The organism is Mesorhizobium yinganensis (assembly GCF_040081985.1).
GTDB classification, from domain to species: domain Bacteria; phylum Pseudomonadota; class Alphaproteobacteria; order Rhizobiales; family Rhizobiaceae; genus Kumtagia; species Kumtagia yinganensis.
This window is the reverse complement of sequence record NZ_JBEBMH010000006.1, coordinates 111,945-165,867: the sequence shown is the minus strand read 5'-3', so window position 1 is coordinate 165,867 and position 53,923 is coordinate 111,945. Positions and strand designations below refer to the sequence as shown.

General features: G+C 63.2%; 62 protein-coding genes (2 of these 62 only partly in view). 28 read left to right on the top strand and 34 right to left on the bottom strand.

Annotated elements, in window-relative coordinates; genetic code table 11:
- Positions 1-1,405, top strand: the 3' portion of a protein-coding gene (gene alaS / locus ABMA59_RS14285) for an alanine--tRNA ligase (RefSeq protein WP_349006031.1). It extends 1,262 nt beyond the left edge of the window; only the last 1,405 of its 2,667 coding nucleotides appear in the window; its start codon lies beyond the left edge, outside the window; its stop codon occupies positions 1,403-1,405.
- Between the two features lie 70 nt (positions 1,406-1,475).
- Here alaS and ABMA59_RS14280 read toward each other — a convergent pair whose 3' ends face one another.
- The 4 genes from ABMA59_RS14280 to ABMA59_RS14265 form a co-directional block, all read right to left on the bottom strand.
- Positions 1,476-1,844: a PRC-barrel domain-containing protein gene (locus ABMA59_RS14280; RefSeq protein WP_349006030.1), complete on the bottom strand. Its 369-nt coding sequence runs from the start codon at positions 1,842-1,844 to the stop codon at positions 1,476-1,478.
- Positions 1,845-1,973: 129 nt separating this feature from the next.
- Positions 1,974-3,185, bottom strand: coding sequence for an NADP-dependent isocitrate dehydrogenase (locus ABMA59_RS14275; protein WP_349006029.1), 1,212 nt, complete (start codon positions 3,183-3,185; stop codon positions 1,974-1,976).
- Between the two features lie 100 nt (positions 3,186-3,285).
- On the bottom strand, positions 3,286-4,320 hold the full coding sequence (locus ABMA59_RS14270) for an FUSC family protein (protein WP_349006028.1): 1,035 nt from the start codon (positions 4,318-4,320) through the stop codon (positions 3,286-3,288).
- Positions 4,321-4,430: 110 nt separating this feature from the next.
- Complete coding sequence (locus ABMA59_RS14265; protein WP_349006027.1) at positions 4,431-4,793, bottom strand: TfoX/Sxy family protein; 363 nt, start codon at positions 4,791-4,793, stop codon at positions 4,431-4,433.
- 82 nt (positions 4,794-4,875) lie between these two features.
- Between ABMA59_RS14265 and ABMA59_RS14260 the strand changes: the two genes are divergently transcribed.
- Both ABMA59_RS14260 and murI read left to right on the top strand, forming a co-directional pair.
- Positions 4,876-5,739 (top strand): RNA methyltransferase, encoded by an 864-nt coding sequence (locus ABMA59_RS14260; RefSeq protein ID WP_349006026.1) that lies wholly within the window; start codon positions 4,876-4,878, stop codon positions 5,737-5,739.
- Entirely contained in the window at positions 5,732-6,553 is an 822-nt protein-coding gene (murI, locus tag ABMA59_RS14255) for a glutamate racemase (RefSeq protein WP_349006025.1), read from the top strand. The genes ABMA59_RS14260 and murI overlap by 8 nt, the downstream gene beginning before the upstream one ends.
- Here the strand turns inward: murI and ABMA59_RS14250 are convergent.
- Both ABMA59_RS14250 and ABMA59_RS14245 read right to left on the bottom strand, forming a co-directional pair.
- Positions 6,519-7,343, bottom strand: coding sequence for an FTR1 family iron permease (locus ABMA59_RS14250; RefSeq protein ID WP_349006024.1), 825 nt, complete (start codon positions 7,341-7,343; stop codon positions 6,519-6,521). The two genes, murI and ABMA59_RS14250, sit on opposite strands and share 35 nt — an antisense overlap.
- Positions 7,344-7,348: 5 nt before the next feature.
- Positions 7,349-7,699, bottom strand: a complete 351-nt coding sequence (locus ABMA59_RS14245; RefSeq protein WP_349006023.1) for a cupredoxin domain-containing protein — start codon at positions 7,697-7,699, stop codon at positions 7,349-7,351.
- Between the two features lie 216 nt (positions 7,700-7,915).
- On the opposite strand from ABMA59_RS14245, the gene ABMA59_RS14240 reads away from it, so the two are divergent.
- The 5 genes from ABMA59_RS14240 to ABMA59_RS14220 all read left to right on the top strand — a co-directional run bounded on the left by ABMA59_RS14240 (position 7,916) and on the right by ABMA59_RS14220 (position 12,687).
- Positions 7,916-8,098, top strand: a complete 183-nt coding sequence (locus ABMA59_RS14240) for a DUF3008 family protein (protein ID WP_349006022.1) — start codon at positions 7,916-7,918, stop codon at positions 8,096-8,098.
- Positions 8,099-8,330: 232 nt separating this feature from the next.
- Positions 8,331-9,875, top strand: coding sequence for an alkaline phosphatase (locus tag ABMA59_RS14235; protein ID WP_349006021.1), 1,545 nt, complete (start codon positions 8,331-8,333; stop codon positions 9,873-9,875).
- A gap of 297 nt (positions 9,876-10,172) precedes the next feature.
- On the top strand, positions 10,173-10,790 hold the full coding sequence (gene rpsD, locus ABMA59_RS14230) for a 30S ribosomal protein S4 (protein ID WP_308055353.1): 618 nt from the start codon (positions 10,173-10,175) through the stop codon (positions 10,788-10,790).
- A gap of 181 nt (positions 10,791-10,971) precedes the next feature.
- Complete coding sequence (gene ttcA / locus ABMA59_RS14225; protein ID WP_349006020.1) at positions 10,972-11,844, top strand: tRNA 2-thiocytidine(32) synthetase TtcA; 873 nt, start codon at positions 10,972-10,974, stop codon at positions 11,842-11,844.
- Positions 11,845-11,859: 15 nt separating this feature from the next.
- Positions 11,860-12,687 (top strand): inositol monophosphatase family protein, encoded by an 828-nt coding sequence (locus ABMA59_RS14220; RefSeq protein WP_349006019.1) that lies wholly within the window; start codon positions 11,860-11,862, stop codon positions 12,685-12,687.
- 78 nt (positions 12,688-12,765) lie between these two features.
- Here ABMA59_RS14220 and ABMA59_RS14215 read toward each other — a convergent pair whose 3' ends face one another.
- Positions 12,766-14,034 carry a multidrug effflux MFS transporter gene (locus tag ABMA59_RS14215; RefSeq protein ID WP_349006018.1) on the bottom strand — a complete coding sequence of 423 codons (1,269 nt, stop codon included), beginning with the start codon at positions 14,032-14,034 and terminating at the stop codon, positions 12,766-12,768.
- Between the two features lie 96 nt (positions 14,035-14,130).
- Positions 14,131-14,466 carry a Grx4 family monothiol glutaredoxin gene (gene grxD, locus ABMA59_RS14210; protein ID WP_349006017.1) on the bottom strand — a complete coding sequence of 112 codons (336 nt, stop codon included), beginning with the start codon at positions 14,464-14,466 and terminating at the stop codon, positions 14,131-14,133.
- A 179-nt stretch (positions 14,467-14,645) separates the two neighbouring features.
- Here grxD and ABMA59_RS14205 point away from each other — a divergent pair, with 179 nt between their 5' ends.
- The gene (locus ABMA59_RS14205; protein WP_349006016.1) at positions 14,646-15,443 is read left to right on the top strand and encodes a phosphodiester glycosidase family protein; all 798 of its coding nucleotides are present in this window, start codon (positions 14,646-14,648) and stop codon (positions 15,441-15,443) included.
- A gap of 41 nt (positions 15,444-15,484) precedes the next feature.
- Here ABMA59_RS14205 and ABMA59_RS14200 read toward each other — a convergent pair whose 3' ends face one another.
- The 3 genes from ABMA59_RS14200 to purL form a co-directional block, all read right to left on the bottom strand.
- Positions 15,485-15,718, bottom strand: a complete 234-nt coding sequence (locus ABMA59_RS14200; protein WP_349006015.1) for a BolA/IbaG family iron-sulfur metabolism protein — start codon at positions 15,716-15,718, stop codon at positions 15,485-15,487.
- 63 nt (positions 15,719-15,781) lie between these two features.
- Positions 15,782-16,264, bottom strand: coding sequence for a hypothetical protein (locus ABMA59_RS14195; protein ID WP_349006014.1), 483 nt, complete (start codon positions 16,262-16,264; stop codon positions 15,782-15,784).
- The gene (gene purL, locus ABMA59_RS14190) at positions 16,254-18,473 is read right to left on the bottom strand and encodes a phosphoribosylformylglycinamidine synthase subunit PurL (RefSeq protein ID WP_349006013.1); all 2,220 of its coding nucleotides are present in this window, start codon (positions 18,471-18,473) and stop codon (positions 16,254-16,256) included. The genes ABMA59_RS14195 and purL overlap by 11 nt, the downstream gene beginning before the upstream one ends.
- 237 nt (positions 18,474-18,710) lie before the next feature.
- On the opposite strand from purL, the gene ABMA59_RS14185 reads away from it, so the two are divergent.
- On the top strand, positions 18,711-19,361 hold the full coding sequence (locus tag ABMA59_RS14185; RefSeq protein WP_349006012.1) for a LysE family translocator: 651 nt from the start codon (positions 18,711-18,713) through the stop codon (positions 19,359-19,361).
- A gap of 32 nt (positions 19,362-19,393) precedes the next feature.
- Here ABMA59_RS14185 and ABMA59_RS14180 read toward each other — a convergent pair whose 3' ends face one another.
- Complete coding sequence (locus ABMA59_RS14180) at positions 19,394-20,818, bottom strand: aminotransferase-like domain-containing protein (RefSeq protein WP_349006011.1); 1,425 nt, start codon at positions 20,816-20,818, stop codon at positions 19,394-19,396.
- Between the two features lie 89 nt (positions 20,819-20,907).
- Between ABMA59_RS14180 and ABMA59_RS14175 the strand changes: the two genes are divergently transcribed.
- Positions 20,908-21,129 (top strand): DUF1127 domain-containing protein, encoded by a 222-nt coding sequence (locus ABMA59_RS14175; RefSeq protein WP_349006010.1) that lies wholly within the window; start codon positions 20,908-20,910, stop codon positions 21,127-21,129.
- 199 nt (positions 21,130-21,328) lie between these two features.
- Here the strand turns inward: ABMA59_RS14175 and ABMA59_RS14170 are convergent, their stop codons facing one another.
- Positions 21,329-21,733, bottom strand: coding sequence for a hypothetical protein (locus ABMA59_RS14170; RefSeq protein WP_349006009.1), 405 nt, complete (start codon positions 21,731-21,733; stop codon positions 21,329-21,331).
- 38 nt (positions 21,734-21,771) lie between these two features.
- Positions 21,772-22,440: a phosphoribosylformylglycinamidine synthase subunit PurQ gene (gene purQ / locus ABMA59_RS14165; RefSeq protein WP_349006008.1), complete on the bottom strand. Its 669-nt coding sequence runs from the start codon at positions 22,438-22,440 to the stop codon at positions 21,772-21,774.
- 91 nt (positions 22,441-22,531) lie between these two features.
- On the opposite strand from purQ, the gene ABMA59_RS14160 reads away from it, so the two are divergent.
- Complete coding sequence (locus ABMA59_RS14160; RefSeq protein ID WP_349006007.1) at positions 22,532-23,431, top strand: hypothetical protein; 900 nt, start codon at positions 22,532-22,534, stop codon at positions 23,429-23,431.
- Positions 23,432-23,568: 137 nt separating this feature from the next.
- On the opposite strand, the gene ABMA59_RS14155 is transcribed toward ABMA59_RS14160, so the two are convergent.
- Genes ABMA59_RS14155 through purC form a run of 4 tightly spaced genes read right to left on the bottom strand, consistent with a single transcriptional unit; the run spans position 23,569 to position 25,127 of the window.
- Entirely contained in the window at positions 23,569-23,802 is a 234-nt protein-coding gene (locus ABMA59_RS14155) for a hypothetical protein (RefSeq protein ID WP_349006006.1), read from the bottom strand.
- Between the two features lie 2 nt (positions 23,803-23,804).
- Positions 23,805-24,023, bottom strand: coding sequence for a hypothetical protein (locus tag ABMA59_RS14150; RefSeq protein WP_349006005.1), 219 nt, complete (start codon positions 24,021-24,023; stop codon positions 23,805-23,807).
- Positions 24,024-24,043: 20 nt separating this feature from the next.
- Positions 24,044-24,286, bottom strand: coding sequence for a phosphoribosylformylglycinamidine synthase subunit PurS (gene purS / locus ABMA59_RS14145; RefSeq protein WP_349006004.1), 243 nt, complete (start codon positions 24,284-24,286; stop codon positions 24,044-24,046).
- Between the two features lie 49 nt (positions 24,287-24,335).
- Positions 24,336-25,127, bottom strand: coding sequence for a phosphoribosylaminoimidazolesuccinocarboxamide synthase (gene purC / locus ABMA59_RS14140; protein ID WP_349006003.1), 792 nt, complete (start codon positions 25,125-25,127; stop codon positions 24,336-24,338).
- A 271-nt stretch (positions 25,128-25,398) separates the two neighbouring features.
- Here purC and ABMA59_RS14135 point away from each other — a divergent pair, with 271 nt between their 5' ends.
- The gene (locus tag ABMA59_RS14135; protein ID WP_349006002.1) at positions 25,399-25,719 is read left to right on the top strand and encodes a DUF1476 domain-containing protein; all 321 of its coding nucleotides are present in this window, start codon (positions 25,399-25,401) and stop codon (positions 25,717-25,719) included.
- Positions 25,720-25,829: 110 nt separating this feature from the next.
- Positions 25,830-26,609 (top strand): HpcH/HpaI aldolase family protein, encoded by a 780-nt coding sequence (locus ABMA59_RS14130; RefSeq protein ID WP_349006001.1) that lies wholly within the window; start codon positions 25,830-25,832, stop codon positions 26,607-26,609.
- Here ABMA59_RS14130 and ABMA59_RS14125 read toward each other — a convergent pair.
- Complete coding sequence (locus ABMA59_RS14125; RefSeq protein WP_349006000.1) at positions 26,606-27,832, bottom strand: MFS transporter; 1,227 nt, start codon at positions 27,830-27,832, stop codon at positions 26,606-26,608. The two genes, ABMA59_RS14130 and ABMA59_RS14125, sit on opposite strands and share 4 nt — an antisense overlap.
- Before the next feature lie 71 nt (positions 27,833-27,903).
- On the opposite strand from ABMA59_RS14125, the gene ABMA59_RS14120 reads away from it, so the two are divergent.
- On the top strand, positions 27,904-28,872 hold the full coding sequence (locus tag ABMA59_RS14120) for an AraC family transcriptional regulator (RefSeq protein WP_349005999.1): 969 nt from the start codon (positions 27,904-27,906) through the stop codon (positions 28,870-28,872).
- A gap of 79 nt (positions 28,873-28,951) precedes the next feature.
- Here the strand turns inward: ABMA59_RS14120 and ABMA59_RS14115 are convergent, their stop codons facing one another.
- A complete protein-coding gene (locus tag ABMA59_RS14115; protein WP_349005998.1) occupies positions 28,952-30,022 on the bottom strand; it encodes an NAD(P)/FAD-dependent oxidoreductase in 1,071 nt (356 codons plus the stop codon).
- A 108-nt stretch (positions 30,023-30,130) separates the two neighbouring features.
- On the opposite strand from ABMA59_RS14115, the gene ABMA59_RS14110 reads away from it, so the two are divergent.
- Positions 30,131-31,282: an SEL1-like repeat protein gene (locus ABMA59_RS14110; RefSeq protein ID WP_349005997.1), complete on the top strand. Its 1,152-nt coding sequence runs from the start codon at positions 30,131-30,133 to the stop codon at positions 31,280-31,282.
- 70 nt (positions 31,283-31,352) lie between these two features.
- Here the strand turns inward: ABMA59_RS14110 and ABMA59_RS14105 are convergent, their stop codons facing one another.
- On the bottom strand, positions 31,353-31,907 hold the full coding sequence (locus ABMA59_RS14105; protein WP_349005996.1) for an RBBP9/YdeN family alpha/beta hydrolase: 555 nt from the start codon (positions 31,905-31,907) through the stop codon (positions 31,353-31,355).
- A 200-nt stretch (positions 31,908-32,107) separates the two neighbouring features.
- On the opposite strand from ABMA59_RS14105, the gene ABMA59_RS14100 reads away from it, so the two are divergent.
- Positions 32,108-33,007, top strand: coding sequence for a VOC family protein (locus ABMA59_RS14100; protein ID WP_425475915.1), 900 nt, complete (start codon positions 32,108-32,110; stop codon positions 33,005-33,007).
- Between the two features lie 486 nt (positions 33,008-33,493).
- Here ABMA59_RS14100 and ABMA59_RS14095 read toward each other — a convergent pair whose 3' ends face one another.
- From ABMA59_RS14095 to ABMA59_RS14070, 6 genes are all read right to left on the bottom strand, one after another.
- Positions 33,494-34,066, bottom strand: coding sequence for an RBBP9/YdeN family alpha/beta hydrolase (locus ABMA59_RS14095; protein ID WP_349005994.1), 573 nt, complete (start codon positions 34,064-34,066; stop codon positions 33,494-33,496).
- Positions 34,063-35,373 (bottom strand): adenylosuccinate lyase, encoded by a 1,311-nt coding sequence (purB, locus tag ABMA59_RS14090; RefSeq protein ID WP_349005993.1) that lies wholly within the window; start codon positions 35,371-35,373, stop codon positions 34,063-34,065. Before purB ends, ABMA59_RS14095 begins: the two co-directional genes overlap by 4 nt.
- Positions 35,374-35,431: 58 nt before the next feature.
- Positions 35,432-35,929: a hypothetical protein gene (locus ABMA59_RS14085; protein ID WP_349005992.1), complete on the bottom strand. Its 498-nt coding sequence runs from the start codon at positions 35,927-35,929 to the stop codon at positions 35,432-35,434.
- A gap of 44 nt (positions 35,930-35,973) precedes the next feature.
- Complete coding sequence (locus ABMA59_RS14080) at positions 35,974-36,711, bottom strand: DUF2259 domain-containing protein (RefSeq protein ID WP_349005991.1); 738 nt, start codon at positions 36,709-36,711, stop codon at positions 35,974-35,976.
- 121 nt (positions 36,712-36,832) lie between these two features.
- Positions 36,833-37,831 (bottom strand): P1 family peptidase, encoded by a 999-nt coding sequence (locus tag ABMA59_RS14075; RefSeq protein ID WP_349005990.1) that lies wholly within the window; start codon positions 37,829-37,831, stop codon positions 36,833-36,835.
- Positions 37,828-38,883, bottom strand: a complete 1,056-nt coding sequence (locus ABMA59_RS14070; protein ID WP_349005989.1) for a branched-chain amino acid ABC transporter substrate-binding protein — start codon at positions 38,881-38,883, stop codon at positions 37,828-37,830. The genes ABMA59_RS14075 and ABMA59_RS14070 overlap by 4 nt, the downstream gene beginning before the upstream one ends.
- A 183-nt stretch (positions 38,884-39,066) precedes the next feature.
- On the opposite strand from ABMA59_RS14070, the gene ABMA59_RS14065 reads away from it, so the two are divergent.
- From ABMA59_RS14065 to ABMA59_RS14035, 7 genes are all read left to right on the top strand, one after another.
- The gene (locus tag ABMA59_RS14065) at positions 39,067-39,561 is read left to right on the top strand and encodes a flavin reductase (RefSeq protein WP_349005988.1); all 495 of its coding nucleotides are present in this window, start codon (positions 39,067-39,069) and stop codon (positions 39,559-39,561) included.
- Between the two features lie 15 nt (positions 39,562-39,576).
- Positions 39,577-40,506, top strand: a complete 930-nt coding sequence (locus tag ABMA59_RS14060) for an AAA family ATPase (RefSeq protein WP_349005987.1) — start codon at positions 39,577-39,579, stop codon at positions 40,504-40,506.
- A 4-nt stretch (positions 40,507-40,510) separates the two neighbouring features.
- Positions 40,511-41,761 (top strand): vWA domain-containing protein, encoded by a 1,251-nt coding sequence (locus tag ABMA59_RS14055; RefSeq protein WP_349005986.1) that lies wholly within the window; start codon positions 40,511-40,513, stop codon positions 41,759-41,761.
- 22 nt (positions 41,762-41,783) lie between these two features.
- Complete coding sequence (locus ABMA59_RS14050) at positions 41,784-42,119, top strand: XdhC family protein (RefSeq protein ID WP_349005985.1); 336 nt, start codon at positions 41,784-41,786, stop codon at positions 42,117-42,119.
- Between the two features lie 3 nt (positions 42,120-42,122).
- Positions 42,123-42,833, top strand: a complete 711-nt coding sequence (locus ABMA59_RS14045) for an XdhC family protein (RefSeq protein WP_349005984.1) — start codon at positions 42,123-42,125, stop codon at positions 42,831-42,833.
- The gene (locus ABMA59_RS14040) at positions 42,830-44,437 is read left to right on the top strand and encodes an NTP transferase domain-containing protein (protein ID WP_349005983.1); all 1,608 of its coding nucleotides are present in this window, start codon (positions 42,830-42,832) and stop codon (positions 44,435-44,437) included. Before ABMA59_RS14045 ends, ABMA59_RS14040 begins: the two co-directional genes overlap by 4 nt.
- Positions 44,438-44,668: 231 nt before the next feature.
- Positions 44,669-45,520 carry an alpha/beta hydrolase family protein gene (locus tag ABMA59_RS14035; RefSeq protein ID WP_349006153.1) on the top strand — a complete coding sequence of 284 codons (852 nt, stop codon included), beginning with the start codon at positions 44,669-44,671 and terminating at the stop codon, positions 45,518-45,520.
- Positions 45,521-45,572: 52 nt separating this feature from the next.
- On the opposite strand, the gene ABMA59_RS14030 is transcribed toward ABMA59_RS14035, so the two are convergent.
- Positions 45,573-46,616: a DUF1176 domain-containing protein gene (locus ABMA59_RS14030; RefSeq protein ID WP_349005982.1), complete on the bottom strand. Its 1,044-nt coding sequence runs from the start codon at positions 46,614-46,616 to the stop codon at positions 45,573-45,575.
- Between the two features lie 124 nt (positions 46,617-46,740).
- Here ABMA59_RS14030 and ABMA59_RS14025 point away from each other — a divergent pair, with 124 nt between their 5' ends.
- On the top strand, positions 46,741-47,244 hold the full coding sequence (locus tag ABMA59_RS14025) for a DUF1993 domain-containing protein (RefSeq protein WP_349005981.1): 504 nt from the start codon (positions 46,741-46,743) through the stop codon (positions 47,242-47,244).
- Between the two features lie 46 nt (positions 47,245-47,290).
- On the opposite strand, the gene ABMA59_RS14020 is transcribed toward ABMA59_RS14025, so the two are convergent.
- Positions 47,291-47,458, bottom strand: a complete 168-nt coding sequence (locus tag ABMA59_RS14020) for a hypothetical protein (RefSeq protein WP_349005980.1) — start codon at positions 47,456-47,458, stop codon at positions 47,291-47,293.
- Positions 47,459-47,672: 214 nt separating this feature from the next.
- Between ABMA59_RS14020 and ABMA59_RS14015 the strand changes: the two genes are divergently transcribed.
- On the top strand, positions 47,673-48,119 hold the full coding sequence (locus tag ABMA59_RS14015; RefSeq protein ID WP_349005979.1) for a hypothetical protein: 447 nt from the start codon (positions 47,673-47,675) through the stop codon (positions 48,117-48,119).
- A gap of 89 nt (positions 48,120-48,208) precedes the next feature.
- Here ABMA59_RS14015 and ABMA59_RS14010 read toward each other — a convergent pair whose 3' ends face one another.
- Positions 48,209-48,970 (bottom strand): TylF/MycF/NovP-related O-methyltransferase, encoded by a 762-nt coding sequence (locus ABMA59_RS14010; protein WP_349005978.1) that lies wholly within the window; start codon positions 48,968-48,970, stop codon positions 48,209-48,211.
- A 382-nt stretch (positions 48,971-49,352) separates the two neighbouring features.
- Here ABMA59_RS14010 and ABMA59_RS14005 point away from each other — a divergent pair, with 382 nt between their 5' ends.
- Positions 49,353-50,405, top strand: coding sequence for an aldo/keto reductase (locus tag ABMA59_RS14005; protein ID WP_349005977.1), 1,053 nt, complete (start codon positions 49,353-49,355; stop codon positions 50,403-50,405).
- 111 nt (positions 50,406-50,516) lie between these two features.
- On the opposite strand, the gene radC is transcribed toward ABMA59_RS14005, so the two are convergent.
- Together radC and map are read right to left on the bottom strand one after the other, a co-directional pair.
- Entirely contained in the window at positions 50,517-51,269 is a 753-nt protein-coding gene (radC, locus tag ABMA59_RS14000) for a RadC family protein (RefSeq protein ID WP_349005976.1), read from the bottom strand.
- Between the two features lie 144 nt (positions 51,270-51,413).
- On the bottom strand, positions 51,414-52,241 hold the full coding sequence (gene map, locus ABMA59_RS13995) for a type I methionyl aminopeptidase (protein WP_349006152.1): 828 nt from the start codon (positions 52,239-52,241) through the stop codon (positions 51,414-51,416).
- Between the two features lie 128 nt (positions 52,242-52,369).
- On the opposite strand from map, the gene ABMA59_RS13990 reads away from it, so the two are divergent.
- Positions 52,370-52,654 (top strand): hypothetical protein, encoded by a 285-nt coding sequence (locus tag ABMA59_RS13990; RefSeq protein ID WP_349005975.1) that lies wholly within the window; start codon positions 52,370-52,372, stop codon positions 52,652-52,654.
- Here ABMA59_RS13990 and ABMA59_RS13985 read toward each other — a convergent pair whose 3' ends face one another.
- On the bottom strand, positions 52,655-52,873 hold the full coding sequence (locus ABMA59_RS13985; RefSeq protein WP_349005974.1) for a hypothetical protein: 219 nt from the start codon (positions 52,871-52,873) through the stop codon (positions 52,655-52,657).
- Positions 52,874-53,123: 250 nt separating this feature from the next.
- A protein-coding gene (locus tag ABMA59_RS13980; RefSeq protein WP_349005973.1) for a calcium-binding protein crosses the window boundary here: on the bottom strand, positions 53,124-53,923 show its final stretch. The gene runs 1,186 nt beyond the window's last position; only the last 800 of its 1,986 coding nucleotides appear in the window; its start codon lies beyond the right edge, outside the window; the stop codon is at positions 53,124-53,126.

The window sequence follows — 53,923 nt, the reverse complement described above, 5'->3', positions numbered from 1 at the left end:
AATGGAGCGGCAGAAGGCCGAGGCGCGCAAGAGCTGGGCCGGGTCCGGCGAGGCGGCGACGGAAACCGTGTGGTTCGGCGTGCGCGAAAAGACCGGCGCCACCGAGTTTTTGGGTTACGACACCGAGCAGGCTGAGGGCATCGTGCTGGCGCTGGTCAGGGACGGCGCGTCGGTCGAAACCGCCTCGACGGACGAGACCGTCGGCCTGGTCGTCAACCAGACGCCGTTCTACGGCGAATCCGGCGGCCAGATGGGCGACACGGGAACGATCTCGGGCGAGGGTTTCCGCTTCGAGGTGACCGACACGCAGAAGAAGGGCGACGGCCTGTTCGTGCATTTCGGCAAGGTCGCGGAAGGCGCCGTGCGTGTCGGCGCGTCCGCCGAACTCAAGGTCGACCATGCGCGCCGCTCCGGCCTGCGCGCCAACCATTCCGCAACCCATCTGATCCACGAGGCGCTGCGCGAAATCCTCGGAACCCATGTCGCCCAGAAGGGATCGCTGGTGGCGCCCGACCGGCTGCGCTTCGACATCTCGCACAACAAGCCGATTTCGCCCGAGGAAATCGAGCAGGTCGAGCATATGGCCAACGAGATCGTCGTGCAGAACTGCCCGGTCTCAACGCGGCTGATGTCGGTCGACGATGCGATTGCCGAAGGCGCGATGGCGCTGTTTGGCGAGAAGTATGGTGACGAGGTGCGCGTCGTGTCGATGGGCACTGGCCTGCATGGCGCCAAGTCCAACCGACCCTATTCGGTCGAGCTGTGCGGCGGCACGCATGTCCGCTCCACCGGTGACATCGGCCTCGTGCGCATCCTCTCCGACAGCGCGGTGGCCGCCGGCGTGCGGCGCATCGAGGCGCTGACCGGCGAAGCGGCGCGAAAGCACCTCGACGAGCAGGACCGGCGGCTGAAGGCCATCGCTTCAACTCTCAAGGTCGCCCCGGCGGAGGCGCTGACGCGCGTCGAGGCTCTCGTCGAGGAGCGCAGGAAGCTTGAGCGCGAATTGACCGACGCCCGCAAGAAGCTGGCGCTGGGCGGTGGCGGCAACGATGGCGGTGGCGTGGAGAAGGAATCCGTCGCCGGTGTCGGCTTCCTCGGCAAATCGGTGTCCGGCGTGTCGCCGAAGGATCTGAAGCCGCTCGCGGATGAGGGCAAGAAGAGCCTCGGCTCCGGCGTCGTCGTCTTTGTCGGCGCGGCCGAGGATGGCAAGGCTAGCGTCGTCGTCGCGGTCACCGACGACCTCACAAAACGCTTCAGCGCAGTCGATCTGGTCCGTGTCGCATCCTCCGCGCTGGGCGGCCAGGGCGGCGGCGGCCGTCCCGACATGGCGCAGGCCGGCGGCCCGGATGCAACCCGGTCGGCGGAAGCAATCGCGGCGGTCAAGGCGGCGATGCTTGACGCGTGATTCGCGCCGCCTGGTTCGCCAAGCGCGTATGAGGTGAGCTTGCGCTGGCTGGAAGCAGCCGGCGGCAGGGTTAATCGCTGAAGACCTCGTATTTCTTGATCGCCTCCGCGTTGGCGTTCAGGAACAGCGTTCCGTCATCCTTGAGAACCAAGGCGTCGAGCGGCACGATTATGTCCTCGTCGTCGTCTCTCAGGCCGGACCCGTCCACGAGGTCGACCGCGACCGCAGTAGCCCTGTGCTCGGTCGGCCCCAAGACCTCCTCGATCTCTCCAATCTTGTTTCCGCCTTTGTCGTGAACGTCCATTTCTTCGATGGCATCGACGGTCAGATTGAAAGGGTGAACCACCACTTCGTCGTCAACATCGACCAGCCTAGTCTTGGCATGAGCAACGGTGGATGCGCCCATGAACAGCGTGGCGGCTAAGATGAGAAAACGCATGGTGCGGGTATCCTCGATGGGGTGACAAACAAGGCGCGCCGGGACCAAGCCCGATGCGCCGCGACGCCTTCGAAAGGAGACCCGCGGCGCCGATTTTGGCCGGTCGGCGCAAGTCTCCTGCAATAGCCGTCAGGCCATCGCCTTCTGCAGGTTCTCGTCGACCTTGTCGAGGAAGCCGGTGGTCGAGAGCCAGGGCTGGTCCGGGCCGATGAGCAGCGACAGGTCCTTGGTCATGTAGCCGCTTTCGACCGTCTGGATGCACACCTTTTCCAGCGTGTCGGCGAATTTTTTCAGCGCCGCGTTGTCGTCGAGCTTGGCGCGATGCGCCAGGCCGCGCGTCCAGGCGAAGATCGAGGCGATCGAGTTGGTCGAGGTTTCCTCGCCCTTCTGGTGCTGGCGATAATGGCGGGTCACGGTGCCGTGTGCTGCCTCGGCCTCGACCGTCTTGCCGTCCGGCGTCATCAGCACCGAGGTCATCAGGCCGAGCGAGCCAAAACCTTGCGCCACCGTATCGGACTGAACGTCGCCGTCATAGTTCTTGCAGGCCCAGACATAGCCGCCCGACCATTTGAGCGACGAGGCCACCATGTCGTCGATGAGGCGGTGCTCGTACCAGAGCTTCCTCGCCTTGAACTCGGCCTCGAACTCCTGCTCGTAGACCTCCTGGAAAATGTCCTTGAAGCGGCCGTCATAGGCTTTCAGGATAGTGTTCTTGGTCGACAGGTAGACCGGATAGTTGCGCAGCAGGCCGTAGTTCAGCGAGGCGCGCGCGAACTCGCGGATTGATTCGTCGAGATTGTACATTGCCATTGCAACGCCCGAACCGGGCGCGTCGAACACGTCGTGCTCGATGGTCGTGCCGTCCTCGCCGACGAATTTGATCGTCAACTTGCCCTTGCCGGGGAAGCGAAAGTCGGTGGCGCGATACTGGTCGCCGAAGGCATGGCGGCCGACGATGATCGGCTTGGTCCAGCCCGGCACAAGACGCGGGACGTTCTTCATGATGATCGGCTCGCGGAAGATGGTGCCGCCCAAAATGTTGCGGATGGTGCCGTTGGGCGATTTCCACATCTTCTTCAGCTTGAACTCCTCGACGCGCTGCTCGTCGGGGGTGATCGTCGCGCATTTGACGCCGACGCCGTATTTCTTGATCGCGTTGGCGGAATCGATCGTCACCTGGTCGTTGGTGGCGTCGCGGCTTTCGATGCCGAGGTCGTAATATTCGAGGTTGATGTCGAGATAAGGATGGATCAGCTTGTCCTTGATGAACTGCCAGATGATGCGGGTCATCTCGTCGCCGTCGAGTTCGACGACAGGGTTGGCCACCTTGATCTTCGCCATTGAAAAAGCCTTGCTGTTGGGAGCGGAAACGGCCGTCGCCCGTATGGTTTTGGCCAGGGAATTCGGTTCGTATATCAAAGCATGATCGATTGCGGCAACTTCAATTCGCCGTTTGCCGCGCCGTGTTTCGGAAGAGCAGGAAGACGGCGTAAAGCGTGACGATGCCGGCCATCACGCCGGCCAATCGCGCCAGCGCGGGTTCCTCTGCCACGGTCCATCCCTGGTCCTGTACGAACACCATCAAGAAGGCCACGAGGAACTGCACGCCGATATAGCGGCCTTTCGGATAGAGGGTCTGCAGGAAGGTCGCGGCCCAGACTCCGAGGCCGAGGGCGATCTGGCACCACAGCGGCCGCGCCTCGATCAGCGGCAAAAGCGCCAGTGCCACGAACCCGGCCAGAAGGCATCCGATGAAACGTTGCGCCATGCGCTGGACCACAAGCAGATGCGGGTCGCCAGCGGCCGTGTCGAGCGGAACCACCAGCACGGCCGTCGCCGTCACCATGCCTTGCGCGAACGGGCCGAGGCCCCAGTAGCTGACCGCAGCCGACAGCACGATCATCGCGATGGCCCCCTGCAGGCCGTGAAGTGCCGCGCCCTTGCGGTCGACCGGCGCCTCAGTCAGGCGTCCCGACATCGGCCCCAGCAATTCGTGCCAGCCTTGCCCGCCGCGCAGCATCGCCGCGATCAGCCGTATTTCCACCAGCGCGACGACGAGCAGGCAGCCGGCCGTGCCGACGGCGACGTTGGCCACTCTTTCCAGCGCGAACAGGCCGAGATGGCCCTGCGGATCGACGGCTTCGCACATTACCATCACGAAGGTGATCAGCATCAGCACCCAGGCGTAGCTGTGCCGGTACACCAATGCCGCATAGAGACAGCCCCATGTGGTGAGACACATGATGACAGCAAAGGCGAGAGGGTACGGCGCGATCAGTGGGCCGAGCAGGAGGGCGGCAACAGCCCCGCAGATGGTGCCCAGCATGCGGAGCAGGCCGCGGTAGAGAGATGCGCCGAAACTGTCCTGCATGACCATGATGGCGCTGATGGCCGCCCACCACGTGTCCTGAAGACCGAGCTGGTGAGCGGTGAAGACGGCAAACGCGACCGACACGACCGGTTTTAGCGCGGCCACCGCCGCCGGTCCCGATTGCCCAAACCTGGCGCCGTGCCTGACGAGTAAGGCATGCCAATGCCGCCGGACGTAATGCCATCGGCCTTTTGGGCTCATCGGGGGAGCGCCGTCTATTTTCCGCCCCGAGCCTTCGCCGCAGTGGGTTTCTTCTGCTTCTGCGGCATCGGCCCGACATGCGACGACGCCATCGCAATCCATTCCGCCAGTGCGGTGTCATCGAGGTTCTCGGCGGCGACGATGATGTAGCCCTTCATATCGCGCCCGGTGAAATTCATGCGCGTGGCGCCCGGCCGCGACAGCGCCGCCGCTTCCTGCGCCTCACCGACACGCGCCAGCAGCGTGCCATCCTTCATCGTGCCGACCAGCATGTTGCCGTTCAGCGTGAAGCAGATGCCGCCGAACATGCGAATCTCGCCGACATTGGGGTCGTCGCCGAGTGTTGCGCGTATGCGTTCAGCCAGTTCGCCCGTCATCGTCTGCTCTCCCGGCCTTCATTTTCCGCGTCAACTATGGCAGGGACCGAACTCCGCCGCAAAGCCATCGCATCGATCTTTCATGTCAGACACCCCAACCGAGAAACCTTCAAACCGGCCTTCGCCCGTCATTGTGCTGGTCGCCCCGCAGATGGGCGAGAACATCGGCATGGTGGCGCGCGCCATGGCGAATTTCGGCCTTTCAGAACTTCGGTTGGTCGCGCCGCGCGACGGCTGGCCGAACGACAAGGCGACTGCCGCCGCCAGCCGCGCCACGCATGTGGTCGAGGCTGCGGCGGTCTTCGACGATTTGCGTGCCGCGATTGCCGACCTGAATTTCGTCTTCGCCACCACGGCGCGCGAACGCGACGGCTTCAAGCCGGTACGCGGGCCGGTGGAGGCGGCGCGCACGCTGCGTGCTCAGGCGGCCGGCGGATACCGCGCCGGCATCCTGTTCGGACGCGAGAAATTCGGGCTCGACAATGACGAGATCAGCCTTGCCGACGAGATCGTCACCTTTCCGGTCGATCCGGCCTATGCCTCGCTCAATGTGGCGCAAGCGGTGCTGCTGATGGCCTATGAATGGCGCAAGGCAGGCCTTGAGCGCGAGACCGACATCCCTTTCACGGGCCCACAGACTGTGGCGGCGCCGAAGGAGGAACTGCACGGCCTGTTCGGCCATCTCGAAGCCGCACTGGATACCCGCGGCTACTTCCGGCCGCTGGCCAAGAAAGCAAAAATGGTCGACAAGGTGCGCGCGGTGTTGACGCGGCCCGGCTTCACGATGGGCGAGATCAAGGTGCTGCGCGGCATCGTCTCGTCGCTCGATTATTTTTCGCCGAAGGAGCCGCGCGGCGCCGGTTATCCGCTGCGCAAGGCCGAGGTCGACAAGCAGGCGCATCCGGCGCGCCGGGCGGAGGATGCCGGGGAGGGAAGCGATGACTGAACGCCCGGTCCTGATGTTTGATTCCGGCATTGGCGGCCTCACGGTACTACGCGAGGCGCGCGTGCTGATGCCCGACCGCCGTTTCGTCTATGTCGCGGACGACGCGGCCTTTCCCTATGGCGCCTGGGAGGAGCCGGCGCTGAAGGCGCATATCATCTGCCTGTTCGGCAAATTGCTCGACCGCTTCGAGCCGGAGATCTCGGTGATCGCCTGCAACACCGCCTCGACGCTGGTGATCGAAGCGCTGCGCGTGGCGTTTCCCGGCCATCCGTTCGTCGGCACCGTGCCGGCCATAAAGCCCGCCGCCGAACGCACACGCTCCGGCCTGGTCTCGGTGCTGGCGACGCCGGGCACGGTGAAGCGGCAATATACGCGCGACCTGATCACCAACTGGGCGTCGAAATGCCATGTGCGGCTGGTCGGCAGCGACAGGCTGGCCGCACTCGCCGAAAACTATATGCGCGACGGTTTCGTCGACGAGGAGGCGGTGAGGGCCGAGATCGCACCGTGTTTCATCGAGCATGAAGGCCAGCGCACCGACATCGTGGTGCTGGCCTGCACGCATTATCCGTTCCTGGTCAACCGCATGCGCAAGACCGCACCCTGGCCGGTCGACTGGATCGACCCCGCCGAAGCGATTGCGCGCCGCGCGCTGTCGCTGCTGCCTCAGGTCGGGCAGGGGGCTTCTTCGCCCGGCGAGCGTTCAGACATCGCGGTCTTCACATCGGGCAATGCGGGATTTGCCGAGCGCCGCCTGATGCAGGGATTTGGCCTTACTGTCACACCGCAACCGGCCGTGCCTGTGACCGCTTGATAACAGCCGAACCGAAGAGGATTGCCGCCACGGTCGCGACGTAGGCGACAATTTGGATGCCTTCCGGCCGCGCGACATAGCCGATCAGTATGTGCAGCAGCAAACCGACTGCGTTCGTCTGCGGCAGGATCTCGGACGTGTTCCAGATGTCGTAGCCGAGCGCCGGCAAACAACCGGCCTGAACGAGGAAGGCCGCGGCCTGCGCGGCAAGCCCGGCGGCGAGCAGGATGATGATCACGCCCGTCACCCTGAAAATATGCTTCAGCGGCACGCGCAGCAGCCCGGTATAGAACAGCCAGCCAACAAGGGCTGCGGCGGCCACGCCCAGCAGCCCGCCTTGCAGCATCGAGGCGACCGTCATCTCGCCGTCGATCGCCAGACTGTACAGGAAAAGCACGGTCTCGGATCCCTCCCGCAAAATCGCGACCGCGCAGATGATCGCCAGCGCCGAAAGCGGCCTGCCGCCCTCCTTGACGGCGCGGCCGACGGCGCGGCTCTGGCCGGCCAGTTCGGCGGCATGCGCGCTCATCCACATCTGGTGCCAGCCGAGCATCGCCACGGCGATTAGCAATACCCCGGCGTTGAAGACTTCCGTGCCGTTGCCCTCAAAAAGGTCGGCAAGGCCGTTGGCGAAAAACGCAACCACCGCCGAGCCCAGCAGGCCGGCGGCGACGCCCGCTGCGACCCAGCCGCCACGGCCGGCGATGCCCTTGCTGGCGGCCATCACAATCGCGACGATAAGCGCCGCTTCCAGGGTCTCGCGGAAGACGATGACGAAGGTCGAGAGCACGGCGCTCACTCCGCGAAGAGGTTGCCGACGGCCGTGTCCTTGTGCCGCTCGCCGAAGAAGCCGTAGCTGCCGGCCGACAGCGGTCCGACGTGGAACGTCATCTGCTTGCCGGCGCTGATCACCTTCTCGACGTGGAAATCGTTGCTTTCGAATTCTTCCGACGTGGGATCGGCGTTGACGACCACCAGGGAAAACTTCTCGCCCGCCGGCACGGTCAGCGTCTGCGGCTTGAAGCGATGATCCTGGATGGTCAGCGTAAAAGACTTTTCGTCGGCAAACGATGCGGAGGTTGCCGCGACGTTTGCAAGCAAGGCGGCGGCGTACACCGCAACAGCCACTAGGCGGGAGAACGTCATGGCGAGACCTTTTCTGATCCATTGGGCCGTCAAGCGGCTGCGCGAAATTGGCCGCACCATATAAAGGTGACATGCAATGTCAAGTAAAACCGCAGGTTAGAAACGCTCTAAATACAATGATTACAAAGTGTTAGCGTGTGTATTCGATCCGTCGACGGCTTCGGAACCTGGCGTGTACCCGCGCGTTTGGCTGAATCGGGAACAAGGAGACAGGCCATGCCAGCCAAGTCGAAAGCACAGCAGAAGGCGGCCGGCGCCGCCCTTTCCGCCAAGCGCGGCGAAACAAAAAAGAGCGAATTGAAGGGCGCTTCCAAGGGAATGTATGAGTCCATGAGCGAGAAGCAACTCGAGGAATTCGCTGAGACGAAACGCAAGGGGTTGCCGGAGAAGAAGTCGTAGGGCTAGCTTCAGTCTGGCCGCGCCGGCGGTCCACTTGGCGCCCTGTCTCAGCGCCAGCGGCCTGCCAGGGCGTTTCACCGCAACATATCTTCTGCCGGAGCGGCGGGCGCAGTTTGTTCGGTCACCAAACCTCCACGAAATTATCTTGTACCTCTCACATATTTAGTGATTGATAGACATCGTTAGCGGGCTAAGATTGTCCGGAGGCGGGGGCCAACGCCTTGTGGAGGACATGGTGAAGACAAAATGGAAACGGCTCATTCGGCCCGCCTTGCTTGCGTTCGCGGGCGTGGCTGCGACAGGAATCGTGCGCGCGGAGGATGCCCGGCTGGTGCAGGGGGATGATCCTTATTTCAAACAGGCTGACAGTGCGCTCACGGAGATCCTGAAACGTCAGAAGAATACCAACCAGGCCAAGAACGTCATCCTGGTCGTTGGCGACGGCATGGGCTTCTCTACAGTCACCGCGACGCGCATCTTCGAAGGGCAACAGCGCGGCGTAGACGGCGAATCGAACGTGCTGGCATGGGAGGCGTTTCCGCACCTGGCAGCGTCGAAGACCTATTCTGCCGACGCCCAGATCACGGATTCGGCGCCGAGCGCGGTTGCCATGACCACGGGCGTCAAGACAATCAACGATTTGATGGGCCTCAATCATACGGCCAAACTCGGTTCCTGCGAGGACCAGAAGACCAAGCAGGTAACCACGCTTTGGGAAATGGCGGAGACGCTTGGCATGTCGACCGGCGCCATCACCACGGCCCGCCTGACCCACGCTACGCCCGGCGCGACCTACGCCCATATCGCCGACCGCGACTGGGAGTCCGACGCCGAGATGACGCCCGAGGCGGTTGCCGGCGGCTGTGCCGATATCGCCCGGCAACTGGTCGAGATGAAATATGGCGACGGTCTTGAAGTCGCGATGGGCGGCGGCCGCGCCTATTTCATGCCGGCTGGGGCCAATGACGCCGAGTATGGGGATGCGGAGAAGAAAAAAGGCCGGCGCAAAGACGGCAAGGATCTGACCAAGGCTTGGCTCGATCGCTACGGTGACAAGGGCGCCTATGTCTGGAACGCGGAGCAGTTCTCAGCGATCGATCCGTCCAAGACTGACCATTTGCTCGGTCTGTTCGAGCCGTCTCACATGCAATACGAGCACGACCGGCGGGGCGATAAGGCCGGCGAACCTTCGCTCGCCGAAATGGCCGAGAAATCGATCGACATTCTTTCGAAGAATCCGGAGGGCTACGTACTGCTTGTCGAGGGCGGCCGCATCGACCATGCCAGCCACGAATCCAATGCCTACCGCACGCTGTCGGACGGCGCGGCGATGAACGAGGCCGTCAAGGCGATCCTGCGCAAGGTCAATCTGGATGAGACGCTGATCGTGGTGACCGGCGATCACAGCCATACGCTGACCATCTCCGGCTACGCCAAGCGCGGCAACCCTATCCTCGGCATTTCGGTAGGCGTCGACGACGAGCCGATCTACGGCAAGGACGGCAAGACCTACACGACGATCGGCTTCGCCAACGGGCCCGGCGGCTCGGAGAAACCGATGGAGCGGCCGATGCTGACTTCGGAACAGACGATGAAGCCGGACTTCGTCCAGCCCTCCTATGTCCCGCTCGGCAGCGAGACGCATGGCGGCGAAGACCTGGGCATCTATGCTATCGGGCCCTGGTCGCATCTGTTTCAGGGGACGGTGGAGGAGAACTACACCTTCCACGTCATGAACTACGCATCGAAGATCGGCGAACGGCTGCAGAAGAAGTAGACGTGACACGAAACCGTCCGGCGGCGCGGTTCCCCCTCGCCGCCGGGCACGAGCAAGGGTCAGTCCGCCTTGCGGTCCCCGCATTGCGACTGTTTGTTGACAGCGGGGACGATTTCGCCTATCTCGCCGCCATCGCCGGGCCGAAAGGTCCGGCGTCTTATTTGACGTGTCCCGTGGGTCTTTTCCGCAAAGCGTGCGTGGAAGGTCCTGTCAGGTCTCGAAAAAGGAGGCCAGAGGAGGGCGCGTTTCCTTCACCCGGAGCATGGGCTTCGGGTGGTCTTTTTGAAAGGGAATGCGATGAGCAAGCGCGAATCCGCGAAATACAAGATCGACCGCCGTCTCGGCGAAAACATCTGGGGCCGCCCGAAATCCCCGGTCAACAAGCGTGAATACGGCCCCGGCCAGCACGGCCAGCGCCGCAAGGGCAAGCTTTCCGACTTCGGCCTCCAGCTCCGCGCCAAGCAGAAGCTCAAGGGCCACTATGGCGACGTTTCGGAAAAGCAGTTCCGCAAGACCTATGAGGAAGCCGACCGCCGCCGCGGCGACACGTCGGAAAACCTGATTGGCCTCTTGGAATCGCGCCTCGACGCCGTCGTCTACCGCGCCAAATTCGTGCCGACGATTTTTGCCGCCCGCCAGTTCGTCAACCACGGCCACATCAACGTCAACGGCAAGCGCGTGAACATCGGCTCGTACCGTTGCAAGGCCGGCGACGTGATCGAGGTGCGCGAGAAGTCGAAGCAGCTCGTCATCGTGCTGGAATCGGTGCAGCTCGCCGAGCGCGACGTTCCTGACTACATCGAGGCCGACCACAACAAGATGACCGCGACCTTCACTCGCGTTCCTGGCTTAGCCGACGTGCCGTTCGCGGTGCAGATGGAACCGAACCTGGTGGTCGAGTTCTACTCGCGCTGATCTTTTCGGCTACAGCGACATCTTTCGAGCGGCGGGCCTCCCGCCGCTCTTTTATTTTGGGCGGTGACATATTCGGCCTTAATCGACGGTTTGGCCTTGCGCCTGGCGGCCGGTCGGGAATATCGAAGGGGCCGCTCGCTGCCCTCTGGGGCTTTCGGCCGAAACTGGAAGACGCCGACGCATGGATCTCGGGACAATCGACAGGCCGTTCGCGCTGGATAGCCAATCGGCCGACGACGACCAGGCCGACAGCTATCATCCGCTGTTCCGAGACGTTCCGTCCTCCGTCGCCTTCAACAAGCTGCGCAAGCGGCTGCTGCGCCAGGCGCGCGAGGCGATCGAGAATTTTGGCATGGTGCGTCCTGGCGAACGCTGGCTGGTGGCGCTGTCGGGCGGCAAGGATTCCTACGGCCTTCTGGCTGTCCTGCTCGACCTGAAGTGGCGCGGCCTGCTGCCGGTCGACCTTATCGCCTGCAATCTCGACCAGGGCCAGCCGAATTTTCCCAAGCACATCCTGCCTGAATTCCTCGACCGTTACGAAATTCCGCACCGCATCGAATACCGCGACACCTATTCAATCGTCACCGACAAGATCGCCGAGGGCGCGACCTATTGCTCGCTCTGCTCGCGGCTGAGGCGCGGCCATCTCTACCGGGTCGCGCGGGAGGAGGGGTGCTCGTCACTGGTGCTCGGCCACCATCGCGAAGACATCCTTGAAACCTTCTTCATGAATCTCTTCCACGGCGGCCGGCTGGCGGCCATGCCGCCGAAACTGCTCAACGACGAGGGCGATGTGATGGTGCTCAGGCCATTGGCCTTCTGCGCCGAGGCCGATCTTGCGCGCTTCGCCGAGGCGATGCGCTTCCCGATCATTCCCTGCGATCTCTGCGGCAGCCAGGACGGCCTGCAGCGCAACGCCATGAAGGCTATGATCGACGACATCGAACGAAGGATGCCGGGCCGCAAGGACACGATGATCCGGGCGCTCGCCAATGTCAGGCCTTCGCATCTGCTCGACCGGTCGCTCTTCGACTTCGCCGCTCTCACCCGATAATAGCGAGACATGTCCATGCATTTTGACGACAAGACGGTCGATTGGCTGACCGCGCTTCTGGCCGAGGCTGCCGCGGTGGAGATAATGCCGCGCTGGCGCCGACTCAGCGCCGAGGACATCCGCCAGAAAACATCGGCCACCGACCTCGTGACCGAGGCCGACGTCAACGCCGAACGCTTCATCACGGCGCGGCTGAAGGAGCGGTTTCCCACCGCGCTGGTTGTTGGCGAGGAAGCCCACGCCGCCGACGCTTCGGTGCTTAACGGGCTCGGTGATGCCGACCTGGCCTTCGTGATCGATCCGGTCGACGGCACGCTGAACTTCGCCTCGGGAATGCCGCTGTTCGGCGTCATGCTGGCCGTCGTCGTTAAAGGCGAGACGGTGGCCGGCATCATCCACGATCCGGTCGGCAGGGATTTCATCATGGCGGTGAAGGGCGGCGGCGCTCACATCCGCCATGGAGACGGGCGGCTGGAGCCGTGCCGTGTCACGCCGGCGCTGCCGGTCTCGGCTATGAACGGCGCGGTCTCCTGGCACTATGCCAAGGAGCCGGAGCGCACCATGCTCGCCCGCAACCAGGCGAAGTTCAACGCGCATTTCAACTTCCGCTGCGCCGCGCACGAATACCGCCTGCTGGCGACCGGCAACGCGCATTTCGTCGTCTACATGAAGCTGATGCCGTGGGACCATTTGCCCGGCACGTTGATCCATGCCGAGGCCGGCGGCTATTGTGCTCGGCTAGATGGCTCCGCCTATCTGCCGTCGCATGTCGGCGGCGGGCTGCTCGCTTCCCCCGACAAGGAGAGCTGGCAGGAAATCCGCCGTGCGCTCTGGGCGGATTGATCTTGACGGTCTGAGTTTGGGCGACTTTCCGGCGCCCATGTCGGCCTGAAAGTACGCGATATGTATTTACGGGTCGGTTCAGTGGCCCATCGTATCCGCGCCCGGCTTCTTCGTGTCATGCTGCGGGCGGAACAGTTTTCCGCGCTCGGCGATCAGCACCATGACGATGCCAAGACCGGCGACGCCGCAGAAGCCCGCTGCGAGCGGCGTTGTCGTGCCATCGAAGGACTGGCCGATGAAGGCGCCGACGAGGCCGCCGCCCAGCGTCTGGATGAATCCTTGCACCGACGATGCCGATCCGGCGATATGGCCGAGCGGCTCCATGGCGAGTGCGTTGAAGTTCGATCCGATCCAACCGAACTGGAACATGGCGGCCGCGAACAGTGCCACGAAAACCAGCAGCGGCACCTGCCCGAACAGCGACCATACGAGCCAAATGAGGCTGACGAGGAAGAACCCGATCAGCGCCGCATGCGACAGGCGGCGCATGCCCCAGCGCATGACCAGCCGTGAATTCAGGAAGGAGGACACCGCCATCAGTCCGGCGATGCAGGCAAACACGACCGGGAACCACACGCCGAGCCCGTAGATGCCGACATAGACCTGCTGGGCGGAATTGATGAAACCGAACAACGCGCCGAATACCGTCATCGAGGCCAGCGTATACCAGAGCGACACACGCGTCGTCAGCACGATGCCGAAGGCTTGGCCGACCGACGAAAGCGTGAACGGCCGTCGATCCTCGGGATGCATCGTCTCCGGCAGGCGCACAGCCGCCCACAGGGCTATCGCCACGGCGATGGTTCCCATGCAGATGAAGATAAAATGCCAGTTCGCGAACAGCATCATCAACTGGCCGATGCTCGGCGCCACAACCGGGATGATCATGAACACCATGAAGATCAGCGACATGATCTCGGCCATCTGGCGTCCGCCGAAGCGGTCACGCACCATCGAGACGGCGATGACCCGGGTCGAGGCGGCGCCGATGCCCTGGATGAAACGCAGCGCCAGCATCGTCTCGAAATTGGGTGAAAACGCCGCTGCGAAGGCGGCGAGCAGATAGACCGTCAGGCCGAACAGCAGCGGCCCCCGCCGGCCGAAGCGATCCGACGCCGGGCCATAGGCAAGCAACGCAGAGGCCATGCCGGCGAAATAGGCGGTGATCACATATTGCCGGTGGTTCTCGTTCTCTACGCCCAGGCTGGCGCCGATCTGCTGGAGACCGGGCAGCATGATGTCGATCGCCAGCGCGTTGAGCGCCATGAGCGCGGCGGCCAGTGCGATGAATTCCCAGCGGGGAAGCGGGAACGCAAGCTGCTTGCTCGCGGAGGTCTGCTGGTCCATCGGAAGGCTCCGGTGTGGCGGCAAAACGAAATGCGCCGGAGGGCCGGCGCATTTGCGATTCAAGCGTTGGAGAACCCGGCCCGGCCGGGTCCGGGATCAGGCGGCGCTGCTGGCGCTGACGCCTTTTTCCTCGAAATAACCCTGCAACTCGCCCGCCTGGAACATTTCGCGGATAATGTCGCAGCCGCCGACGAACTCGCCCTTCACATAAAGCTGGGGGATGGTCGGCCAGTTGGAATATTCCTTGATGCCCTGGCGCAGTTCGTTGGAGGTCAGCACGTTGACGCCTTTGTAGTCGACGCCGAGATAGTCGAGGATCTGCACGACCTGACCCGAGAAACCGCACTGCGGGAAGCCCGGAGTGCCCTTCATGAAGAGAACGACGTCGTTGCCCTTCACTTCACTGTCGATGTAGTCGTTGATTCCGCTCATGGATCGCCCTTTCACGCCCGCTGGGAGTCGGGCTCGAAACATGACACTCAAATAAACCGATAGACGACCCGAAACAAGACGCCGCGCCTCTTTCCGTCTGGTCCAGCGGCGCCGGATCATCGAAATGGCGCAATGTGTGGATTTTTGCGGAGAGTAGACCGGATCGGAGCGCAATTCGCGTGTACTGGAAAGCTGTTGCCGCGATTGTCCTGGTTGTCGCTTGCCTCGGCGCGGCGCTTGCCTTCTGGCGTTTAGAGGCGGCTCGTCTGCGCGCGCCATTCGACCTTGCCGAATTGCCGGCGCCGTGCCGCGAAACGTCTTTCGATCAAGCCGCCTACATCGTCTGCGAGGTCGATCTGCGCACCCATGAGGTCGCCATCCGTCATTCCGCCCCTGACGGAAAGGCTTACGGCTCGCTCGACGCCTTCGACCGGGCAATGGCGGCCGCCGGCAGGCCCGTGCAACTCGCAATGAACGCCGGCATGTATCATGAAGGGCTCGGCCCGGTCGGCCTGCTGGTCGAGAGCGGAAGGGAATTGTCGCCGGTCGAAGCAGCGGACGGCGAGGGCAATTTCTACCTCAAGCCGAACGGCATTTTTTTGATCGGTGAGGACGATAAGGCTGCGGTTATGGAGACAGGGAAATTTCTGGCAGAACGCCCAGCAGTGAAATTCGCGACGCAATCCGGCCCCATGCTGGTGATCGACGGCGCGATCCATCCAAAATTCCTGCCGGACGGCACGTCGAAATACACGAGGAACGGGGTCGGCGTGCGCGACCCGGACACGGTGGTGCTGGCCATCTCGATGTCGGAAGTCAGCCTCGGCAGTTTCGCGCGGCTGTTCCGCGATGAACTCGGCTGCCCGAACGCACTGTTCCTCGACGGCGCGATCTCGACGCTGTCGAACGGTGAAAAGACCTTGCTGGGCGGAAAATATCCGGTCGGGCCGATCATCTCGGCGTTTGCGAAAAACTAGGCCGCCAGCCTTATTCGTATTCGAAAATTGAGTTCGTCTGTTCACTCCGGCGCGCTGGTCTGCAATGCCAATGCGTGCAACACGCCGCCCATATTGCCCTTCAGCGCCTCATAAACCATCTGGTGCTGCTGGACGCGGCTCTTTCCGCGAAAACTCTCCGCCACGACCTCGGCGGCATAATGATCGCCGTCGCCGGCGAGGTCGCGGATCGTCACCTTGGCGTCCGGAATGCCTTCCTTGATCAGTTTCTCGATGTCGTGCGCGTCCATGGCCAAAGCGGCGATCTCCTCTGCTCGACATGAGACGTAGGCGACTATCGTATCGGCATCAACGGCAAATCAATCCGGCTCCATGACATATGCGCGTGCCGTGAAGATCGATACCACGACCAGGCAGACATTGCTCACGACGGACACGGTGGAGAGAAGGAGCGAGACGAAAGGCGGGAATGCGCGGAGATCGCCGCCACCACAACCCACGGCGTCACCATACGATATCGCAGCCGTCATCGTGATCGACACCAAGTATAGGACCACCGCCGCCCGCGGAAAAGGTCGGGGTTCCCTGGCCGTCTGGACGAAACTCATCAGGACCAGAAAGACGATGGGCAGCCCATAGAAACCGCAGGCCAGGCCGATCACACCCATGTTCTGCCAGGCTTGCGCCCGGATCGCCGCATCCGACACGCCGTTGCAGGCATCCGAACCTAAGGTCGTCAGCGCCCAGACGACCGGTGGTCCTGCGAACCAGCAGACGAAGACGCCTATCCAGAACCCCGCCAGGCAGAACGCCAGCAGAAAGGTCCTTGTCCTAGTTTCCATTCATGAACTTCGGAAACCAGCCTTCATGCGCGGCCCGGAGGTCGTCAACGGAAATCGCTCGGGCATCGCCGAGCTTCAGTTCGCGCCCGCCCGTGACGCCGATCCACGGCGCGAACACGCCGCTGTCCTTCAGGAATTCGCCGAGGAACCAGTCGACCTTTTCGCGTGGGATGGTGACGAGGTAGCGGCCCTGGTCCTCGCCGAAGAAGACGGGGATCGGCGACAGATCCTTGAGCTGGTTCACGGTGGCGCCGATGCCGCCCATCATCGTCATCTCGGCGAGCGCCACGGCCAGTCCGCCGTCCGAAATGTCGTGCACGGCGGTGGCGACGCCGCGCTCGATCAGCGAGCGCACAAGGTCACCGACGCGCTTTTCATGGGCGAGGTCGACCGGCGGGGGAGGGCCGTCGGCGCGGCCGAAAAGGTCGCGCAGATAGATGGACTGGCCGAGATGTGTGCCCCAGGAAGCCGGCGCGCCGACCAGGATGATCGCCTCGCCCTCGGCCGAAAAACCGATGCGCGCCATCTTCGACCAGTCGGCGATCAGGCCGACGCCGCCGATGGTCGGCGTCGGCAGAATCCCCTGGCCGTTGGTCTCGTTGTAGAGCGAGACGTTGCCCGAAACGATCGGGAAATCCAGCGCCCGGCAGGCCTCGCCGATGCCTTGCACCGCCTTGACGAACTGGCCCATGATCTCGGGCCTCTCGGGATTGCCGAAATTCAAATTGTCGGTGGCGGCCAGCGGCAGCGCGCCCGTCGCGGTCAGGTTGCGCCAGCATTCGGCCACCGCCTGCTTGCCGCCTTCGAACGGATCGGCCTCGCAATAGCGAGGTGTCACATCGGACGAGAAGGCGAGCGCCTTGGTCGGATGCCCGTCGATGCGCACCACGCCGGCGTCACCGCCGGGAATCTGCAGCGTGTTGGCAAGGATCAGCGTGTCATATTGCTCCCAAACCCAGCGCCGGCTGGAAAGATCCGGACCGCCAAGCATTTTTAGCAGCGCATCGGCCACGTCCATTTCTGGAACGTCGCCGGCCGGCAGCGGCGCGCGCGCCTTCGGCTCCGTCCACGGCCGGTCGTATTCCGGCGCCTGGTCGCCAAGCTCCTTGATCGGCAAATTGGCGACTTCCTCTTGCCTGTGGATCACGCGGAAACGCAAATCGTCCGTGGTCTTGCCGACGATGGCGAAATCCAGACCCCATTTGTGGAAGATCGCCTCGGCCTGCTGTTCCAACTCCGGCTTCAGCACCATGAGCATGCGCTCCTGGCTCTCCGACAGCATCATCTCATAGGCGCTCATGCGCTCCTCGCGCACCGGCACCTTGTCTAGGTCGAGCTCGATGCCGAGGTCGCCCTTGGCGCCCATCTCGACCGCCGAGCAGGTGAGGCCGGCCGCGCCCATGTCCTGGATGGCGATGACCGCGCCCGATGCCATCAGCTCCAGGCAGGCCTCCAGCAGGCACTTTTCGGTGAACGGGTCGCCGACCTGCACGGTCGGTCGCTTTTCCTCGATCGTGTCGTCGAATTCGGCGGATGCCATCGTCGCGCCGCCGACGCCGTCGCGCCCGGTCTTGGCGCCGAGATAGACGACCGGCAGGCCAACGCCCTTCGCCTCGGACAGGAAGATGCCGTCGGTGCGCGCCAGCCCCGCCGCGAAGGCGTTGACGAGGCAGTTACCGTTGTAGCGGGCGTCGAAATTGACCTCGCCGCCGACCGTCGGCACGCCGAAGGCGTTGCCGTAACCGCCGACGCCGGAAACCACGCCGGAAACCAGATGTCTTGTCTTCGGGTGGTCCGGCTCGCCAAATCGCAGCGCGTTCATCGCAGCGATCGGCCGCGCCCCCATGGTGAAGACGTCGCGCAAAATGCCGCCGACGCCGGTCGCCGCGCCCTGGTAGGGCTCGATATAGGAGGGATGGTTGTGGCTCTCCATCTTGAAGACCACGCACTGGCCGTCGCCGATGTCGACCACGCCGGCATTTTCGCCTGGCCCCTGGATCACCCGCTCGCCCTTGGTCGGCAGCGTGCGCAGCCATTTCTTCGAGCTTTTGTACGAGCAATGCTCGTTCCACATGGCCGAAAAGATGCCGAGTTCGGTGAATGTCGGCTCGCGGCCTATGAGAGCGAGGATGCGCTGGTATTCGTCGGGTTTCAGCCCATGGGAGGCGACAAGCTCGGGCGTAATCGCTACGGAATTGGAAATGGTCATCGAGGGCAGGTCGTGCTCTTGTTTCCGGGGGAGGGCTGGGCGCTTCATATAGCAAGCGCGCGAGATTGGCATCCCCGGCGCGGTCAAATGCGTGCGAAACCCACATCCGCTGGACTTGTCACCGCATTTGCAGTGGCCGTTGCCCGTCATTCCTAATTTCGCTAGCGTCCGAAGTCCCGCGATCGGTCAGGACTCCCCTCTAACGTTTGGACCAATCATTGCGGCGCGAGGTGCATCATGGAAATCGTCATACCCGGCACGGCTAGTCTTGGACTGTTCATCGTTGCCGCGCTCGTGCTCTTGGTCACGCCGGGACCGACTGTGCTCTACATCGTCGCCCGCTCGATCGAGCAGGGAAGGCTTGCCGGCTTCGTCTCGGACGTCGGCATCCATTCCGCCACGTTGGTGCATGTGCTCGCCGCCTCGCTCGGCCTGTCGGCCCTGCTCGCATCCTCGGCGCTTGCCTTCAGCATCGTCAAATATGCGGGCGCGGCCTATCTGATCTGGATCGGCCTGAAAAAGATTTTCGGCCGCGTGGAACCGATCGACTTCGAGGCCGAGACGCCGCGCGCCGATTATGCGCGGCTTTTCCGCGACGGTTTCATCGTCAACCTGCTTAACCCGAAGACGGCGCTGTTCTTCCTCGCCTTCCTGCCGCAGTTCGTCGATGTGAGCCGCGGCCACATCGCCATGCAGATTGCCTTCCTCGGCCTGCTGTTCACGCTGCTCGGTTTCATCAGCGATGGCTGCTATGCGCTGGCCGCAAGTGCGGCCGGCGGCTGGCTGAAGCGCAGCAAGACGTATCTCAATGTCGAGCGCTACGTTAGCGGCGTGATGTTCATCGGGTTGGGGCTGACGGCGGCATTTGCCGGCAATCACCGAAAATAGGCGTTGATCACCACGATCGTCGCCGAAAAAACTCAGCCGTAGCTGTCGTAACCCGCGCTGCCATGATCAAGCAGCCGGCGCAGCGTGTTGAAGCCGCCGGCGACCTGCTCGCGCTTCGACGGCATCGAAAATCCGATGCGGACGCGGTGGAACACTTTTTCGGCGCGCGCCGGCTTGTATTCGTCCTCGTCGTCGATCAGCACGCCCTCATTCGCGGCCACCTGCTTGAAAGTGCCCGACAGCCACGGCTCCGGCAGTTTTAGCCAGAGATAGGGAATGTTGCGATGCGAGCTGAAATCGAACCCCTGGAAGATGCGCCGGGCGATCGCCTCGCGCTCGGCAATCTCGCGGCGCACTTTATCGCGGATCACCTCGGCATGGCCTGCATTGATGAGTTGCGCGGTCAGTTCCGCCAGGATGAAGGGCAGGCCCCCGGTCACCATCTTGTGTGCCGTCTGCACGCGCGGCGCCATATGGGCGGGGCAGGCGGCAAATCCGCCACGCACCCCTGCCGCCACCGCCTTCGACAGGCCGCCGACATGGAAAGTCCGCTCCGGCGCCAAGGAGGCGAGCGTGGTGTATTTGGGTTCGAGAAGCGTGGCGTAGATCGCATCCTCGATCAGCCATACATTGTATTTGCGCGCCACCTCGACGATCGCCTTCAGCCTTTCGCTGGGCACGACCGAAAGCGTCGGGTTCTGCATGGCCGGCATCAGGAAGACCAGTTTCGGGTGCTGCTGCGCGCACAGCCGCTCGAAATCCTCGGCGTCGGCGCCCTGTCCGTCATTCGCAAACACGACGCTGCGCCGGCCGATCAGATTGGCGCTGCGCGAGATCGAGGCATAAGTGAGTTGCTCGAAGGCGATCTTGTCGCCCGGTGCGGTGACGGCGGCGATGACGGCCATGATCGCCGCGTGCACGCCGGTGGTCGGCACGATCGTCTGCGCATCCGGCGCCCAGTCGCCATTCGCCAGCCACTTTCGGCCCGCGTCGCGCCATTCCTGCGGCCAGCTTCGCGTATAGTCGCCGATCTTATCGGCATGTTTCAGGGTGATCTGGCCGAGCAGGTCGTGGATAATCGCCGCTTGGCCGACATCCGGGGCCGACGTTGTGTCCATCCTGATCTTGATCTGAGCCGGCGTCGCTTCCGGGATGATCGCCAGCCGCTCGGGCAGGGGCTGCGCCGCGCTCCGGGCAGGCGGATCCTCGACATTGCGATCGAGCACATAGGTGCCACGTCCGACCTCGCCGCTCACCAGCCCGCGCTCGCGCGCCACCGCATAGGCACGGGTCACCGTGCCGATCGTCACACCGATATCGAAGGCGAGGTTCCGCTGCGGCGGAAGCTTTTCGCCCGGCGGCAACGCGCCGTCGCCGATATCGGTTTCGATCTGGTCCGCCAGGCGCAGATAAAGCGGGCCGGTGCCTTTTGAGAGATCGGGAAGCCAATTTGTCATGGGGACAATTTGATATCTTGTCATTGCAATGGAGTCAATTCAAAAGATTGTCACTGTCAATGGTGACAATCAATCGAGAGGGTATCACAATGAGCACAATGAAGACATTATCCCAGACGTCGGCGCCGACCGCGGGTTTCGGCACGCACGTCCTGCGCATCATCGGCGCTGCGGCCGAAAGCCTGTCGGCGATGTTGGAGCGGCGGCGCGGCCGGCTGGCTCTGCTGGAAATGACAGATGACCAGTTGAAGGATATCGGTCTCTCCAGAGCCGATGCGGACTACGAGGGGCTGCGGCGTCCCTGGCAGTGAGGGGTGGCGCTTTGGCCAATCCTCATTATCCGAAAGCGTCCAGATTGAACCTTTCCGCCGGTTGCGGCACCGCCTGATGGCGGGGACTTCGCCGCAGCCACAATCCACCGGCGGAATGGTTCAATCTGGGCGCGTATCTTTTTTGGGGACGCGACCAGTTCTATGGTCGGCCCTAAGACGCTCCGCCGCGAGGCGCCCGTCAGGCGGCCGCGCCGCAGGACATGTCGCCCGCCGTCCAGCGCTTGAGATCGCCGGAAATCCGGACGCCGACCGGCTCGCTCATCAGCGGCCCGAACGCATCGACACGAGACGAACTTCCCTGTGCCTGCACGACAAGCAGCGGCTTTCCGCCGAAATTTTTCGACGGCACCAGCAGGAAGCGCGGCGTGCCCGTCATCGAATTCAGCTCATTGGCGAAACGATAGGATCGGAAAGCCGGGTCCTTGGAGGCGAACCAGCATTTGTGCGCCGCCGTCGCCACGACCTCCATGGCGCGCAGGGAAGCACTTTTGCCGCCGGAACTCGTCGTGACCTTGGCGGGCTGCGCCTGGCAGGCCGCGAGCGCCAGCGCAAGGAGGGGCAGGGCGGCTTGTCTCAGTCGCATCGATTGTCCCTGTATGTGCTGCGATTGTTTCGGAAAAATCAGGCGGCGATGCCCAGTGCGCTCTCAAACAGGCCGCGGCCGTCGATGCCGCCATGCGCCGCCTCGATCAGGTCTTCCGGGTGGGGCATCAGCCCCAGCACATTGCCGTTCTCGTTCATGATCCCGGCGATATCGTTGATCGAGCCGTTCGGGTTCGTGCCCTCGGCGTAGCGGAAGACCACCTGGCCGTCGCCCTCGATGCGGGCAAGCGTCTCCGCGTCGGCGAAGAAATTGCCGTCGTGATGGGCGACCGGCGTGCGGATGATCTGGCCGGGCGCATAGTTGCGGGTGAACAGCGTGTTGGCGTTGGCCACCGACATTTTCACCTCGCGGCAGACGAATTTCAGCGACGTGTTGCGCATCAGCGCGCCCGGCAGCAAACCGGCCTCGAGCAGAATCTGAAAGCCGTTGCAGACGCCGATCACCGGGACGCCCTTTTTCGCCTTTTCGGCGACCGCTTGCATCACCGGCTTGCGCGCCCCGATCGCACCGCAGCGCAGATAGTCGCCGTACGAGAACCCGCCGGGGATGACGATCAGATCGACATCGGGGATCTCCGTCTCGGTCTGCCAGACGGTGAGCGGCGGCTTTCCGGAAATTTTTGTCAGCGCCGCGATCATGTCGCGGTCGCGGTTGAGGCCAGGGAGCAGGACGACGGCGGATTTCATCACTCACGGTCCGATTCGAGTGGCGACTAAAAGGTTGCGCTAGCGGCAAGGCTTCGGCGGGTCAAGCGGCAAACGCATTCGCGAGTGCTCCTTGCGAGCCATTGGACGCATCGCCCGCAGACCGGGGCAGTGGCGTTTCAAGGCAAGGCATCGGCTGGACGACTTCAAGCGTTCCACGCGTCAGAAGTGCATGCAACTCAACCAAGGGTTAAGGAATGCTTCTTATCGCTTATACATAGACCGTACAGGGATCAAGAGATTGAAAAGCGGCTGGGAACTAAAGTTTGACGACAGCCGCTCGGCCTTTTCGGTATCCGGCTCGATCGTATTGCTGACCACTGCCTTTGTCTATTCATTCCTATGGCAGGCCGGCGGGGTTTTCGCTTCTTCCTTCTCACGCAAATTTTCTATGCAAACTGACCTTGGAGCGTGTACCGCTTCTTTTGCAAACGTGATCATGGCACAAATGATCTACGCACTGGCTATCAGCGCAGTGCTATTCGTCATATTGCTACACTTGGCGATTGACGCTTCAGTCGATCGCCAGAACAGAGTAGCCTACCTCAAGCCGGTTTTGTTGTCGCTGTCGTCGCTTTCACTGCTGATATTTTGCGCCACCAACGACAGCGGTTTTTGGATGCCCGGCCGATATGCTCAGAGCATGACCTTAAGCGAAGCCTGTCAGGTCAGCGGGAAGCTCACTTTCGTCCGAATTTACCTCATAAGTGCTTGCCTGGCTCTTTCGACATGGTTGGTGCTTGCCATGTCATTGTTCTGGCGGCGGGAATTGGTTTGTAACCGCGATTACCACGATTACCCAGCCGACCCCGCAATTCGTGCCAAAATATTAGCCGTGCATGCGAAATACCCGGACATCTTCAGTCGCGCGCCAAAACCCATATCTATCGCCGTGGTGATGGCGACGGGTATGAGTCTTCTGCTCGGGTTAAGGGGCATCTACCGATTGCTGGTTATCGCGGAACTGGTCTAACGCAACCGTCCACGACATCTTGCCGGCACGCAGACGTTAGATCGGGTGGATAGTTGTCGACGGCGAAAGTTGGATACCGCGACCAACCTTGAACGGCATTCGTCACCTCTCGGCTGACGATTTTATTACCACCGCGATCATTTCGGCCCATAAGGTTTCTGCGCTTCCGCAAGTTCGTGAAGATCAAGGCGGCGTTCGATGCGTTCAAGCCGGTCGTCCTGGTGGTCCAGCCGGCGGTTCACGCCGGCAAGCGCTTCGTCAGCACCGGTCATCCGCTTCTTCAGTTCGTGCACGTCGAACTTCACTTCCGACAGGTCGGACTGGATCCGCCTGAGAAGCTCGTAGACCAGTTCTCCGTCGACTTCCGCCATGTTCAGCAACCCGACACATACGGAGATCGTGCTTTCTGTAGCAGCTTGCCGATGCCAAGCCGAGCCTTGGTGGCCTCAATCTTTGCGCGGCCTACGTCGCCTTCGCGCCGGATCACACGAAGCAAAGCCAAAATTTCATCGAGACTGGCCTGAACCTTTACGACGTCCTGTTCAAGAACCAGAAGCTCGCGATAGATCAACTCATTCGTGACTTCCGCCATCGCGCCCTCCGGGCACAACCTCAGATAAGCGTCACACTATAGTTCTCAATCACCGTGTTGGCCAACAGCTTCTCGCACATGGCCTTCAGGTCGGCCTCGGCCTTCGCCGTGTCTGTGCCATCGAGCTCAACGTCGAAGACTTTGCCCTGCCGCACCTGGCCGACGCCGGAAAAACCCAGCGTGCCGAGCGCGCCTTCGATCGCCTTGCCTTGCGGGTCGAGCACGCCGTTCTTGAGGGTGACGGTGACGCGGGCTTTGATCACGAGTCTGTCGTTCCTTGCAGGATGCTGGAATGTGGGAGAGGGCAGCCGCTCAGTGCGGCTTGCCCTTGCCGTTGCCGGAGGCGACCAGGATCGGGCCGGTCGGGCGCGGCGGCTCGTTCTCGTTCATGATGCCGAGCCGGCGGGCGACCTCCTGATAAGCTTCCACCAATCCGCCCATGTCGCGGCGAAATCGGTCCTTGTCGAGCTTGTCCTGCGTCGCCACGTCCCACAGCCGGCAGGAGTCCGGCGAGATCTCGTCGGCCACCACGATGCGCATCATGTCGCCCTCGAACAGGCGACCGCATTCGATCTTGAAGTCGACGAGCTGGATGCCGATGCCCATGAACAGGCCGGAGAGGAAATCGTTGACGCGGATGGCCAGCGCCATGATGTCGTCGATCTCTTGCGGCGAAGCCCAGCCGAAGGCGGTGATGTGCTCTTCCGAGACCATGGGGTCGTCGAGCGCGTCGGCCTTGTAGTAGAACTCGATGATCGAGCGCGGCAGCACCGTGCCTTCCTCGATGCCGAGGCGCTTTGCCAGCGAACCGGCGGCGATGTTACGCACCACCACTTCCAGCGGGATGATCTCGACTTCCTTGATCAATTGCTCGCGCATGTTGATGCGGCGGATGAAGTGGGTCGGAATGCCCATCCGGTTCAGATGGTTGAAGATGTGCTCGGAGATGCGGTTGTTGATGACGCCCTTGCCGTCGACGATCTCGTGCTTCTTCTTGTTGAAGGCGGTGGCGTCGTCCTTGAAGAACTGAATGAGCGTGCCCGGTTCCGGTCCTTCATAAAGGATCTTGGCCTTGCCTTCGTAGATTCGGCGGCGATTTTTCATAGCGGTTTCTCTGGATTGACTGGAAGGCGGATCATACCCGTACCCTCCGACTCGCGCGACCGGGCGCGCGATCCTGGGTTTCAACGGCGGTCTCTAACGCAAAGCGTACATTTCCTCAATCGGCATTTCCCTGCAATCAACGGCTTTCCGGCGCGATTTGCCGCAGCGCAGCATCCTTGCCTGTATTGACCCCGGCGCAACGTTTTGGTTTGTGCGGACGAACCCCTTATATGGGATCGACGAAACAGAATTCCCAGCCGGAGGAGCGACCATGACAAGCATGAAAGACCGCGAGGAAGGTTTTGAGCGCAAGTTCGCGATCGACGAGGAACAGCGCTTTCGCGCCACGGCGCGCCGCAACAGGATGCTCGGCCTCTGGGCGGCCGAAAAACTCGGCAAGTCGGGCGCCGATGCCGATGCCTACGCCAAGGAAGTCGTGGTCTCCGATATCGAGGAAGCAGGCGACCACGATGTGCTGCGCAAGGTGAAGGGTGATTTCGAGGCCGCCGGCGTCGACCAGTCGGAACACCAGATCCGCCGCACCATGGACGAGTTGATGGCGCAGGCTCTCGAACAGGTCCGGAATAGCTGACCGCAGTCCTGACTGGACCAATCCGCCCGTCAGCGTGACGGGCGGTTTTTCTTTGCCTTTTCGCCGGCTTCCGGGCCAATCTCGGCGCCGACAGATTTAGGGAGACAATAATGTCGCTGAGAGACCGGCTGGCCGCCGACGAGGTCGTTGTCACGGCGTGGTCGGGCGTGCCGGACCCGCTCACTGTCGAGATCATGGCAGCCCAGCCCTTCGACGCCGTGACGCTCGACATGCAGCATGGCGGCCATCACGAGGACAGCGTGCTGCGCTCGATCGTGCCGGTGAAGCGCGCCCAAAAACCGGTCATTGTGCGCATCCCGGTGGGCCGCTTCGACATGGCGAGCCGGGCGCTGGATTTCGGCGCCGACGCCGTCATCGCGCCGATGGTGAATTCCGTCGAGGACGCCCGCCGTTTTGCCGCGGCAATGAAATATCCGCCGGTCGGCGAACGCTCCTGGGGCCCGACCTACGCGTTGCCGCGCGACGGCAAGACCACGATGCAGGCTTGGCTGGAACAGAGCAACGGGCGCACGCTCGCCTTCGCCATGATCGAGACGCGTCAGGCGCTCGAAGCCCTTGACGACATCCTGGCGGTGCCCGGCGTCGACGCCATCTTCCTTGGCCCTTCGGATTTCTCCATAGCCTGGAGCCGCGGCAAGACCGTCAACTCCATGCTGGAAGACATGATGGAGACGGTGGCCTCCGTCGCTGCCCGTGCGCGGGCGGCTGGCAAATACACCGGCATCTATGTCGTCGACGCGGCGATTGCCGGCCGCTACGTGAAGATGGGCTACCGGCTGCTGGCCACCGGTGGCGAGAACCAGTTGATCGCGCTCGGAGCCGAAAAGCAGCTTGGCGCGATCAAGGCCTCGATCGGTCAAGGCGGCTAGACGGCCCGCGGCAACGCCCTGCCGCCCGCTGAAAACACGAGCAGCGCGCCCAAAAACATGCCAGCGCCGGCATAGACGAAGGCGGCCGGCGCGCCGAACCCGTCGACGATGAGCCCGCCGAAGATCGCGCCACCGGCGATGGCCACCTGGAAGGCGGTGACCAGCAGCCCGCCGGCGCTCTCGGCCTCGTCGGGCGCGGCGCGCACCATCCAGGTCTGCAAGCCCACCGGCAGCATACCGAAAGCGAAGCCCCAGGCGCTTACGGCCGCGGCCGAGACCCAATCCGTCGAACCGTAGACCACCAGCGCCAATGCGGCGCCGGCGATTGCCAGCGCACCGATGCCGATGTTCGCTTTCAGGCTGCGCTCGATCAGGAAACCGCCGGCCAGATTGCCGAAGAAGCCACCGACGCCGAAGGCCAGCAGGACGAGCGAGATCGTCTCGACATCGAACACGGGCACCTGCTCCAGGAATGGGCGGACATAGGTGAAGCCGGCGAAATGCCCGGACGCGATCAGCAGCGTGGCGGCGATCGCCATCCGCACGCTCGGCCGCCCCAGCAGGCCGGCGAGAGCGGCCAAACCGGGCGATCCGATGGGCGGCAGTTTTGGAATGGTAAGCATCTGCACCACAAGCGTCACCGCCGCCACGACGCCGGCCAGCCCGAAGGCGGCGCGCCAGCCCCACAATTCGCCGATGTAGGCGCCGACGGGCGCGGCGCAGACGGTGGCTACCGACACGCCGGTAAACACGATCGACATGGCGCGCGGCATCAGTTTTGCCGGCACCAGCCGCATCGCCATGGCGCCGGCCATCGACCAGAAGCCGCCCAGCGCGACGCCGAGGATGACACGGGCAATCAGCAGCGTGGTGAGACCGGAAGCGGTTGCTGCCAGCACGTTGGAGACGATCAGCAGCAGCGTGAACGTCCACATGACGATACGTCGGTCGATGCTCTTGGTGACGATGGCGATGGTCGGTGCCGCGATGGCGCCGACAACGGCTGTGGCGGTGACGGCCTGGCCCGCCGCGCCGTCGCTGATGCCGAGGTCTTGGGCGATGCGGGTCAGCAGGCTGGCCGGCAGGAACTCGGCGGTCACCAGGCCGAAGACGCCAAGGGAAAGCGAAACGACGGCCGCCCAAAGGGCATCCGTTCGCTCGGCGGCCTCATTGTCCGGGGGGGCCGCCTCCTGGGCGGCCGTTGCGGCGAGGGAATCGGTCATTGCGAGCACTCCTTTTGTGCGGTGCAAGATAAGGAGTGACCGGCTGGAGTTTCCATGCTAGAAGAGCCAAAATGCTTGACCATTCGTCCAAAGCTATTCCGGCTGGTTCCGGCGACCCGCTTACCCAGATGCTGCGCGGCCTGCGCCTTGACGGTGTCGATTATGGCCGATGCCAGATGACGGCGCCCTGGGCCATCCTGTTCCCCGCGCAGGAGGCGGCGCGTTTCCATTTCATTGGCCGCCGCGGCTGCTGGCTGCTCACTCCCTGCAAGCAGTGGGTAGAATTGAAGGAGGGTGATGCGGTGCTTTTGCCGCGCGGCGCCGAACACATCCTGGCAAGCCAGCCCGACGTCACGGCGCTCCCGATCAAGCGTTACGAGGTGACACCGATCTGCGGCAACGTCTTCGACGTCTGCGGCGGCGGCGAGGGGGAGGTCACGCTCCTTTTCTGCGGCAGCATGCATTTCAACGTCGACAGCCTGCATCCGCTGCTCAGCATGATGCCTGACGTGATGTGGGTGCACGAGCTCGCCGCCATCGAGCCGAACATCGCCTTCCTGCTGGAAGCGATGGCGCGGGAGGTGACCGTCGAGCGTGTCGGCGCCGGCGGCATGCTGGCTCGTCTGGCAGATGTGCTGGCCGCCAGCATCATCCGCGTGTGGGTGGAAAAGGGCTGCGGCGACGCCAGCGGCTGGATCGCCGCGGTGCGCAATCCGGATGTCGGCCGCGTGCTGGCGGCGATTCATCTTGAGCCGGACCGCGACTGGACGGTGGCGGCGCTGGCGCGGCTGATGGGCGCCTCGCGCTCGGGTTTCGCCGAGCGCTTCGCCTCGGTCGTCGGCGAGACGCCGGCGCGCTACGTTGCCCAAGTGCGCATGCACCAGGCGCGACAATGGCTGGTGCGCGACCGGATGCGCATTTCCGTCGTGGCGAAACGCCTCGGCTACGATTCCGAGGCTTCCTTCAGCCGCGCCTTCAAGCGCGTCATCGGCGCGCCGCCCAGCCATTTTCGCGCAGGCGAGACGGTGGTTGCTTTGTAAGGGGCTTCACGTTCAATAGGCGCGATACACGGAGGGCGTTCAGGGCGACGGGGGCTTGGAGCCCCGCAAGGCTTCCCGGTTAGCGCAGCCCCGCCCGACCCGGATCGTACGGCGCAAGGTCGGGATCGCGAATGCCTTCGGCAATTTCCCGCGCGACCAGTTCCCCCACGATCGGCGCCAGCGTGACCCCGGAATGCATCACGGTCACATAGAGGCCTTCGACGCCGTCCGGACGGCCGATCGCCGGAAATCCGTCCGCCGGTGTCGGCCGGTGCCCGACGGTGATGAAGCCGACATCGAGGTCTTCGGCTCCCCGCACCAGCGCCTTGACCCTCGCCAGCAGCTCGCGCGCCATCCGCTCCTCCTCGCCTTTTGGATCGGCCCCGGCGAAATCCGAACCGGCGATCAGCCGGCCTTCACGGGTTTGGCGGGCGTTGCATTGCGGGGCGAACACCATGCCGTTGAGCAGGCGCTGCGGCGCCACCGTCGAATGCATGATCAGCCCGGGCGACGTGATCATCCTCAATGGGACGCCGATCGTTTCGAGCAGGTTTTGCGTCGCGGTGCCGGCGGCAATCACCGTCTCGTCCGCCTCGACGACCGTTCCATCCGCGATCCTCGCGCCGGCCACCTTGCCGCCCCGCGTCACAAGGGACACGACGCGGGTTCCCATCATCGCCTTGCCGCCGGCCGCGGCAAGCATGGCGCGCGCCGCCTCCACCGGCTCGACCATGCCCTCCTCGGCGACGAACAGCGCCTGCTCAGGCGGCATTCTCAGGCCTGGCTCGATACGCAGCGCCTCGGCGACGTCGACGCGGCGCATACCGTAGCCCCAGCGCGTGTGTTCGGCCTCGAACCTGTCAAAATCCTCGGCCGGAATGTCCCAGGTCAACCCGCCGCACCAATTCACCGCGACGCCGGGAATCTCGCTTTCCAGCCGCCGCCACCCCGCCATGGAGCGCCGGCGGAAGTGGAAATAGAATTCCGGATTGCCCCAGGTCGCGTTGATCCAGGCAAAGGAATGCCGCGTCGCCAGGCCGCCGCCTTCGCCGGCATCGACGATCGTGACCGCGCATCCGGCCTTGGCCAAATGCCAGGCGACCGAAGCGCCGACGATGCCCGCGCCCACAACCAGCACCGTCTTGGCCATTGTTTCCTCCAAGCCGCGATGGAGAGTATCTCCCCGGCATCGACCGGGACCAACTCTCTGATATAGAAGACGGCAGCCGGGCAAGTGGGACAGAAGGGGTTAAGGCAAGTGCCAAGGGAACATGCTGAGGCAGGCGGCATCACTCAGGCATTCTCGTGCGTGCGAGCGATAAACCGCCACCACCTGCGCTATTTTCTGATTGCCGTGGTCCTGGTGGCTGGAGCTTCCTATCTTGGCTCGACGCCCTTGCTGGCCGGAAAGAAAGAGGCTGCCGCTGCGATTGCCGTGGAAGACTACAAGGAGGCGTTCGAGCAATTGAAGCCGCTGGCTGAGTCTGGGGACGCAAGATCGCAATTCAATTTTGGCGTTTTGTATGCCCACGGAAGGGGTGTCGACCGGAGTGACGCGCAGGCGGTCTATTGGTGGCAGAAGGCCGCCGAGCAAGGGGAACTGGAGGCGGCCTATGGACTTGGAGCGCTACTGGTTCAAGGAGAAGGAGTCCCGCAGGATTTTGCGGCAGCCGCAAAGTGGTTTCGGGTGGCTGCCATAGGCGGACATGCGGCCGCTCAATTCCAGCTTGGCAATCTTTATGCACAAGGCAAGGGTGTGTCGCAGGACGATACCATGGCCGCGCAATGGTGGCGTGCGGCGGCGGAAGGCGGAGACCCCGGCGCGCAACTATGGCTGGGGAGTGCTTATCAAAAGGGTGTGGGGGTGCCCAAGGACGATGTCCAGGGAGCGGCGTGGATCGCTAAGGCGGCGAACAAGGGAGACGCCGCCGCGCAGCACTATCTGGGAACATTGTACGCGCTTGGCGTCGGTGTGGCGAAAGACGATCTGGAGGCCACTGGTTGGTGGCGAAAAGCTGCGGACCAAGGCAATTCGGATGCTCAGAAGACGCTCGGATTTGCATACGCGCAAGGAATGGGAGTGCCAAAAGACGCGTCGCAGGCTGCTTCATGGTGGCAAAAGGCGGCGGCGCATGGGGATGTGGATGCGCAGATTGCCTTGGCCGAAGCATACGCCCAAGGCAAAGGCTTACCGAAGGATGCGGAGAAAGCGACGCGATGGTGGCGTGATGCGGCCGAGAAAGGAAATGCCGTCGCGCAATTTAATCTTGGTGTCGCGTACTACAACGGCGTCGCCGTCGAGAGGAATTATCGGCAGGCAGCGGAATGGCTTCAAAAAGCTTCCGACCAAGGACTACCCGAGGCGGCAACGTTGCTCGACTCCATGCGGAAAGACGGATTAGTCCACTAGTTTTTGGGCATCCTGTGCGACAAGCGACCTACCTCTCAACCCCATGGTCCTATGTTGAAATCCGATGCGCCTATTCCTGCAGCCGCGTCATGAAGTTGGCAAAGGCCATGCTGCCTTCCGGCCACGGGCCGTAGCCCGATTCGGCGTTGATATGCCCAGCCTCGCCGGCATGGATGAACAACGAACCCCAGGCGGCGGCGATATCCTCGGCGACATCGAGCGCGCAGAACGGATCGTTGCTGCTGCTTGCCACGATCGACGGAAAGGGCAGCGGGTCGCGCGGATAGGGTCCGAACGTCATCAGATGTTTCGGGCGGATCGACGGATTGGCGACATCGGGCGGGGCGACGAGAAAGGCGCCGGCCACCGGCCTTTCGAACATCGGGATCGCCTGGATGACTGTCGGCACACCGAGCGAATGGGCGATGATGACCACAGGCCGCTCGGCTTCGTTGACGGCGTTGGCCATCCTTTGCGTCCAGTCCTCGCGCACAGGCTTCGACCATTCGGCCTGCTCGACGCGCCGCGCGGTCGACAGTTTCGCCTCCCAGCGCGTCTGCCAGTGCTCAGGTCCGGAATTTGTGTATCCGGGGACGATCAGTATGTCGGCATCCTTGACTTTCATGACGCGGATTTAGCGATGCCAGGCGGCGCTTGCAATGCTGGGGAGCGATCTTGGCGGCGACGCATTGTCAACATCTGGCGCGCGAAACCAAACCATCTGTGCTGAAATTGTGAACACCGTGTTCGCGCTTTGCTGTCTTGCGCACCCGGGCAGGGAACCCGATGTTGGCATCGACAAACTGGACAACGGGACGGGATCATATGCGGATGTCGAGGCGTGGCTTTTCCGGAGCGGCCGGGATTCTGGCGCTCGATGCTGTGACCGGATTTTCCCGTGCGGAGACGATGATGACAAAACTTCCCTTTGCCGCCGACGCACCACTGAGCGTGACCACCGTCGGCATCAAGGCGCGCGACGTGAACACGCTCGCCGACTACTACAAACATGCAGTCGGGCTGCAGGAGATTGCGCGCCGTCCCGGCACGATCGTGCTCGGCGCCGGCGGCCTGCCTTTGCTGGAGATCGAGGAGTTCAAGGCGGCGCGGCCCGACGATCCGCGCTCGGCCGGCCTCTACCACACCGCCTTCCTGCTGCCGGCCCGTGCCGACCTTGCCCGCTGGACGCGCCGCGCCATAGACCGCCGCATCCAGGTGACCGGTGCGTCGGACCATCTGGTCAGCGAGGCGATCTACCTGACAGACCCAGAAGGCAACGGCATTGAGATCTATGCCGACCGGCCGCGTGCCAACTGGGATTTTGAGGGCGATTCGCTAAAGATGGGGACGCTGCCGCTCGATGTCGAAAACCTGCTTGGCGAGTTGCGGCCCGGCCATTCCGAATGGACCGGCGCGCCGGCCGGCAGCATGGTCGGGCACGTCCATCTGCGCGTGGGCAACGCCGCCGAAGCCGAAAAGTGGTGGAACAGCGAACTCGGCTTCGACACGATGCTGAATTTCGGCGGCAGCGCGGTGTTCCTGTCGACCGGCGGCTATCACCATCATGTCGGGGCCAACGCCTGGCAGAGCGCCGGCGCCAGGGAGCGCGACGCCGATCGGACGGGACTGTCCTTCGTCGAATTCCGCTCGAAGGATGCCAAGTCCGAATCCGTCCACGAGGATCCGTGGGGCAACATCATTCGCATCGTGCCGGCCGCCGCCTGACCGGCACATGAATGTCCGGATAGCCTCGCGGAACTACGTGACGAAACGGCGCGTGAAGCGCTGCTGACGTCAGGCCGCAACGCCGGAAGGTGCGCTTGCGGCAGCTCAAACGGGGTGCGCGTCAGGTCAGACGCACCCCAATCGCGCTCGATGTGACACAAGGCGCTGAAATCGCTTGATATTTTGGACTTGACGGGCAACGCTCGCTTGGTTGGGCACGTCGTTCTGACGTGACGGTCGCGGGCTATTGGCCTTCAATTGTGGCGCCCTGCGTCCCGCTCGATACGACATTAGCGTTCCCATCGAAGTAGCTGTCAGCATAGAGAAAAATCGCGATGACGACAGCCAGGGACAAGGCCCCGGCGCCGAACCACGCAACCCTGCTTGCACCATTGTTTGCAACGACCCGACCCATCTCCAGCCTCGGCGATCTGTTGTTCCGACCCGGAAACGCCAGAATGCCTGCGCCGGTTCCGGTCGTTTGCGTCAGATCCGGGCGCGTTCCAGCAAGCGTCCGAGCAGAAGCAGGCCGGTCGGCCAGATGCCCAGCCGCGCCTCGTTGCCCATGTGGCCCAGGTCGCCCGCATCGGCGAGTTCGGCGCCCCAGGCGTCAGCGAACGCGAGCGCTTTGTCGAACGTGACACGCGGGTCACTGCGGCTCGCGACTACAAGTGTCGGAAACGGCAATGGTTTCAAAGGCATGGGCGCGAAGGGGCGAACAAGGTCGAAGGACGGATCGGGGTCCGCGACGTTGGTCGGCGCCACAAGCAATGCGCCCGCAATCTTGCCCAACTGGCCTTCGTTCGCTTCGACTGCCCATTTGACCGTTGTCGCCACAGCCAGCGAATGTGCCAGCAATACCAGCTTTCGAGGCGCCTGCTCCACTGCCGCGTCTACCCGCGCAATCCAGTCGTTCGGCTCCGGCCGATCCCACTCAGCCTGCAGCACCCGGCTGGAGTTGGAGAAGACCTGGCACCAGTGCGACATCCAGTGATCCGGCCCGCAATTGCCGCGTCCGGGGAGAGCAAGGAAGTCGAAACTGCCCTTCGTATCAATCATTTACCGTCTCCGAACACCCGCTTGAAAATCGTGTCGACATGTGCGGTATGATAGCCGAGGTCGAATTTTTCGCGGATTTCCTCCTCTGAGAGTACCGCGCGGACTTCCGTGTCTGCCAAAAGTTGCTCAAGAAAATCAGCGCCTTGCTCCCAGACCTTCATGGCGTTTCGCTGTACCAGCCGATAGGCGTCCTCGCGTGAAACCCCGGCCTGGGTAAGCGCCAGCAGCACGCGCTGGGAGTGAACAAGGCCGCGGAACTTATTGAGATTCTTCAGCATATTTTCGGGATAGACCAGCAGCTTGTCGATCACGCCGGTCAGCCGCGCCAGCGCGAAATCCAGCGTTACCGTCGCATCCGGCCCGATCATCCGCTCCACCGAGGAGTGGGAAATGTCGCGCTCGTGCCACAGCGCCACATCCTCCATCGCCGGCAGCGCGAAGGCGCGCACCATACGGGCGAGGCCGGTCAGGTTTTCGGTCAGCACCGGGTTGCGCTTGTGCGGCATCGCCGACGAGCCTTTTTGACCGGGCGAAAAATACTCTTCCGCTTCAAGCACTTCGGTGCGTTGCAGATGCCGGATCTCGATTGCCAGCCGCTCGATCGAGGAGGCGATGACACCCAGCGTGGCGAAGAACATGGCGTGCCGGTCGCGCGGGATGACCTGCGTCGACACAGGCTCCGGCTTCAGCCCGAGCTTCGCCGCCACATGCCCTTCGACGCGCGGATCGATGTTGGCGAACGTGCCGACCGCCCCTGAAATGGCGCAAGTCGCGATCTCGGCGCGAGCGTTGACCATCCGCTCGCGGCAACGGGAAAACTCCGCATAGGCCTGCGCCAGCTTGACGCCGAAGGTCGTCGGTTCTGCATGGATGCCATGACTGCGACCGATGGTGACCGTGTCCTTGTGCTCGAAGGCGCGGCGCTTTAGCGCCGCCAGCAGGGCGTCTATGTCGGCCAGCAGGATGTCGCTCGCGCGGGCCAGTTGCACGGCAAGGCAAGTGTCGAGCACGTCCGAAGAAGTCATGCCCTGGTGAATGAAACGAGCATCGGGCCCAACGAATTCAGCAAGATGCGTCAGGAAAGCGATGACGTCGTGTTTGGTCACCCGTTCGATCTCGTCGATGCGCTCGACATCGAATGTCGCAGCACCGCCTTTTTCCCATATCGTTTTCGCGGCTTCCTTGGGAATCACGCCGATCTCGGCCAGCGCGTCGCAGGCGTACGCCTCGATCTCGAACCAGATACGAAACCGCGTTTCCGGCGACCAGATGGCGACCATTTCCGGCCGCGAATAACGAGGGATCATGGATAAATCCTGACTTTTCGAGAAGTTCGCCGCGTCCTAACAGACGCAGCCGGCGTACTCAACGCGCAGGGCGGGCGAACCAAACCGATACCGCGGCGAGTGCTGCGAATCCGAGCGGAAAATAAAGCCGTACCCCCGTGGCGGCGAACTGGACCAGCGCGCCGGCGGTGGTGAAGGCGAACTGGAACATCCACGTCACTGAAAAAGCATGGGAATGCGACTGTGCGTAATATTGCCGGTAGTCAAAGGCATAGAGCGCCGAGGTGATGCCGATTGTGGCGACCGTGAAGCAGAGAAATGCGGCCGCCAGCCGGGTTTCCCAACCCCGGTCTCTGGCAAGAAGGCTGGCCGCGGCGTAGCCCAGCGGAAACGCCAGGGCGGCGCCAATGGCGAAGACCGTGGCGACATCGGCGATTTTCGCGTTTGTCTGCCAGCCGTCGGCCAGAAGGTTGATCGCCGCGCTGGCCGCCATGGTAGCCGTCCAGAATATGGTTCCTGCCGCTGCGACCCGCCACGTCGGCAATGCCTGCCGCAGCCGCGCGAGAATGCCGGGCATTGGCCGGCTGGTCTCGATTATGACGGGTGTGGCGGACAACCCGGCTAGTCCGCGATCGTGGTTGCGACGGCGAGCCACCGGTAGTCCGGCCCTTCGAAACCGAAGGAGCGTGTCGCGAGGATCACCACCGTGATATGCGGTCCGCCCTCCGGAAAATAGGACTGGACGACCCCGATCCGGTAGCCGAGCGGGCAACCGCGGCTTGCGGGAATCTGCTTGTCCTCGTGCAGGATCTTTGTCGCGCCGCCGGGGCGTGCATCGACCTTGAGGAGACGGAAACCTCTGGTTTCCTGCCAGTCCGGACAGGAAGCACCGGGTTTGATCCCCTCTAGCTCTTCCAGCCGGAACTCCATTGGATCGCTCGGTTGCGGATAGAGCGGGCTCGAATTGGCGACGACCCGAAACGGATCGGCGGAAAGTTCGGAAACCGGATTCATCGCCGCCGTGTAGCCGGCGTGTTTGGCAAGCTCGGCGTCGGAAACGATCGCTTCGCCCTTCTTGCGCGCCTCGGCGCGGATGTCCTCCAGTGACGGGTCCTCGCTTTGCGGCCGAATGCGGATCGGCGAACCCGGGACGAAGGCATCCGTCGCCGTGTCGATGTAGTAACGGTTGGCGTAGGGAAAGCCCGAACCGTCCTGGACGCCGTACTCCTCGAAGGCGAAGATGCCGCCGTCGGCGCTGAAGCCGAGCATGTTGAGGTCCGCCGCATCGCCGGCAAAACCCTGAGCAGAGGTTGCGAGCGTACTCAGGACAACAAGACTGGCGAGAAGCAGAGACCGCATCGGCGTTCCATGGGGCAGGGCGCTGTCGCGATCATCAACGTATCGCCAGCAGGTCTTAGCGTCTTGCTGTGAACGAGTCTTCCACCAACTTTGGGTGAGACAGGTCAGTTCTTCCGGCGTGTTATCGAGCCGACCATACCGGGAAAAGGTCGTCTTCGGCGGGGGCTGCTGCATGGATGCCGCGCGCAATCGCGCGGGCCATGGTCGCGCCGGCCGCCGCATAGAGATCGATTGCGGCGCCGCTTTGTGGCGCCACGCCGCTCAGTCGGGTTGCCAAGCTGAAGATGAGATCGCCGTCGGCGGGCGTATGCGCCGGCCATATAGCGCGGGCGAAACCGTCGTGCGCGGCAACCGCTAATCGTTTGGCTTGCGCATTGGTCAGCACAGCGTCGGTGGCGATGACGGCGATCGTGGTGTTGCCACCCTGGTCGCGGTATTTCAGCCTGATGTCGCTGGCGTCGACAGGGAGCGGCGAGGGGTAGCCGATACCGCCGAATTCGTCGCCGATTTCGAAGGGCGCCGCCCAGAAATGGCGTGTCCCGCCAACGGTCACTGACCCGGCTGCGTTGACTGCCGCCAGCGCGCCCAGCACCGTGCCGTCCGGCATGACGGTCGAAGCCGAACCGAGGCCGCCCTTCAGGCCGGAGGTCAGCGCGCCGGTTCCAGCGCCTTCCGTCCCGATGGCAAAGTCAGCGGCTGCGGATCGGGCGGCCTCGTAGCCGAGTTCGCGATAGGGCGCGTGGCGACCCCAGTCCTTGTCGCCGCCATTGGTAAGGTCGAAGAGGATCGCGGCGGGCACGATCGGTACGCGCGCGCCCCGCATTTCGAAGCCCACGCCTTGCTCGCGGAGCACCGACTGAACGCCTGAAGCGGCGTCGAGCCCGAAGGCCGATCCGCCCGACAGCACGATGGCGTTGATGGATTGGACCAGATTATGCGGCTCGAGCAAGTCGGTCTCGCGCGTTCCCGGGGCTCCGCCAAGAACTTGCACCCCTGCCACCGCCGGTTCGTCGCACATAACGACGGTGGTGCCCGACTTCAGCCGTGCATCGGCGGCGTTGCCGACCCTGAGGCCCGCGACGTCGGTGATCAGGTTGCGTGGACCGGGGCGGAAGGTCATTGGCTCTCCAGGGGCACGAAACGCGCGCCGTCATAGCGAAAAATCCGGAAAGGGCCTGCTGTCAGGTCTCCCTTGGCGTCGAACCGAATTTCTCCCAGCGCAGTCGAATGGGGACCGCCGAGCGCCGGGGCGGCAAAGTCTTGCTCGGAACCAGCCGCTGCGATTGCAACCTGCATGGCGGCATAGGCGGGAAGCACATACCCTTCCGGCACGATGTGGCGTTCGGCCAAGGTTTGCAGCGTGGCCGGATCGGCTATCTCGGCCCATTCCGGCAGGCCCACCATCAGCGTACCGGAAGCCAGCGGCACGCCGTTGGAGGCGGAGCGCAAGGTTTCGCCGCCGGCAAAGGTCAGGCGCGCGCCGAGCCCTGCGGCATCCCGCGTCATGATGGCGATGTCGTCACGGTCGCCGCCGACGAAGACGTTGGCCGCGCCCGCCCTGCGCAGCCGGCCAGCCAAGCCGATCTGGTTCTCCATCTGTGGGCGATAGGTGTCGACAAAGACCGGCGTCAGCCCACGGTTCGCGGCCGCGGCGCGAAAATTCTCGGCGAGGTCGCGGCCATAGATGGTGCCGTCGTCGACCACCGCGAACAGGCTGTCGCGCCAGAGCGTGACGAGCAACGTGCCGATGGCGTTTTCCTCTCCGTCGGCGCGCGGCGCCAGCCGGTAGATCAGCCACCCTGTCTTTTCGCGGCGATCGGTCACGCTGTCGGTGCGCACGCCCGGCGTGATGGTTGGAATGCCGGCGTCCTTCAGGATCGGCAGCGCCGCCTCGATCGATTCGGTGCAGAGGAACCCGACGACGATTTTCACTTTTGCCTCGACGAAGCGTCGGGCCGCGGCGGCACCCCCTTCGGCGGTGCAGGCATCGTCCACGATTTCCAGAATCGTATCTCCGGCCGCCGCCCGCGCGCCGTTCAGCACCTGCCGGCCAAGCAGTTCGGAGGAACCGCTCAGCGGCGCGGCGACGCCCACCTTCAGGGCCTCGGCGCGCGCCGGAGACGGAGCCAGCGACAGGGCCAGAAGCAAGGTGGCTGCCGTCGCGAACCGCATGCCTGCGCGCCATCCCTTCCGTTGCCGCAATGCGCGCCCGGAGAGGCGCGCGTCCGCGCAAACTCGTAACGGCGTCATCCCGCTGGCGCAACAGGCGATTTCGGATGGCCAGATCAGCGGTTTCTTGTGGCGCGCCGTGTCTCCCCATATATAGCGAACTGTCCTCCAGATCGGGAACGCCGGGTGCTCAAGAAAAGCGACGTCGAGCCGCAGACCTACCGCGACGCGATGGCGCGTTTCGCGGGCGCGGTGCATGTGGTCACCACCGATGGCGAGGCGGGCCTGCGCGGAGCGACCGTGATCGCCGCCTGCTCGGTTTCCGATGCCCCGCCGATGATTCTTGTCTGCATAAACCGCGAGAATGAGAAGAACGAGGCATTCGTGAAGAACGGGCGTTTCGCGCTGAACACGCTTACGCCGGCACACGAGGCGCTGGCCGTGGCATTCTCCGGCGTCACCGGCCTTCCGGTCGAAGAGCGTTTCGCTCTCGGACAATGGAACACGATCGCGTCGGGCGCTCCGGCTCTGGTCGATGCCATGGCGGTGTTCGATTGCGAACTGTTCGAATCCAAGGACATGGCCACCCATCGTATTCTTTTTGGCAAGGTGACAGGCATTCGCATCGGAGATAGCCTTGAACCGCTCCTTTACCACGACCGGCGCTATCGGGTGCTGTAGGCGCGTGGAGACCCCATGACCGACGCAAAATCCATCCCGTTGCCGCACTCGATCGACGCGACGCTCGAGCTTCTGTCCGGTGCCGACTATGTCGCCGACCGGGCGCTGGCGACGGTGCTGTTCCTGGCGCTGCGCATGAAGCGGCCGCTGTTCCTCGAAGGCGAGGCCGGCGTCGGCAAGACCGAGATTGCCAAGGTGCTGGCGACGGCGCTCGGCAGGCCGCTCATCAGGCTGCAATGCTACGAGGGGCTCGACGTTTCGTCGGCGGTCTATGAGTGGAACTATGCCGCGCAGATGATCGAGATCCGCATGGAAGAGGCGGAAGGGGCGGTCGACCGGCGGGCGATGGAAAAGAACGTCTTTTCCGAAAAATACCTGATCCGGCGGCCGGTGCTGCAGGCGCTGGACGGCAAGGCCGGCGCCGCACCCGTGTTCCTGATCGACGAGTTGGACCGCACCGACGAGGCCTTCGAGGCCTTTTTGCTCGAAATCCTCTCAGACTTCCAGGTCACCGTGCCGGAACTCGGCACGATCAAGGCGGAGGAACCGCCGATCGTCATCATCACCACGAACCGCACACGCGAGATCCACGACGCGCTGAAGCGCCGCTGTCTCTATCACTGGGTCGACTATCCCAACGCCGCCCGCGAACTCGAGATCGTGTCGCGAAAGGTGCCGCAGGCGAACCGCCGGCTCTCGGCGGAGGTGGTGAAGTTCGTGCAGAAATTGCGCGAGATCGAGCTGTTCAAGGTTCCCGGCGTCGCCGAGACGATTGATTGGGCTGGTGCCTTGACTGAACTCGACAAGGTCGCGCTCGATCCGGAGACCGTATCGGACACGATCGGCGTGTTGCTGAAATACCAGGACGACATCGCACGCATCGAGCAGGGCGAGGGCCGCCGCCTCCTGAAAGAGGTCAAGGCGGAGCTCGCGGCGGCGGAGTAGGAAGATGGACACTTTCCGCTCCGACCGGAAAGTCGCTTCCGCCGACGGCCGGCTTGCCGACAACATCGTCTATTTCGCCCGAGCCCTGCGCAAGGCCGGCATGCGCGTCGGGCCGGCCTCGGTCAAGGATGCGATCGAGGCAGTGCTGGCTGCCGGCATCGGGAGCCGCGACGATTTCTACTGGACGCTGCACGCCGTGCTGGTGACGCGCCATGAGGACCATGCGGTGTTCGACGAGGCGTTCCGCCTGTTCTGGAAATCGCGCGAACTGATTGAAAAACTGCTGGCGATGTTTTCGCCGGTCGCCCTCGACCAGCGCGACAAGCAGAAACCGCGCGCCGCCGAAAGTCGCGTTAGCCAGGCGATGTTCGAAGGCCAGCAGAACCGGCAGCCGCCGCGCGAGATACCGGAGATCGAGGTCGACGCCCGCTTCACCGTTTCCGGCAGCGAGGTGCTGCGCGGCAAGGACTTCGCGCAGATGACGGCTGCCGAACTCGGTGAGGCGCGGCGCGAGATCGCAGCACTTCGGCTGCCCTTCGACATGGTCGCCACGCGCCGCTTCAAGGCCGATCCGCGCGGCAAAAAGATCGATCCGCGCGCCATGATGCGCTCTTCGGCGCGCACCGGCGGCGCTCTGATCCTGCCGAAATTCCGCTCGCAGCGCGAAATCCATCCGCCGCTCGTGGTGCTGGCCGACATTTCCGGCTCGATGAGTCAGTACACCCGCATCTTCCTGCACTTTCTTCACGCGCTGACGGAGAAGCGGCGGCGCGTGCACGCCTTCGCCTTCGGCACGCGGCTGACCAACCTGACCCGGCAGATGCGCCATCGCGATCCCGATGCTGCACTTGCCGATTGCTCGGCGGCAGTGAAGGACTGGTCGGGCGGCACGCGCATCGGCGACACGCTGCACGAATTCAACCGGCTGTGGTCGCGCCGCGTGCTGGGGCAGGGCGCCGTTGTGCTGCTGATCACCGATGGGCTGGAGCGCGACGATGTCGGCGAACTGGAAGCCGAGATGGAACGGCTGCAAAAATCCTGCCGGCGGCTGATCTGGCTGAACCCGCTGCTGCGTTTCGACGGTTTCGAGGCGCGGGCGCGGGGTGTGCGGGCCATGCTGCCGCATGTCGACGAATTCCGGCCGGTGCACAATTTGAATGCTCTTGCCGACCTTTGCGCTTCCCTGGGCAAACATCCCCGGGGCGGTGTCGACCCACGCCGGTTCTTGGCGGCGCCCGAGCGGCGTGCGGCCTGATCGGGAGACGAGGAGAGAAAAGATGTCCCTGACGACACTTGACGAAAGCCGCGACCCGCTGGCGATCGCGGAAGAATGGATGGACAGCGGCCGCGACGTGGCGATTGCCACCGTCATCGAGACCTGGGGCTCGGCGCCGCGTCCGGTCGGCAGCCATCTGGTGATCGATGCCGATGGCAATTTTCATGGCTCTGTTTCCGGCGGCTGCGTGGAAGGCGCGGTGGTGACCGAGGCGATGGATGTGATCGGCGACGGCAAGGCGCGCATGCTGGAGTTCGGCGTGGCCGACGAGACCGCCTGGCGGGTCGGCCTGTCCTGCGGCGGCCGCATCAAAGTGTATGTCGAGAAACTGGGCTGAGCGATGGACCCGCTTTCGCTGAAAACCCTCAACAAGGAACGCCGGGCGCGCCGCGCCGCGATCCTGATAACCGAGCTAGAAGGCGGCGCGAACCGCATCGTCCGTGAGGGCGATGCGGTGTCGGGTGAACTCGGCGAGGCGGTCGGGAAGGCTTTCCGTACCGGCATCTCGAAGACCGTCGCCGTCAATGGTGCGGGCTATTTCCTGAATGTCTCGCTGCCCAGCCCGCGCCTCGTGGTGGTCGGTGCCGTACATATCAGTCAGGCGCTGGCGCCGATGGCGAAAGTTGCGGGCTTCGACATGGAGATCATCGATCCGCGCACCGCTTTCGCCACCGCAGAGCGATTCCCGGATGTGCCGCTGCATGCCGACTGGCCGGAACCGGTGCTCGCCGCCCGGCCGCTGGATGCCTATACAGCGCTTTGCGCGGTCACCCATGACCCGAAGATTGACGATTTCGCGCTGAAGGCCGCGCTCGACGCCGGCTGCTTCTATGTTGGCGCATTGGGCAGCCGCAAAACGCATGCGGCGCGTGTCCAGCGCCTGCGGGAAGCCGGTGCCGGCGAAGAGCAGGTTGCGCGCCTCCACGCGCCGATCGGCCTCGACATTGGCGCTACAAGTCCCCAGGAGATCGCCGTGGCTATCCTTGCCCAGGTCATACAGGTGTTCCGGTCCCGGGGTCTAGGCGGCGTGGAAAAGGGCAGGGCGGCGTGAGATTCGGGCCGATAGGGGTCGCCGACGCGGAAGGCGCGCTGCTGGCGCATGCCGTGCATGCCGGCGAAAGGCGCTTTCCCAAGGCGCATCGCATTTCGGCCGACGACATTGCGCTGCTGCGCTCGGCTGGCGTGGAGCAGGTCATCGCCGCTGTACTGGAGGCTGGCGATCTCGACGAGGATGTGGCCGCGGCACGCATCGCCTCAGCGATCCGGTCGCGCAATGTCGACGTGAAACCGGCCTCGACGGGGCGCGTCAACCTGCATGCCGCGGCCGCTGGCGTCTTCACCGTCGACGCCGCTCTGGTCGACGCCATCAACGCTATCGACCCGTCAATTACCATCGCCACGCTGGCCGATAAAGCGGCGGTCGAGCTCGGCCAGATGGTCGCGACGGTCAAGATCATCCCGTTCGCGATTGCCGGACATCTTGTGGACGCGGCCTGCAAGATCCTGCTGGAGCGGCCGCTTTTCGAGGTCCATTCCTTCGCGGCACTAAAGGTCGGGCTGGTCCACACCACACTGCCCGGCCTGAAGGACAGCGTCGTCGCCAAGACGGCGCGCATCACCGAGGATCGGCTGGAACGCTCCGGCAGCATGGTGGTCGACGAAAAGCGCGTGCCGCACCATGCGCAGGATGTGGCCAAGGCCATCGCGCAGGTGCTTAGCGGCAGCGACATGGCCATCGTCTTCGGCGCCTCGGCCATGTGCGATTTCGACGACGTCATCCCGGCGGCGATCCGCGCGGCGGGTGGCGATGTCATCCGAGCCGGCATGCCGGTGGATCCCGGCAATCTGATGGTGCTGGGCCGGATCGGACAAAAGACGGTGATTGGCGCACCGGGCTGCGCCCGCAGCCCCAAGGAGAACGGTTTCGACTGGGTTCTCGACCGCCTGCTGGCGGGGCTGGACGTCACCGCGCGCGACATTGCCGGCATGGGCGTCGGCGGCTTGCTTATGGAAATCCCAACGCGCCCGCAGCCGCGCGAGGCGCGCCGTCCCAACGGCGATGCGGTTCATGCAATAGTGCTGGCCGCCGGCCGCTCGACCCGCATGGGCGGACCGAACAAGCTGCTGGCGCGGTTCGGCGGCGAACCGCTGATCCGCAAGGTTGCCGAGACGGCGCTGGCGAGCAAGGCGCGGACTGTCACCGTGGTGACCGGCCATCAGGCCGAGCGTATCCGCGCGGCGCTCGGCGGTCTCGACCTGCGTTTTACCGACAACCGCGATTTCGCCAGCGGCCTGGCAAGCTCGTTGCACGCCGGCATCGCCAGCCTGCCGTCCAGCGCGGCCGGTGCCCTGATCGTGCTGGGTGATATGCCGGAGGTTTCGGCGCTCGACCTGGACAGGCTGGTCGCCAGCTTCGTCGCTTCCGGAGGCCAGCAGGTGGTGCGCGCCTCGCATGACGGAAAACGCGGAAACCCGGTCATCCTGCCGCGATCGGTGTTTGCCGGCGTGCTGAGGCTGGAAGGCGATGTCGGCGCCCGGCAAATCATCGAGTCCGGCTTGGCTGGCGTCATCGATGTCGAGATCGGGCAGGGCGCCTTCGTCGATGTCGATACCGCCGAGGCCATGGCCGAGGCCGGCGGCGTTCTGCAGGATTGATCACGGCAGGATGACCAAGTCGGCCTTTGCGGCTACAAACGGGCCATGCTGTCTTTGTTGATCAACCGCCTGCGTTCCTTCGCGCCCCCCTCTGTCCTGCCGGACATCTCCCCCACAAAGGGGGAGATTGGCAGCGGAGCCGATGACGGCCAATCTCCCCACTTATGGGGGAGATGTCCGGCAGGACAGAGGGGGGCGCGAAGGAACGCAGGCTTGACAGTCGGACTGGCCATGTTGCTCGCGGCCCTCATCACTTTTCCCGCCCCCGCCCAATCTCTAAAACCCTTCAAGGACGAACTCTTTGCCTATCCGGGCATCCTGTCGACCGGCGATGGCGGTGCTTACGAAGTGGTGGACTACAATGAGGCGCGCGACATTAATCAGCGCGACGAAACCCCTGAACGGCGGGTCAAAAGCAAATATGTCTCGACCGGGGTGCGCAAAGTGCAGAAGGACCTGGTGCTTCGGACCGACGCCGGCGACATCCGTCATGTTGCCGTGGGAAGCCCGGAAAACGTCGCCTACATAACCCTTTACCTGCACGGCCAGGGCGGCAGCCGCAAGCAGGGCGTCGACGACTTTACCTTTGGCGGAAATTTCAACCGTATCAAGAACCTGATGGCCGGCAATGGCGGGCTCTATCTCTCGCCCGACTTTCCCGATTTCGGTGAAAAGGGAGCCGCCCAGATTGCGGCACTGATCAGCCACTATGCCGCGCAGTCGCCTTCCGCGAAAATCTTCGTCGCCTGCGGTTCGATGGGCGGCGGGCTGTGCTGGCTGCTTGCCAATGATCCCGCCGTAGCGCCCCGCCTGTCCGGCCTGCTGCTGCTCGGCTCGCATTGGGACGATGGTTTTCTCACCAGCCTGGCTTTCAAGCGCAAGGTGCCGGTGTTGTTCGGCCAAGGCAGCAAGGACACGGTCTTCCCGGTCGAAACGCAGGAGGCATTCTTTCGCTCCATCCGGTCGAAATCAAAGGGCTATCCAGCGCGGTTCGTGCGCTTCGAGACGGGTTCGCACGGCACGCCGATCCGCATGACCGATTGGCGGGAGACACTCAACTGGATGATTTCCGCCGGTCCCTGAGCGAACTTCGAGACCTTGCCGATAGTCCAGAAAAGCCGGCGGACACGACCATCTATGGCCCGGTATGAAAGTCCAACACTGTCTCGGGATTGATCTCCCCGTCATAGGAGGGGTCGACATCATACTTCACGAGGGTGAACGCGCCGTCTCGGAAGATCCACATGCCTGATGAGGAGGCGTCACCAACACCGCGCCATTTGGCGTGCGAGGTGATCGATTTGGTCGCATCGTCGTAGAAGGAATTGATGAGCTCGTCATCGACCGTGTAGCCGATGATCGTCATGCTCTCGAAGTTGCCGTCGGGATTGTCGTCGACATAACGGATGTCGAGTTCCGGGGCGGCGAACTGCTGTTCGCGAAGGCCCTCTACCTCATCGAAGAGATAATAGACGTGGCTCTCGTTGTAGGCGCCCATGCCGCAATAGAAGCGGAAAAGGCGGGCCTGGCTTTCCGGTTCGTCGTCCGAACTGGAAGCCCGGCGAAAGGCAATCGTGTAGGTCTCCGGGCTTGGGCTGGCGCCGGCAGCCGTGATCGAATCACATTGCCCGGCATGGAGTGCTGCGAAGGCTTTTTTGGCCTGCTCAAGCACGGCGTCCCTGGGTTCGGACGCCGGCCCGTCGCCGCACTTTGCCGGCAGCTTTTCCTCGAAGGGTTGTTCGGAAGGCTTCAACTCAGCCTTCTCGATGCTCAGCCCGCGGAAAGGCGGCTCCTGAATCTGCGGATTGACCTGCCGCACCGTATAGCATCCGGCGAAAACCTGCTCGCTATTGTCCTTGTTGGTGGCAAGGAAGGCGACGGGCAGGGAATAGAAGGTGCTGCCGGCCGCACCTTCCGCACCCGGCTCCCCGGTGACGATCTGGATGGACTGGGTGTTCTCGTAGCCTTTGACGAAAGTTTGGAAATCCTTGGACGGCTTCCGGTCACCGAAATAGTCCCAGGCGCGGGCATATTCTCGCCGGCTGATGGCATTGTAGAAGGATCTTACGATCGCCGCCGCGTCGGAGCGGTCGTCGAGATAGGGTTCCGGTTCGCTCTGCGCGAAGCTGACGGTGCAGGCAAGCAACGAGATGGCCGTCGTCAAAAATGCGGTCCGCATTGCGAATCTCCGAGGATCGGCAAGAAGAATCACGATTGATTGCGGCTTGCCGATGACGCTTGCAACCGCGCGGGCAAAGTCCCTATCTGCACGCCAGCCGAACAGGCTGCAACGGAGGAAGTCCATGGCGATGTCGATGTATCAGGCCAGCGTGCCAGTGTTTCAGGCGCGGCTGAAGAGCCTGTCGAATGTTTTGAGGAAGGCCGAGGCCAATGCCGAGGAGCGTAAGATCGACCCCGCAGTGTTCCTGAACGACCGGTTGGCACCTGACATGCTCAGGCTTATCTCGCAGGTTCAAATCGCCACCGATCATGCCAAGGGCGCTCCTTCGCGCCTGGCAGAGCGTGAGATCGTGCGCTTCGAGGACAATGAGACGAATTTTGCAGAGTTGCAGGCGCGGATCGCGCGCACGCTCGATCTTCTGGGGACGTTCGAACCAGCCGAAATCGACGGCAGCGAGGACGTCGCGATCCTGATCAAGGGCAGGACGCGCGACCTGTCATTCAGCGGCATCGACTATCTGCAGAATTTTGCGATGCCGAACTTTTATTTCCACGTGACGACGGCCTACAACATCCTGCGGCACAATGGCGTGCCGCTTGGAAAGATCGATTTCCTCGCTGTCTGACCGTTGCAAAGGCGGGCCGGGGTGCAGCAGGCCCGCCCCCTAAAGATTACAGGCCAGCCGCGATCCGGCGCGGCAAGCGCGGGAAATCGGCGGGCCGTACATCCGTATCGGTGCTGCCGGTCTCGCTCAGCAGTTCGACGATCGCCATCGCGACGCGGACGCGGCCGATGTCGCGCGGCCGCGGGCGGGAGAAAAGTTCCGTAAAGAAAGCCACGGTCAGGCTCCTTCGTTTGTCCTCCCGATTCCAGCATATAGGCGATTCGTGACAATTGTGCAGCGCAGCATTATGCATGGCAGCCCTGCGCGATGAGTGGCTTGCATCGCAATTGTCTCAATTTCGGCCGATGGTTCCGGCAGATTCTTAACGCTCCGGAGGTAGTGTCGGGATCGAGTTGGCGCTCCATGGATTGACGGCGGAGGAGGCTGTCGTGAGCGAATTGGCGAACCGGGATTTTGCATCCCTCCTCGACGATCTGATCGCTGCAAGCGACCAGGTTGGTGCTGCTGCTCCGACGATTCCCTTCGATTATCTTTCCGTCGCAGAGGAACTGCACTCAGGCCGCATCCGGGTTTCGGATGACGCCGCCGAGGCGGAGTACCGCGAGGCGGCAGGCGGTGGGCCGGACGGAGAGCGGCCCGTCGCTGCGCCCGCGGATTTGCCGCTGCCGACCGAACCGGAAGCGATTGCGGTCGAGCTCGGCTTGGAAATGGCGAGGATCGAGGATTTCCACCGAATTCGCCGCCGCTTTGCTTTTGCCAACCATCCGGATCGTGTCGCGCCCCATCTGCGCGAGCGGGCTATGGTGCGCATGCAGGTCGCCAACATGCTAATCGACGAGGCCTCGCGGCGGGCCGCTGGGTCGGACCGCCGCTGACCGGTCCCGGTCGGGTTGATTGAGGGCCCTGTTTGGCAGGCTGTCAACCAGGCAATGGCGCGCTTATGTGACCGGACTCGGTCCCAACCTCAAACGACGATCACCGCGCCCATCAAGTGACTTTCCAGGAAAAACGCTGGCCTCACCTTGGCCAGATATTCGTCGACCGCCGTCTTCGAGCCGGGGAACAGTGCCGAGCCGTAATCATCGATGACGATGATGCCGCCCGGGTTCATCCGGGGGTAGAAGAATTCCAGGCTGTCGCGCGTCGGCTCGTAGAGATCGACGTCTATGTGGACCAGCGCGAACCGGCTCTCCGCCAGTCCCGGCGCGTCGAACGAGGCCGGAATCCAGCCCTTGTGCAACGACACGAATGGAAACGGCGCCAGCGAAGCCTTCACCGCGTCGTAGTCGGAGAAAAAACTTTCCTTCTGGTTCCTGGTCGCCTCGGGGCTGGTGTTGCCGCGTCCGGTCCGATCCTCCGGCGTCTTGTCGGACAATCCGCCCTCGAACGAATCAAAAACCCAGAAATGACCCGGCCAGTTGCCAGCCTTCAGCAGATTGGCCAGCAGATAGGTCGAATGACCCCGCCAGCAACCGCATTCGGCAATGTCGCCGCTCGGCCCCTGCGCCAGCACCCGCGACACCATCTGGTAGAGGGTAAAGAACCGGTTCTGCTTGAAGATGTTGTCATTGGAGCCGGTGTTCCGCATCGCCTCGAAATAGGCGGAGAGATAGGCGTCCTTGCCCTCGGCGTGGCGGACGTAGCGGTCGATCCGCTCGACATCGACAACACGCTTTCGAGTTTCGTTTTTCTTCTTGGGGCCGAGCAGGCGCCGGATGAACCGCATCGTCACGTCCAACTGTCGTTTAGTTGACGCGCTTCATAATATGGTTTGACAAGCTGACGCCATAGCAGATGGTGCCATTGCCGTGCGGACTCGCCAAAAGCGTGCGCCTGCTTGCGCGGCAATCGTCGTTGGATTGCGGCCTGTCGGGCAGTGCAAGAAGCTCCGCGTCTGAAACGTCGTCGCATGCCCCTGGTCTGTTGAACCGTCGCCGCGGAACCCGATCCGACGACTGAGAGCAGAGAACGCCCAGCTAGTGGCCCGCGCATGGCGAATTCCCAACCTAGAGGTTGCCGGCCCTTGGGATTTTCGGTTTTCCCGGATAGGGTGCTGAGCGGACCTCCTTCCGTTCCTTCCGCCTGACCAATTCCGGAGATGATCCGATATGCAGAAGCGCCGTCTTGGCCGCACCGACTTGCTTGTTTCCAGCGTTTGCCTGGGCACAATGACCTGGGGCCAGCAGAATACAGAGGCCGAGGGCCACGCCCAGATGGATGTCGCATTCGCCCGCGGCGTGAATTTCCTCGATACGGCTGAACTCTATTCGATCCCGCCAAAGGCTCAAACGCAGGGAAGCACCGAGCGCATCGTCGGATCGTGGATGAAGGAGCGGGCAAATCGCGACAAGGTCGTACTTGCAACCAAGGTCGTCGGCAGGACGCCGATGGAATGGTTCCGCGGCGGACGCCCTTCCAGACTGATTCGTACCGACATATTCGACGCCATCGACAAGTCGCTGGCCCGGCTGCAGACCGATTATGTCGATCTCTACCAGATCCATTTTCCGGAACGGCGCGTGCCGTGGGGCGCCAATCCGACCCGGGTCGGCAATTGGCCGGCGCCGCGCGATGCGGACGAAACGCCGATCGCCGAGACACTTGCCGTCTTCGACGAACTGGTGGAAGCCGGCAAGATCCGCTACCTCGGCCTGTCGAACGAAAGCTCTTGGGGCATCATGCGTTTCCTCTTCGAGGCCGAGAAAAGCGGCGGGCCGCGCGTCGCGTCGGTGCAGAACGCCTACAATCTTGTGAATCGGAATTTTGAGGTAAATCTCGCCGAGGTCGCCGACCGCGAGGACATCAGCCTGCTCGCCTATTCGCCGCTGGGACAGGGTTTTCTGACCGGTAAGTACGATCACGGAGCCCGGCCGGAAGGAGCACGTACGACGCTTTTCGATCGCGGACAGCGATACCAGACGCCATATGCCGCCGAGGCGATCCTTGCATACAGCGAACTTGCCCGCTCTTTCGGTGTCGAGCCGGCGCTGTTTGCCGGCGCCTTCGTCTTAAACCGGCCTTTCCTGACGTCGAGTATCATCGGCGCTACCACCATTCCGCAACTGGAAACAGCGCTGCATGCCGCCGAATTCACCTGGACCGAAGAGATGCAGAAAGCGGTGGACGATCTGCACCAGCGGGTGGGGAATCCTTGTCCCTGATTGAGTGAGAGCAGCAAGGCAGTAGGCAGTAGGCAGTAAAAAAATACTGCGGCGCCGACATGTTTGCAACACGCCGGTTCCGGTTTCTGCCTTTTCCTACTGCCTACTGCCCTAGATCAGCATCAAGCCCTTCATGCTGGTATGACCTTTCTTGCCGATGATGATGTGGTCATGCACAGAAATCCCGAGCGGCTTGGCCGAGGCGATGATGGTCTTCGTCATGTCGATGTCGGCGCGGGATGGCGTTGGATCGCCCGAGGGGTGGTTGTGGACCAGAATCACCGCCGTCGCAGACAGTTCGAGCGCCCGACGCACGACCTCGCGCGGATAGACAGGCGTATGGTCGACCGTGCCGGTCTGCTGGACCTCGTCGGCAATCAGCGCGTTCTTCTTGTCCAGGAAAAGGATGCGGAATTGCTCGCGGTCCTCGAAAGCCATTGCCGCGCGGCAATAGTCGATCACCTGCGTCCAGGATGAAAGGATTTCGCGGCCCTTAATCTCGCCGCGCGCCATTCGCTGCGCCGCCGCCGCGACGACCTTGAGATCGAGAGCCGCGCCTTCGCCGATGTCCTCCACCTCGCGCAGAAGATGTTCCGGCGCGCCAAGCACTTCGGCCAGGGAACCGAAACGCTTCAGCAGCGCCTTGGCGCGAGCCTTGGTATCGGCGCGCGGGATCGAGCGGAACAGCAGCAGTTCGAGCAGTTCGTAGTCGGCGAGGGCGCCTGACCCGGCTTCGCGGAATCTCTGCCGCAAACGGTCGCGGTGGCCGGCATGCTGCGGCTTGGCCACGGCCGTCTTGCCGGGCTTCAGCGCAAGCGGCCGCTCGTGGAAGAAACCGCGCTCGTCGTCCCCATCCGCCGCCATGCAGCCCTCGACCGATCGCAGCCGACCTCTCCCGAGGTCTCGCCGCCGCGATCAACCCAAGTCTAGACCATCCTCCTTCCATCTGGAAACCGGAGTTTCGAGGTTGTCCGGCGCGGCAGCCGTGAACCGCGGAGGTCAGAGCGCCTAGTTCGGCAGGCCGGGCCGGTCGAGGCCAGCCGGCGACAGCGTGAAGATCTCGCAGCCACTGGCGGTGACGCCGACCGTATGCTCGTACTGCGCCGAGAGCGAGCGGTCGCGGGTGACCGCCGTCCAGCCGTCCGAAAGCACCTTCACATGCGGGCGGCCGAGATTGATCATCGGCTCGATGGTGAAGATCATGCCGGGGCGCATCTCGACGCCTTCGTTGGAACTGCCATAGTGCAAGATGTTCGGCGCATCATGGAACAGGCGACCGACGCCGTGGCCGCAGAAGTCGCGCACCACGGAACAGCGCTCGCCCTCGGCATAGCTCTGGATCGCCGCGCCGATTGCGCCCGTCCGCGCCCCGGGACGAACGGCGGCGACGCCACGCATCAGGCATTCATGGGTGACTTCAAGCAGCCGCTCAGCGGCGCGCTTGATGGCGCCGACCGGATACATGCGGCTGGAATCGCCGTGCCAGCCGTCGAGTATGTAGGTGACGTCGATGTTGACGATGTCGCCGTCGCGCAGCGGCTTTGCATCTGGAATGCCGTGGCAGACAACGTGGTTGATCGAGGTGCAGGAGGATTTTGTGTAGCCGCGATAATTGAGCGTCGCGGGCAAGGCGCCGTGGTCCATGCCGTATTCGAAGACGAAACGGTCGATCTCCTCCGTGGTCACGCCGGGCACGACCATGGCAACCAGTTCGTCGAGGCAGCGCGCGGTGAGGTCGCAGGCCTTACGCATCCCGGCGAAGGCGTCTTCGCCATAGAGCTTGATCTGCCCGGTGTTTCGGGATGGTGCTGCGTCGGCGTCGAGATAGGTAACCATGGGGCTCGGATGGAGAATGGATTTCATACGCGAACGCATCATGTGACATCTGCGCGTCCCAGCTTCAAGTGCAAAGCAGCCAAGCCAGCCAATCCGAACCTGCGCATAGGCGGCTGGATAACTTGGCAATGCTCAAGTTTCTCGGAACGAAACTTCCAATCAGCGCATTGCTGGTACGGAGGGACTATACTCAAGAGGAGAGCATCGTGGCGGCGGTCGACCTGGCCAAAAAGGCAGCGCGAGAACGCAAAAGGGGAAAACTGCTACACCTGCATGCCACGATCCGCGAATTGAGTCAGATCGTGAAAGGTGAACAATTTCAGTTTCTGGCGCATCTTTTGGATATGGCCTATATCGAATCAGGTGACCTGCTCCGCGCGCTAAATTCTCCGTTGGACGGCGAACGTGAATAGTTAGGCTTCGGATTTTGTCCGATAGTTCCGGCCGACCATCCCCGGTTGGCGGGCTCCACGGACAACCGCTACCAGCTTTTCGAGTGCCGCCTCGCCAACCCGCATGCCGGTGTCCTCGATGTGTTCTGCCAGAGCGTCAAACAATTCATCCCCCTGACCCTCGAAGAGCGCTTTGCTGATGCGATGTGATCTGCGTGGGTCCGGCGTATTGTCTGTCATCACGAGCACCTCATCGGTGAAGGTCGGCGCGTTTGTCCCACCGGTTATAATATCATACTATGTACGCGTAAACGCCAGTTTCGGTTCCGCCACATATGCGCGGATCGGCCGACCGTCTTTTCTCGAAATGGCGGTCGGCCGAACCAAGTGGCGCAGGAAGCAGTGTCGCCCATGCACCGCCGTGGCTAAACAGCCAGAGGTACGGCGACTGTGCCTTTTCAAGCCGTCCGCGCCTGATTGTCTGCCGATCTCAGATGATCGTGAAATCTGCCGCCGTCAGGCTTGGTGTCCCGGTCAACACCGCGAACTTGATATTGCCGAAGGTCGCGCCTGAACCGTCGGCATCATAATAAAGCGCGCCGGTATCGGAATTGTAGATGATGCGGTCGTTCGCGTCCTTGGGGCCGCTGGCGATGTCCTTGAAGGCCGATGCCGCCAGAGCGCCAGGCGTTGTCAGCGCCGTGAAGACGGCGTTGTCGAGCTGGATCGTATCGGCGGCGACGGAAAAGTCCTGGATCGAATCGACATTGTCATCGGGGTCCAGCGCCGAGTTGAAGATGAAATTGTCGCTGCCCGTGCCGCCGATCAAAGTGTCGTTGCCGCGATAACCTTTGATGTCGTCGTTGCCGAGCTGGCCGTTGATGGTGTTCACGGCGTTGTCACCGTTCAGCATGTCGTCGTAGCGTGAGCCGAGCAGATTTTCGATCGAAGCATAGGCGTCGCCCTTGGCCTCGCCGGTGTTGATCGAGGCATTGGCGAGACTGGCGACCAGGCCGGTTGCGGCGTCGCGATAGGAGGCGGTGTCGATGCCGGCGCCACCGTCGAGATTATCGGCGCCGATGCCGCCCATCAGGCTGTCATTATGGTCGCCGCCGTTCAGCGTATCGTTGCCCTCGCCGCCTTCCAAAATATCGTGGCCGGTGCCGGCGAGGATCGAATCGTTGCCGAGCCCACCGCGCAGTGTATCGCCGCCGATTAGGGCGAGGGGAACGCCGTTGAGGACGACGGTCACGACATCGGTTCCGGCTTCGCTTATGACGTCGCCGCCGT

Excerpts from the sequence above, each read along its gene's own strand:
- ABMA59_RS14280 (WP_349006030.1), bottom strand. The coding sequence starts at position 1,844 with ATGCGTTTTCTCATCTTAGCCGCCACGCTGTTCATGGGCGCATCCACC.
- ABMA59_RS14275 (WP_349006029.1), bottom strand. The coding sequence starts at position 3,185 with ATGGCGAAGATCAAGGTGGCCAACCCTGTCGTCGAACTCGACGGCGAC.
- ABMA59_RS14265 (WP_349006027.1), bottom strand. The coding sequence starts at position 4,793 with ATGACGGGCGAACTGGCTGAACGCATACGCGCAACACTCGGCGACGAC.
- ABMA59_RS14260 (WP_349006026.1), top strand. The coding sequence starts at position 4,876 with ATGTCAGACACCCCAACCGAGAAACCTTCAAACCGGCCTTCGCCCGTC.
- murI (WP_349006025.1), top strand. The coding sequence starts at position 5,732 with ATGACTGAACGCCCGGTCCTGATGTTTGATTCCGGCATTGGCGGCCTC.
- ABMA59_RS14245 (WP_349006023.1), bottom strand. The coding sequence starts at position 7,699 with ATGACGTTCTCCCGCCTAGTGGCTGTTGCGGTGTACGCCGCCGCCTTG.
- ABMA59_RS14240 (WP_349006022.1), top strand. The coding sequence starts at position 7,916 with ATGCCAGCCAAGTCGAAAGCACAGCAGAAGGCGGCCGGCGCCGCCCTT.
- ABMA59_RS14235 (WP_349006021.1), top strand. The coding sequence starts at position 8,331 with ATGGTGAAGACAAAATGGAAACGGCTCATTCGGCCCGCCTTGCTTGCG.
- rpsD (WP_308055353.1), top strand. The coding sequence starts at position 10,173 with ATGAGCAAGCGCGAATCCGCGAAATACAAGATCGACCGCCGTCTCGGC.
- ttcA (WP_349006020.1), top strand. The coding sequence starts at position 10,972 with ATGGATCTCGGGACAATCGACAGGCCGTTCGCGCTGGATAGCCAATCG.
- ABMA59_RS14220 (WP_349006019.1), top strand. The coding sequence starts at position 11,860 with ATGCATTTTGACGACAAGACGGTCGATTGGCTGACCGCGCTTCTGGCC.
- ABMA59_RS14215 (WP_349006018.1), bottom strand. The coding sequence starts at position 14,034 with ATGGACCAGCAGACCTCCGCGAGCAAGCAGCTTGCGTTCCCGCTTCCC.
- grxD (WP_349006017.1), bottom strand. The coding sequence starts at position 14,466 with ATGAGCGGAATCAACGACTACATCGACAGTGAAGTGAAGGGCAACGAC.
- ABMA59_RS14195 (WP_349006014.1), bottom strand. The coding sequence starts at position 16,264 with ATGGAAACTAGGACAAGGACCTTTCTGCTGGCGTTCTGCCTGGCGGGG.
- purL (WP_349006013.1), bottom strand. The coding sequence starts at position 18,473 with ATGACCATTTCCAATTCCGTAGCGATTACGCCCGAGCTTGTCGCCTCC.
- ABMA59_RS14185 (WP_349006012.1), top strand. The coding sequence starts at position 18,711 with ATGGAAATCGTCATACCCGGCACGGCTAGTCTTGGACTGTTCATCGTT.
- ABMA59_RS14180 (WP_349006011.1), bottom strand. The coding sequence starts at position 20,818 with ATGACAAATTGGCTTCCCGATCTCTCAAAAGGCACCGGCCCGCTTTAT.
- ABMA59_RS14175 (WP_349006010.1), top strand. The coding sequence starts at position 20,908 with ATGAGCACAATGAAGACATTATCCCAGACGTCGGCGCCGACCGCGGGT.
- ABMA59_RS14170 (WP_349006009.1), bottom strand. The coding sequence starts at position 21,733 with ATGCGACTGAGACAAGCCGCCCTGCCCCTCCTTGCGCTGGCGCTCGCG.
- purQ (WP_349006008.1), bottom strand. The coding sequence starts at position 22,440 with ATGAAATCCGCCGTCGTCCTGCTCCCTGGCCTCAACCGCGACCGCGAC.
- ABMA59_RS14155 (WP_349006006.1), bottom strand. The coding sequence starts at position 23,802 with ATGGCGGAAGTCGACGGAGAACTGGTCTACGAGCTTCTCAGGCGGATC.
- ABMA59_RS14150 (WP_349006005.1), bottom strand. The coding sequence starts at position 24,023 with ATGGCGGAAGTCACGAATGAGTTGATCTATCGCGAGCTTCTGGTTCTT.
- purC (WP_349006003.1), bottom strand. The coding sequence starts at position 25,127 with ATGAAAAATCGCCGCCGAATCTACGAAGGCAAGGCCAAGATCCTTTAT.
- ABMA59_RS14135 (WP_349006002.1), top strand. The coding sequence starts at position 25,399 with ATGACAAGCATGAAAGACCGCGAGGAAGGTTTTGAGCGCAAGTTCGCG.
- ABMA59_RS14130 (WP_349006001.1), top strand. The coding sequence starts at position 25,830 with ATGTCGCTGAGAGACCGGCTGGCCGCCGACGAGGTCGTTGTCACGGCG.
- ABMA59_RS14125 (WP_349006000.1), bottom strand. The coding sequence starts at position 27,832 with ATGACCGATTCCCTCGCCGCAACGGCCGCCCAGGAGGCGGCCCCCCCG.
- ABMA59_RS14120 (WP_349005999.1), top strand. The coding sequence starts at position 27,904 with ATGCTTGACCATTCGTCCAAAGCTATTCCGGCTGGTTCCGGCGACCCG.
- ABMA59_RS14115 (WP_349005998.1), bottom strand. The coding sequence starts at position 30,022 with ATGGCCAAGACGGTGCTGGTTGTGGGCGCGGGCATCGTCGGCGCTTCG.
- ABMA59_RS14105 (WP_349005996.1), bottom strand. The coding sequence starts at position 31,907 with ATGAAAGTCAAGGATGCCGACATACTGATCGTCCCCGGATACACAAAT.
- ABMA59_RS14100 (WP_425475915.1), top strand. The coding sequence starts at position 32,108 with ATGCGGATGTCGAGGCGTGGCTTTTCCGGAGCGGCCGGGATTCTGGCG.
- ABMA59_RS14095 (WP_349005994.1), bottom strand. The coding sequence starts at position 34,066 with ATGATTGATACGAAGGGCAGTTTCGACTTCCTTGCTCTCCCCGGACGC.
- purB (WP_349005993.1), bottom strand. The coding sequence starts at position 35,373 with ATGATCCCTCGTTATTCGCGGCCGGAAATGGTCGCCATCTGGTCGCCG.
- ABMA59_RS14085 (WP_349005992.1), bottom strand. The coding sequence starts at position 35,929 with ATGCCCGGCATTCTCGCGCGGCTGCGGCAGGCATTGCCGACGTGGCGG.
- ABMA59_RS14080 (WP_349005991.1), bottom strand. The coding sequence starts at position 36,711 with ATGCGGTCTCTGCTTCTCGCCAGTCTTGTTGTCCTGAGTACGCTCGCA.
- ABMA59_RS14075 (WP_349005990.1), bottom strand. The coding sequence starts at position 37,831 with ATGACCTTCCGCCCCGGTCCACGCAACCTGATCACCGACGTCGCGGGC.
- ABMA59_RS14070 (WP_349005989.1), bottom strand. The coding sequence starts at position 38,883 with ATGCGGTTCGCGACGGCAGCCACCTTGCTTCTGGCCCTGTCGCTGGCT.
- ABMA59_RS14060 (WP_349005987.1), top strand. The coding sequence starts at position 39,577 with ATGACCGACGCAAAATCCATCCCGTTGCCGCACTCGATCGACGCGACG.
- ABMA59_RS14055 (WP_349005986.1), top strand. The coding sequence starts at position 40,511 with ATGGACACTTTCCGCTCCGACCGGAAAGTCGCTTCCGCCGACGGCCGG.
- ABMA59_RS14050 (WP_349005985.1), top strand. The coding sequence starts at position 41,784 with ATGTCCCTGACGACACTTGACGAAAGCCGCGACCCGCTGGCGATCGCG.
- ABMA59_RS14045 (WP_349005984.1), top strand. The coding sequence starts at position 42,123 with ATGGACCCGCTTTCGCTGAAAACCCTCAACAAGGAACGCCGGGCGCGC.
- ABMA59_RS14035 (WP_349006153.1), top strand. The coding sequence starts at position 44,669 with ATGTTGCTCGCGGCCCTCATCACTTTTCCCGCCCCCGCCCAATCTCTA.
- ABMA59_RS14030 (WP_349005982.1), bottom strand. The coding sequence starts at position 46,616 with ATGCGGACCGCATTTTTGACGACGGCCATCTCGTTGCTTGCCTGCACC.
- ABMA59_RS14025 (WP_349005981.1), top strand. The coding sequence starts at position 46,741 with ATGGCGATGTCGATGTATCAGGCCAGCGTGCCAGTGTTTCAGGCGCGG.
- ABMA59_RS14010 (WP_349005978.1), bottom strand. The coding sequence starts at position 48,970 with ATGCGGTTCATCCGGCGCCTGCTCGGCCCCAAGAAGAAAAACGAAACT.
- ABMA59_RS14005 (WP_349005977.1), top strand. The coding sequence starts at position 49,353 with ATGCAGAAGCGCCGTCTTGGCCGCACCGACTTGCTTGTTTCCAGCGTT.
- radC (WP_349005976.1), bottom strand. The coding sequence starts at position 51,269 with ATGGCGGCGGATGGGGACGACGAGCGCGGTTTCTTCCACGAGCGGCCG.
- map (WP_349006152.1), bottom strand. The coding sequence starts at position 52,241 with ATGGTTACCTATCTCGACGCCGACGCAGCACCATCCCGAAACACCGGG.
- ABMA59_RS13990 (WP_349005975.1), top strand. The coding sequence starts at position 52,370 with ATGCTCAAGTTTCTCGGAACGAAACTTCCAATCAGCGCATTGCTGGTA.
- ABMA59_RS13985 (WP_349005974.1), bottom strand. The coding sequence starts at position 52,873 with ATGACAGACAATACGCCGGACCCACGCAGATCACATCGCATCAGCAAA.